Source organism: Micromonospora sp. NBC_00421, from assembly GCF_036017915.1.
Taxonomy (GTDB): Bacteria; Actinomycetota; Actinomycetes; order Mycobacteriales; family Micromonosporaceae; genus Micromonospora.
Map to the genome: position 1 here is coordinate 5,179,559 of NZ_CP107929.1, position 56,066 is coordinate 5,235,624.

54 protein-coding genes and 2 pseudogenes (2 of these 56 running past the window's edge) are annotated in these 56,066 nt (G+C 73.1%); 30 read left to right on the top strand and 26 right to left on the bottom strand.

Features of this window, described 5'->3' with window-relative positions; genetic code table 11:
• The 5 genes from thpR to OHQ87_RS21895 form a co-directional block, all read right to left on the bottom strand.
• Positions 1–82, bottom strand: the start of a protein-coding gene (gene thpR, locus OHQ87_RS21875) for an RNA 2',3'-cyclic phosphodiesterase (RefSeq protein ID WP_328340646.1). The gene continues 491 nt to the left of window position 1, outside the view; the window shows 82 of its 573 coding nt (coding positions 1–82); the start codon lies at positions 80–82; the stop codon falls past the left edge of the window.
• A complete protein-coding gene (locus tag OHQ87_RS21880; RefSeq protein ID WP_442930588.1) occupies positions 79–591 on the bottom strand; it encodes a hypothetical protein in 513 nt (170 codons plus the stop codon). The genes thpR and OHQ87_RS21880 overlap by 4 nt, the downstream gene beginning before the upstream one ends.
• A 140-nt stretch (positions 592–731) precedes the next feature.
• Complete coding sequence (locus OHQ87_RS21885; protein WP_328340648.1) at positions 732–2,036, bottom strand: MFS transporter; 1,305 nt, start codon at positions 2,034–2,036, stop codon at positions 732–734.
• Between the two features lie 66 nt (positions 2,037–2,102).
• The gene (locus OHQ87_RS21890) at positions 2,103–2,552 is read right to left on the bottom strand and encodes a MarR family winged helix-turn-helix transcriptional regulator (protein ID WP_328340650.1); all 450 of its coding nucleotides are present in this window, start codon (positions 2,550–2,552) and stop codon (positions 2,103–2,105) included.
• A gap of 126 nt (positions 2,553–2,678) precedes the next feature.
• On the bottom strand, positions 2,679–4,157 hold the full coding sequence (locus tag OHQ87_RS21895) for an NCS2 family permease (protein ID WP_328340652.1): 1,479 nt from the start codon (positions 4,155–4,157) through the stop codon (positions 2,679–2,681).
• A 90-nt stretch (positions 4,158–4,247) separates the two neighbouring features.
• On the opposite strand from OHQ87_RS21895, the gene OHQ87_RS21900 reads away from it, so the two are divergent.
• Positions 4,248–4,505: a DUF2530 domain-containing protein gene (locus tag OHQ87_RS21900; RefSeq protein WP_328340655.1), complete on the top strand. Its 258-nt coding sequence runs from the start codon at positions 4,248–4,250 to the stop codon at positions 4,503–4,505.
• Positions 4,506–4,595: 90 nt separating this feature from the next.
• On the opposite strand, the gene OHQ87_RS21905 is transcribed toward OHQ87_RS21900, so the two are convergent.
• On the bottom strand, positions 4,596–5,435 hold the full coding sequence (locus tag OHQ87_RS21905) for a DUF3027 domain-containing protein (protein WP_328340657.1): 840 nt from the start codon (positions 5,433–5,435) through the stop codon (positions 4,596–4,598).
• 86 nt (positions 5,436–5,521) lie between these two features.
• On the opposite strand from OHQ87_RS21905, the gene OHQ87_RS21910 reads away from it, so the two are divergent.
• Entirely contained in the window at positions 5,522–7,162 is a 1,641-nt protein-coding gene (locus OHQ87_RS21910; RefSeq protein WP_328340659.1) for an MFS transporter, read from the top strand.
• Positions 7,159–7,809 (top strand): futalosine hydrolase, encoded by a 651-nt coding sequence (locus tag OHQ87_RS21915; RefSeq protein ID WP_328340661.1) that lies wholly within the window; start codon positions 7,159–7,161, stop codon positions 7,807–7,809. The genes OHQ87_RS21910 and OHQ87_RS21915 overlap by 4 nt, the downstream gene beginning before the upstream one ends.
• 41 nt (positions 7,810–7,850) lie before the next feature.
• Here OHQ87_RS21915 and OHQ87_RS21920 read toward each other — a convergent pair whose 3' ends face one another.
• The 3 genes and pseudogenes from OHQ87_RS21920 to OHQ87_RS21930 all read right to left on the bottom strand — a co-directional run bounded on the left by OHQ87_RS21920 (position 7,851) and on the right by OHQ87_RS21930 (position 9,775).
• Positions 7,851–8,459, bottom strand: a complete 609-nt coding sequence (locus OHQ87_RS21920; RefSeq protein ID WP_328348949.1) for a GNAT family N-acetyltransferase — start codon at positions 8,457–8,459, stop codon at positions 7,851–7,853.
• Positions 8,460–8,726: 267 nt separating this feature from the next.
• Positions 8,727–8,924, bottom strand: a pseudogene (locus OHQ87_RS21925) (helix-turn-helix domain-containing protein); the annotation flags it as partial.
• 389 nt (positions 8,925–9,313) lie between these two features.
• Positions 9,314–9,775, bottom strand: a complete 462-nt coding sequence (locus tag OHQ87_RS21930) for a tetratricopeptide repeat protein (RefSeq protein WP_328340663.1) — start codon at positions 9,773–9,775, stop codon at positions 9,314–9,316.
• 900 nt (positions 9,776–10,675) lie between these two features.
• Between OHQ87_RS21930 and OHQ87_RS21935 the strand changes: the two genes are divergently transcribed.
• Positions 10,676–11,710: a 1,4-dihydroxy-6-naphthoate synthase gene (locus tag OHQ87_RS21935; protein WP_442930589.1), complete on the top strand. Its 1,035-nt coding sequence runs from the start codon at positions 10,676–10,678 to the stop codon at positions 11,708–11,710.
• Here OHQ87_RS21935 and OHQ87_RS21940 read toward each other — a convergent pair.
• On the bottom strand, positions 11,671–12,057 hold the full coding sequence (locus OHQ87_RS21940; protein ID WP_328340667.1) for a cold-shock protein: 387 nt from the start codon (positions 12,055–12,057) through the stop codon (positions 11,671–11,673). The genes OHQ87_RS21935 and OHQ87_RS21940 overlap by 40 nt on opposite strands.
• A 28-nt stretch (positions 12,058–12,085) precedes the next feature.
• Positions 12,086–12,709, bottom strand: a complete 624-nt coding sequence (locus OHQ87_RS21945; protein ID WP_328340669.1) for an HAD family hydrolase — start codon at positions 12,707–12,709, stop codon at positions 12,086–12,088.
• Between the two features lie 84 nt (positions 12,710–12,793).
• Between OHQ87_RS21945 and OHQ87_RS21950 the strand changes: the two genes are divergently transcribed.
• Positions 12,794–15,259, top strand: a complete 2,466-nt coding sequence (locus OHQ87_RS21950) for a helicase-associated domain-containing protein (protein ID WP_328340671.1) — start codon at positions 12,794–12,796, stop codon at positions 15,257–15,259.
• A 4-nt stretch (positions 15,260–15,263) separates the two neighbouring features.
• On the opposite strand, the gene OHQ87_RS21955 is transcribed toward OHQ87_RS21950, so the two are convergent.
• Both OHQ87_RS21955 and OHQ87_RS21960 read right to left on the bottom strand, forming a co-directional pair.
• Entirely contained in the window at positions 15,264–15,515 is a 252-nt protein-coding gene (locus tag OHQ87_RS21955; protein WP_204958804.1) for a hypothetical protein, read from the bottom strand.
• Positions 15,516–15,661: 146 nt separating this feature from the next.
• Complete coding sequence (locus tag OHQ87_RS21960; RefSeq protein WP_328348950.1) at positions 15,662–16,567, bottom strand: L,D-transpeptidase family protein; 906 nt, start codon at positions 16,565–16,567, stop codon at positions 15,662–15,664.
• A 168-nt stretch (positions 16,568–16,735) separates the two neighbouring features.
• Here OHQ87_RS21960 and OHQ87_RS21965 point away from each other — a divergent pair, with 168 nt between their 5' ends.
• Positions 16,736–18,415, top strand: coding sequence for a DNA repair helicase XPB (locus OHQ87_RS21965; protein WP_328340677.1), 1,680 nt, complete (start codon positions 16,736–16,738; stop codon positions 18,413–18,415).
• A 382-nt stretch (positions 18,416–18,797) separates the two neighbouring features.
• Positions 18,798–19,094, top strand: coding sequence for a hypothetical protein (locus OHQ87_RS21970; protein ID WP_328340679.1), 297 nt, complete (start codon positions 18,798–18,800; stop codon positions 19,092–19,094).
• Between the two features lie 220 nt (positions 19,095–19,314).
• Here the strand turns inward: OHQ87_RS21970 and OHQ87_RS21975 are convergent, their stop codons facing one another.
• Entirely contained in the window at positions 19,315–19,524 is a 210-nt protein-coding gene (locus OHQ87_RS21975; protein ID WP_328340681.1) for a winged helix-turn-helix domain-containing protein, read from the bottom strand.
• Positions 19,525–19,988: 464 nt separating this feature from the next.
• Here OHQ87_RS21975 and OHQ87_RS21980 point away from each other — a divergent pair.
• Both OHQ87_RS21980 and OHQ87_RS21985 read left to right on the top strand, forming a co-directional pair.
• Positions 19,989–20,308, top strand: a pseudogene (locus OHQ87_RS21980) (DivIVA domain-containing protein); the annotation flags it as partial.
• Positions 20,305–20,562 (top strand): hypothetical protein, encoded by a 258-nt coding sequence (locus tag OHQ87_RS21985; RefSeq protein WP_328340683.1) that lies wholly within the window; start codon positions 20,305–20,307, stop codon positions 20,560–20,562. The pseudogene OHQ87_RS21980 and the gene OHQ87_RS21985, both read left to right, overlap by 4 nt.
• A 62-nt stretch (positions 20,563–20,624) precedes the next feature.
• Here OHQ87_RS21985 and OHQ87_RS21990 read toward each other — a convergent pair whose 3' ends face one another.
• Together OHQ87_RS21990 and OHQ87_RS21995 are read right to left on the bottom strand one after the other, a co-directional pair.
• Positions 20,625–21,347 carry a hypothetical protein gene (locus OHQ87_RS21990; RefSeq protein ID WP_328340685.1) on the bottom strand — a complete coding sequence of 241 codons (723 nt, stop codon included), beginning with the start codon at positions 21,345–21,347 and terminating at the stop codon, positions 20,625–20,627.
• A 106-nt stretch (positions 21,348–21,453) separates the two neighbouring features.
• Positions 21,454–22,209, bottom strand: coding sequence for a TIGR03089 family protein (locus tag OHQ87_RS21995; RefSeq protein WP_328340687.1), 756 nt, complete (start codon positions 22,207–22,209; stop codon positions 21,454–21,456).
• A 242-nt stretch (positions 22,210–22,451) separates the two neighbouring features.
• Between OHQ87_RS21995 and OHQ87_RS22000 the strand changes: the two genes are divergently transcribed.
• The 3 genes from OHQ87_RS22000 to OHQ87_RS22010 all read left to right on the top strand — a co-directional run bounded on the left by OHQ87_RS22000 (position 22,452) and on the right by OHQ87_RS22010 (position 25,653).
• Positions 22,452–22,715 (top strand): hypothetical protein, encoded by a 264-nt coding sequence (locus OHQ87_RS22000; RefSeq protein WP_091244687.1) that lies wholly within the window; start codon positions 22,452–22,454, stop codon positions 22,713–22,715.
• Between the two features lie 177 nt (positions 22,716–22,892).
• On the top strand, positions 22,893–23,174 hold the full coding sequence (locus OHQ87_RS22005; RefSeq protein WP_176738948.1) for an SCO0607 family lipoprotein: 282 nt from the start codon (positions 22,893–22,895) through the stop codon (positions 23,172–23,174).
• 166 nt (positions 23,175–23,340) lie between these two features.
• On the top strand, positions 23,341–25,653 hold the full coding sequence (locus tag OHQ87_RS22010) for an esterase-like activity of phytase family protein (protein WP_328340696.1): 2,313 nt from the start codon (positions 23,341–23,343) through the stop codon (positions 25,651–25,653).
• Positions 25,654–25,723: 70 nt separating this feature from the next.
• Here OHQ87_RS22010 and ligD (OHQ87_RS22015) read toward each other — a convergent pair whose 3' ends face one another.
• Both ligD (OHQ87_RS22015) and ligD (OHQ87_RS22020) read right to left on the bottom strand, forming a co-directional pair.
• A complete protein-coding gene (gene ligD / locus OHQ87_RS22015) occupies positions 25,724–26,635 on the bottom strand; it encodes a non-homologous end-joining DNA ligase (protein WP_328340698.1) in 912 nt (303 codons plus the stop codon).
• On the bottom strand, positions 26,628–27,566 hold the full coding sequence (gene ligD / locus OHQ87_RS22020; protein WP_328340700.1) for a non-homologous end-joining DNA ligase: 939 nt from the start codon (positions 27,564–27,566) through the stop codon (positions 26,628–26,630). Before ligD (OHQ87_RS22020) ends, ligD (OHQ87_RS22015) begins: the two co-directional genes overlap by 8 nt.
• 85 nt (positions 27,567–27,651) lie before the next feature.
• Between ligD (OHQ87_RS22020) and ku the strand changes: the two genes are divergently transcribed.
• Positions 27,652–28,692: a non-homologous end joining protein Ku gene (ku, locus tag OHQ87_RS22025; protein ID WP_328340702.1), complete on the top strand. Its 1,041-nt coding sequence runs from the start codon at positions 27,652–27,654 to the stop codon at positions 28,690–28,692.
• A 101-nt stretch (positions 28,693–28,793) separates the two neighbouring features.
• Here the strand turns inward: ku and OHQ87_RS22030 are convergent, their stop codons facing one another.
• Positions 28,794–28,925 carry a hypothetical protein gene (locus OHQ87_RS22030; RefSeq protein ID WP_328340704.1) on the bottom strand — a complete coding sequence of 44 codons (132 nt, stop codon included), beginning with the start codon at positions 28,923–28,925 and terminating at the stop codon, positions 28,794–28,796.
• A 116-nt stretch (positions 28,926–29,041) separates the two neighbouring features.
• On the opposite strand from OHQ87_RS22030, the gene OHQ87_RS22035 reads away from it, so the two are divergent.
• The 7 genes from OHQ87_RS22035 to OHQ87_RS22065 all read left to right on the top strand — a co-directional run bounded on the left by OHQ87_RS22035 (position 29,042) and on the right by OHQ87_RS22065 (position 41,067).
• Positions 29,042–29,701 carry an FKBP-type peptidyl-prolyl cis-trans isomerase gene (locus OHQ87_RS22035; RefSeq protein WP_328340705.1) on the top strand — a complete coding sequence of 220 codons (660 nt, stop codon included), beginning with the start codon at positions 29,042–29,044 and terminating at the stop codon, positions 29,699–29,701.
• A gap of 142 nt (positions 29,702–29,843) precedes the next feature.
• Positions 29,844–30,668, top strand: a complete 825-nt coding sequence (locus OHQ87_RS22040; RefSeq protein WP_328348951.1) for an SCO6745 family protein — start codon at positions 29,844–29,846, stop codon at positions 30,666–30,668.
• Positions 30,669–31,151: 483 nt separating this feature from the next.
• Positions 31,152–32,939 carry a hypothetical protein gene (locus OHQ87_RS22045; RefSeq protein WP_328340707.1) on the top strand — a complete coding sequence of 596 codons (1,788 nt, stop codon included), beginning with the start codon at positions 31,152–31,154 and terminating at the stop codon, positions 32,937–32,939.
• Positions 32,936–36,388: an amino acid adenylation domain-containing protein gene (locus OHQ87_RS22050; protein WP_328340709.1), complete on the top strand. Its 3,453-nt coding sequence runs from the start codon at positions 32,936–32,938 to the stop codon at positions 36,386–36,388. The genes OHQ87_RS22045 and OHQ87_RS22050 overlap by 4 nt, the downstream gene beginning before the upstream one ends.
• Positions 36,389–36,417: 29 nt before the next feature.
• Positions 36,418–37,392, top strand: a complete 975-nt coding sequence (locus tag OHQ87_RS22055; RefSeq protein ID WP_328340711.1) for a hypothetical protein — start codon at positions 36,418–36,420, stop codon at positions 37,390–37,392.
• A 5-nt stretch (positions 37,393–37,397) separates the two neighbouring features.
• Positions 37,398–39,275 (top strand): ABC transporter ATP-binding protein, encoded by a 1,878-nt coding sequence (locus OHQ87_RS22060; RefSeq protein ID WP_328340713.1) that lies wholly within the window; start codon positions 37,398–37,400, stop codon positions 39,273–39,275.
• Positions 39,276–39,279: 4 nt separating this feature from the next.
• A complete protein-coding gene (locus OHQ87_RS22065) occupies positions 39,280–41,067 on the top strand; it encodes an ABC transporter ATP-binding protein (protein ID WP_328340715.1) in 1,788 nt (595 codons plus the stop codon).
• Positions 41,068–41,069: 2 nt separating this feature from the next.
• On the opposite strand, the gene OHQ87_RS22070 is transcribed toward OHQ87_RS22065, so the two are convergent.
• Positions 41,070–41,342 (bottom strand): hypothetical protein, encoded by a 273-nt coding sequence (locus OHQ87_RS22070; RefSeq protein WP_328340717.1) that lies wholly within the window; start codon positions 41,340–41,342, stop codon positions 41,070–41,072.
• Positions 41,343–41,747: 405 nt separating this feature from the next.
• Here OHQ87_RS22070 and OHQ87_RS22075 point away from each other — a divergent pair, with 405 nt between their 5' ends.
• From OHQ87_RS22075 to OHQ87_RS22100, 6 genes are all read left to right on the top strand, one after another.
• Complete coding sequence (locus tag OHQ87_RS22075) at positions 41,748–41,939, top strand: hypothetical protein (protein ID WP_091244640.1); 192 nt, start codon at positions 41,748–41,750, stop codon at positions 41,937–41,939.
• 26 nt (positions 41,940–41,965) lie between these two features.
• Positions 41,966–42,184 carry a helix-turn-helix transcriptional regulator gene (locus OHQ87_RS22080; protein ID WP_328340719.1) on the top strand — a complete coding sequence of 73 codons (219 nt, stop codon included), beginning with the start codon at positions 41,966–41,968 and terminating at the stop codon, positions 42,182–42,184.
• Positions 42,185–42,192: 8 nt separating this feature from the next.
• The gene (locus OHQ87_RS22085; protein WP_091244637.1) at positions 42,193–42,417 is read left to right on the top strand and encodes a helix-turn-helix transcriptional regulator; all 225 of its coding nucleotides are present in this window, start codon (positions 42,193–42,195) and stop codon (positions 42,415–42,417) included.
• Between the two features lie 83 nt (positions 42,418–42,500).
• A complete protein-coding gene (locus tag OHQ87_RS22090; protein ID WP_328340720.1) occupies positions 42,501–43,157 on the top strand; it encodes an HAD family hydrolase in 657 nt (218 codons plus the stop codon).
• A 42-nt stretch (positions 43,158–43,199) separates the two neighbouring features.
• On the top strand, positions 43,200–44,336 hold the full coding sequence (locus tag OHQ87_RS22095; RefSeq protein WP_328340721.1) for a glutathione-independent formaldehyde dehydrogenase: 1,137 nt from the start codon (positions 43,200–43,202) through the stop codon (positions 44,334–44,336).
• 10 nt (positions 44,337–44,346) lie between these two features.
• Positions 44,347–45,360, top strand: coding sequence for an NADPH:quinone reductase (locus OHQ87_RS22100; protein ID WP_328340722.1), 1,014 nt, complete (start codon positions 44,347–44,349; stop codon positions 45,358–45,360).
• Between the two features lie 179 nt (positions 45,361–45,539).
• Here the strand turns inward: OHQ87_RS22100 and OHQ87_RS22105 are convergent, their stop codons facing one another.
• The gene (locus tag OHQ87_RS22105; RefSeq protein ID WP_328340724.1) at positions 45,540–47,189 is read right to left on the bottom strand and encodes a fatty acid--CoA ligase; all 1,650 of its coding nucleotides are present in this window, start codon (positions 47,187–47,189) and stop codon (positions 45,540–45,542) included.
• An 84-nt stretch (positions 47,190–47,273) separates the two neighbouring features.
• Between OHQ87_RS22105 and OHQ87_RS22110 the strand changes: the two genes are divergently transcribed.
• On the top strand, positions 47,274–47,765 hold the full coding sequence (locus OHQ87_RS22110; RefSeq protein ID WP_328340726.1) for an NUDIX domain-containing protein: 492 nt from the start codon (positions 47,274–47,276) through the stop codon (positions 47,763–47,765).
• A gap of 274 nt (positions 47,766–48,039) precedes the next feature.
• Here OHQ87_RS22110 and OHQ87_RS22115 read toward each other — a convergent pair whose 3' ends face one another.
• Both OHQ87_RS22115 and OHQ87_RS22120 read right to left on the bottom strand, forming a co-directional pair.
• Positions 48,040–49,713, bottom strand: a complete 1,674-nt coding sequence (locus OHQ87_RS22115; RefSeq protein WP_328340728.1) for an MDR family MFS transporter — start codon at positions 49,711–49,713, stop codon at positions 48,040–48,042.
• Positions 49,714–49,861: 148 nt separating this feature from the next.
• Positions 49,862–50,410 carry a type 1 glutamine amidotransferase domain-containing protein gene (locus tag OHQ87_RS22120; protein WP_328340730.1) on the bottom strand — a complete coding sequence of 183 codons (549 nt, stop codon included), beginning with the start codon at positions 50,408–50,410 and terminating at the stop codon, positions 49,862–49,864.
• A 240-nt stretch (positions 50,411–50,650) separates the two neighbouring features.
• On the opposite strand from OHQ87_RS22120, the gene rfaE2 reads away from it, so the two are divergent.
• Positions 50,651–52,558: a D-glycero-beta-D-manno-heptose 1-phosphate adenylyltransferase gene (gene rfaE2, locus OHQ87_RS22125; protein WP_328340732.1), complete on the top strand. Its 1,908-nt coding sequence runs from the start codon at positions 50,651–50,653 to the stop codon at positions 52,556–52,558.
• A complete protein-coding gene (locus OHQ87_RS22130) occupies positions 52,555–53,427 on the top strand; it encodes a glycosyltransferase family 2 protein (RefSeq protein ID WP_328340734.1) in 873 nt (290 codons plus the stop codon). The genes rfaE2 and OHQ87_RS22130 overlap by 4 nt, the downstream gene beginning before the upstream one ends.
• 54 nt (positions 53,428–53,481) lie before the next feature.
• On the opposite strand, the gene OHQ87_RS22135 is transcribed toward OHQ87_RS22130, so the two are convergent.
• From OHQ87_RS22135 to OHQ87_RS22145, 3 genes are all read right to left on the bottom strand, one after another.
• A complete protein-coding gene (locus OHQ87_RS22135) occupies positions 53,482–54,639 on the bottom strand; it encodes a glycosyltransferase family 9 protein (protein ID WP_442930850.1) in 1,158 nt (385 codons plus the stop codon).
• Between the two features lie 62 nt (positions 54,640–54,701).
• The gene (locus OHQ87_RS22140; RefSeq protein ID WP_328340736.1) at positions 54,702–55,241 is read right to left on the bottom strand and encodes an Hsp20/alpha crystallin family protein; all 540 of its coding nucleotides are present in this window, start codon (positions 55,239–55,241) and stop codon (positions 54,702–54,704) included.
• Positions 55,238–55,744, bottom strand: coding sequence for a DUF2231 domain-containing protein (locus OHQ87_RS22145; RefSeq protein ID WP_328340738.1), 507 nt, complete (start codon positions 55,742–55,744; stop codon positions 55,238–55,240). The genes OHQ87_RS22140 and OHQ87_RS22145 overlap by 4 nt, the downstream gene beginning before the upstream one ends.
• Before the next feature lie 149 nt (positions 55,745–55,893).
• Here OHQ87_RS22145 and OHQ87_RS22150 point away from each other — a divergent pair, with 149 nt between their 5' ends.
• Positions 55,894–56,066, top strand: the start of a protein-coding gene (locus OHQ87_RS22150; protein ID WP_328340740.1) for a pyridoxamine 5'-phosphate oxidase family protein. It continues 448 nt past the right edge of the window; only the first 173 of its 621 coding nucleotides appear in the window; it begins with the start codon at positions 55,894–55,896; the stop codon falls past the right edge of the window.

A 56,066-nucleotide genomic window follows, 5' to 3' on the forward strand; every position in this document is an offset into this window, starting at 1 on the left:
TGCCGACCCGCAGGCGGGCCACCCGGGCGGTGAGTTCCGCGACGGCGGACGGCGGCGGGTAGACCGCGACGAAGAGCCTCACGCCCGCCGGTCACGGGGGCGGCGATCGGCGCGGGTGGCGGGCAGCCCGAGCCCCGCCGAGGCCAGCAACCCCTCGACCCGGACCCGTTCGATCTCCCGGTCGACCCCGGTCAGCTCGGCCAGGTGCTCGACGATCCCCAATGCCCGGCAGGCGGCGCGGAGCCGGTCGTCGTACGCCTCGATCACCGACCGGTGGACGACCGAGCGACCGCCGGCGGCGAGCCGGTGGCGGCCCAGCCGCCGCAGGTCGGCGGCGAGAAGTTCGAGAGGCCGGCGGTCGGGCCGGTCCAGCTCGGTCAGGTCGACGTCCCGGGTGAGCGCGTCGGCGGCGAAGGCCCGGTCGAGCCGGGCGATGCTCCGGCGTTCCCGGCGGCGTTCCCGCCACTCGGACCAGCCGCAGACCACCCGGTCGGCGATCTCGTCGAGGCAGAAGAGCAGGACGAACACCACAGGCAGGCATGCCATGGCGAGGAAAGCCAGTATCAGCGTCAGCGTGCTCCCGCCTGCCACACCTCGACGCTACGGCCCACCGCCGCTGAGCGCCACCGCTTTGTTGCGGTCCGGAGTCGGTCCGCTCGCTCCTCCCGGCCACCGGCGACGCCGGGGCACGGGTGTCGGTCCGCACCGGCCGGTGGACAGCGGGTGACCGGTCACCGCCCGCTGGGGGTCAGCAACCGGGCCCGGGAGACCACGTAGAAGCGGGGCAGCGGCAGGACCCGGAAGCGCAGCCGGGCACCGGAGCGGCGTAGCTGCCAGGTAAGCGCGAGCAGGGCGGTGGCCAGCGAGATCAGTCCACCCATCCAGATGCTCGCCCCGGCACCCCAGGTCTCGGCGACCCAACCGATGATCGGCGCGCCGACCGGGTTGGTGCCCAGGAACACCAGCACCCACAGGGACATCACCCGCCCCCGGAACGCGGCGTCGGTGCCGAGCTGGACCCGCTGGTTGGCGGCCTGGGCGAAGAAGACCATGAAGAACCCGGTCGGCAGGAGCAGGGTCACCACCAGCCAGTACGCCGGGGCGAGGCCGACCAGGGTGCCGAACCCGGCACAGCCGACCGCCGCGCCGAGCACCAGCCAGACCGAGGGGCGGCTACGCCGACCGGTGCCGGCGAGCGCGCCGACCAGTGCACCGACCGCCAGCGCGGTGCTGAACAGGCCGAACGAGGCGGCCCCGGTGTGGAAGACCGTCTTGGCGAGCGCGGCGAGGGTGAGCTGGAAGTTGAACAGCGACATCCCGATGACCGACATGACCACCATCGGCAGCAGCAGGTCGGGGCGGCGCCTGACGTAACGCAGCCCGTCGACGATCTTCGCGGAGTCCCGTTCGCCGATCGGGAGGAGATCCTTGCGGTGCAGCTCGGCCGGGCGCATCCGGACCACGTTGGCCAGCGGCGCGATGGAGCTGACCGCAGTGAACAGGAAGACCGGGCCGACGTCGAAGGCGGCGATGGCCAGGCCGGCGACGGCCGGGCCGACGATCCGGGCCGAGTTGAACACCGCGGCGTTGAGGGAGAGCGCGTTGGGCAGCAGGGTGGTGCCGACCAGCTCGCTGACGAACGCCTGCCGGACCGGGGTCTCCACCGCGTTGGCGGTGCCGAGCAGGGCGGCGAACGCGAAGACGTGCCACAGCTCGACCAGACCGGTGAGCACCAGCAGGCTCATCCCCAGCGCCAGCACCGTCCAGAAGGCGTTGGCGACGAAGAGCAGCATTCGCTTGTCGTACCGGTCGGCAAGCCGGCCGGAGAGCAGGGTGAGCAGCAGCACCGGGGTGAACTGGAGCGCGGTCACCACGCCGAGCGCGGTGGCCGAGTTGTCGGAGAGCTCAAGGACGAGCCAGTCCTGGGCGATGAACATCATCCAGACGCCGATCAGTTTGATCAGCTGTCCGGTGGCGAAGAGCCGGTAGTTGCGGACTCGCAGGGACTGGAACATCGTGCTCAGCTTCGCCTGCACTCTTGGTGCGCCTCCTCGGGTCGCGTACGCGTCATCCACGGCGGACGGCGCGGACCCGGTGGGGCGTCAGGCGCGGGCGAGCTGCTGGAGGATCTCGGCGGCCCGCCGTAGCGTGTCGCGGTCGTCCTCCGTCAGCGCGGCGAGCCGGCTGGCCAGCCACTCGTCGCGGACCCGCTCGAACTGGTCGAGCACGGCCCGGCCCCCCTCGGTGGCCGCCAGGATGACCTGCCGGCCGTCGGTCGGGTGAGGGGTGCGCTGCACCAGGCCGCGCTCCTCCAGCTTCGCGACGATCTTGGTCATCGTCGGTGGCTGGACCCGTTCGACGTCGGCCAGTTCCCGGGGCGTCAGCGCGCCCGCCAGCCGGAGGCTGGTGAGCGCGGAGAGCTGGGTGACCGTCAGGTCGCCCACCGGGCGGGCCTGCCGGACCCGCCTGTTGAGTCGGGTTATCGCATCACGCAGCTGGGGTGCCAGCTGCGCCGGTGGCACGCGGTTCGCCGTCACCGTCCGCTCCGTCACAGTCGTTAGCTTAACTAATGAGCCTGGCTAACGACACGCGATATGACCATGCTCACGAGGAGGAGTTCCGCCGTCGCGGACCGGGCATTCCGGTAGGGCTGCCCGGCCCGCGACGGCGGGGTGGCGCTACGTCAGCGCGGCCTCGATCGGCCCACGCAGGAAGTACAGCACGAACAGCACCGCCACCGCGTAGAGCAGCGGGTGGATCTCCCGCGCCTTACCCTTGGCCAGCTTGAGCAGGACGTAACTGATGATGCCCGCGCCGATGCCGTTGGAGATCGAGTAGGTGAACGGCATCAGGGTGATGGTGAGGAACGCCGGGATGGCGATCTCGTAGTCGGTCCAGTCGATGGTCCGTACCGCGGTCATCATCAGGAACCCGACCACCACCAGCGCCGTCGAGGCCGCCTCGAACGGGATCACCGTGGACAACGGCGACAGGAACATCGCCAACAGGAACAGGCCGCCGGCGACCAGGTTGGCCACCCCGGTCCGGGCACCCTCCGCGACCCCCGAGGCGCTCTCGATGTACGACGTGTTGCTGGAGACGCTCGCCGCGCCACCCGCCGCCGCGGCGATCGAGTCGACCAGCAGGATCTCCTTGGCCCGGGGCGGGGTGCCCTGCTCGTCGAGCATGCCACCCTCCTGGCCGATCGCGACCATCGTGCCCATCGTGTCGAAGAAGTCCGTGATCAACAGGGTGAAGACGAACATCAGCGGGATCAGCCAGCCGGCCCGTTCCCACGCGCCGAGCACGTTGAAGTTACCCAGCAGCGACAGGTCGGGGACGTCCACGATCCGCTCGGGCAGCTTCGGGACGTTCAACGACCAGCCCTCGGGGTTGGGCTTGCCGTCGACGAAGGACGGCCCCACCTTGGCCACCGCCTCCACGACGATCGCCAGCGCGGTCGAGGCCAGGATGCCGATCAGGATCGCGCCACGCACCCGGCGCACCACCAGCACCAGCGTCACCAGCAGGCCGACCACGAAGACCAGCATCGGCCAGCTGACGATCTTGCCGTTGATGCCCAGCCCGACCGGCACGGTGCTGTTCGCCGCATCCGGCACCCGCCTGACGAAACCGGCGTCGACCAGGCCGATGATGGTCAGGAACAGCCCGATGCCGACGCCGATCGCGGTCTTGAGCTGCGTCGGGACCGAGCGGAACACCGCCGTACGCAGGCCGGTGAGGACGAGGACGGCGATGAGCACACCCTCGATCACCACCAGCCCCATCGCGTCCGCCCAGGTCATCTCCGGGGCGATCTCGAACGCGACGAGGGCGTTCACGCCCAGACCGGCGGCCAACGCCATCGGGAACCGGCCGACGACCCCCATCAGGATCGTCATCAGGCCGGCCACCAGCGCGGTCGCGGCGGCCAGGGCGGGAATCGAGAGCTTCTGGTCGTCGCCGTCGGCGGCACCGCCGAGGATCAGCGGGTTCAGCACCACGATGTAGGCCATCGTGAAGAAGGTCGCCAACCCGCCCCGCACCTCGCGGCTCATCGTCGAGCCACGGGCGGAGATCTCGAAGAACCGGTCGAAACCGTTCCGGGGGTGGGCGGGATCGGGTGGAATGCCGTTGTCCGGCGGCGCAATGGCCATCAGGTCCTCGCAGGTGATCTTCCGTTTGTCGCGCGCATCGTCCCAGATCAGCGGCGGGCCGGGAAAGTGCTACGCGGTACGCTTCTGCCCGTGCCACAGGAGCAACCACCCCGACCCGAGCCGCTCGACCCGCCGATGGTCCCGTTCGCGGTGGCCGGGCTGATCGCCTGGGCGGTGGCCGGCCTGGTGCTGCTGATCTTCTTCCGGGGCTGGCTCGACGAACACGGTCACCAGGGCTGGCTCTGGACCTGCCTGGCCGGGTTCCTGTGGGGCTTTCCCGGTCTGGCAGTGATGATGCGGCACGACGCCCACCGTCGTCGCCGTCGGCAGTCCACCCGTCAGGGCTGACCGCCCGCGCCGAGCTCCCGAACCCGGCCCGCCCGAGCGGACCAGCGGTCAGGAGGCGCGGACCAGCGGTCAGGAGGCGCGGACCAGCGGTCAGGAGGCGTCGGACGACTCCACCGGCGCGGACGACTCCACCGGACCGGCAGCCCCGCTCACCGTCATCGACTCGACCGCGCTGTCGTCGTACACCGTGGGAAGCTCGTCGATCGCCGGCTCGGTGGTCTCCACCAGAGCCTCCGAGTGCGCACCGCAGCCGTGGTCGGCGCTGACCACCCGACCGTCGTCGGGTGCGTAGAAGTTGCCACAGGCCCCGAAGGTCTGCCGGAGCGCGCCGGCCAGCGGAAGGTAGAAACCACAGGTGCCGCAGCGGGCCGATGCGGGGGCGGCGGCGGAGATCGGCGCGGTCGGGCCGTGGTCCCCGTCGTACCAGCGCTGGGCCGCCTCGGCCCGGCCCTCGCGGGACAGCACCCGGGGGCGACCGAGGCCAAGCTCCCAGGAGGTCTCCTCGACCGCCGGGTCGTCGGAGAGCAGGTACCCGGGGGCGAGCCGGTCGTCGTCCGACGGGGTGAGCAGCAGGTCACCGGGGCCGAGGTCACCCGGCTTGAGGCGTTCCTGCCAGGGCAACCAGCCGGGCGCGAGCAACGCGTCGGAGCCGGGCAGCAGCACCGTCTCACAGACGGTGACCTGCCTGCTGCGCGGAACCCGGGTGACGGTCACCGCCCAGCGCCAACCCCGGTAACCACCGAGCAGACATTCGAAGTAGTGGGTGACGACCCGGTCGCCCTCGGCAACCGCCCGCAGGTGGTCACCGATGTCGGCGGGCTCCACCTCGGTGATGGCGTCGCGGGCCACCTCGACGGCGGTAGCGCAGACCTGGTCGAGGCGGGCGGCACGGGCGGGAGCGGGCCTGGTCACCAGACCATTGTTCCCCATGCGCGGTACGCACCGACAGGCACTCCCCGAGTGAGTCTTCCCCCGTGGTGCGGCGTACCTGGATCAGATGGGCAAGGATGGTGCACATGCCGCTGTTCTCCCGCTCCGGGCGGTCCGTGCTGGGACGGACCGTCGGCACCGGCATCCGCACCACCCGCCTGCTGCTGCGGGGCTCGGTCAACGGCGGGCGCTGGGTGACCCGGCGGGCCGGGTCGGCCCGCGCGAAGGGCGCCGGCGGCGAGGCCGGCATGGTCCGCCTGTTCGACCTGCACGCACTCTCCTGCGCCGGCGACACGTTGATCGCCATCGGCCTGGCCGGGACCATCTTCTTCGACGTGCCGCTCGGTGAGGCCCGCAGCAAGGTGGCGCTCTACCTGCTGGTCACGATGGTGCCGTTCGCGATGCTGGCACCCGTGGTCGGCCCGCTGCTCGACCACTTCCGGCACGGCCGCCGGTACGCGCTGGCCACCACCATGCTCGGCCGCGCCTTCCTGGCCTGGTTGATCTCCGACTACCTCGGCAGCCTGGGGCTCTATCCCGCCGCGTTCGGCGTGCTGGCGCTCTCCCGGGCGTACGGGGTGGCCCGCTCCGCCGCCGTACCCCGGTTGTTACCGGAGGGCCTCGGGTTGTCCCAGGTGGGGGCGCGGGCCAGCGTCTACGGCACGGTGGCCGGGGCGTTGGTGGTCCCGCTGGGGCTGGCGACGTTCTGGTTCGGGCCGCAGTGGCCGCTCCGGGTCGCCTCGGTCATCTTCCTGGTCGGCATGGTGATCGCGCTGCGGCTGCCGCCCAGGGCGGACTCGGACCCGCCCGAGCGGGTGCCCCGTCCGCTGCGGGCGCTGCGCCGCAAGGGGGACCGGCCGCTGGGCCGGGGGCGGCCGGCGGGTCGGCTGGTGATCGCCACCCTGATCGGTGCGGCGGGGCTCCGCGCGCTCTACGGTTTCCTCCTGCTCTTCCTGGCGTTCGCGCTGAAGAAGGGGGACCTGACCAACGACTTCTTCGGCCGGCGGCTCAACGACCAGGCGGCGCTGGGCATGATCGGCGGGGCGCTGGCGCTCGGTGGATTCCTGGCCACCGCGGTCGGCACCCGGTTACGCATCCACCGGCCGGTGGCGATCCAGTCCAGCACGATGATCATCGTGGCCGGAGTGGGGATCCTGGCCGTGCTGAAGTTCTCGCTGCCGATGGTGGCCCTGTTCTGCCTGGTCGCAGCCCTGGCCAGCGGGATCGCCAAGCTCGCCGTCGACGCCTCGATCCAGGAACGCATCCCGGAGCGGTTGCGGGCCAGTTCCTTCGCCCACTCGGAAACCGTCCTGATGCTCGCCTTCGTCGCCGGTGGTGGGCTCGGCCTCGTACCGTTCGAGGGCCGGATCGGCATCGCGGTCGCCGCCGGGGTGGGCTTCCTCGCCGCCGCCCGGGGGGTCGTCGTCGCCGGCCGGCTGCGCACCCAGCGGCTGCTGGGCCGACCGTTGACCGACGAGGAGTTGGCCGCCCAGGACCAGGCCGACCTGACGACCGGTCAGCTGGCCGTCAGCGCCGACGATGCGGCGGCCGAGGCGGCGGCCCGGGCGGCACCGACCTCACCGGCACCGAGCGGGGCGGGCGGCTCCGCACCTCACGGCGACACGCTGGCCCCGCCTGGCTACCACATCTACCGACCGTCCTCGGCGGTCCCGGGCAGCGGCGTCGACGACGAGCAGCGACGGCAGTCACCGGGTTCGGTGTCGTGACGGGTCTGCTGGTGCTGACCGCCGTACCGGCCGAGGCGGAGGCGGTCCGGGCCGGCCTGACCGATCCGACGGTGACGGTCCGGGCGATCGGCGTGGGCCCGGCCGTGGCCGGTGCCACCACGGCCCGGCTGCTGGCCCTGGCCGAGGCCGCCGGCCGCCCGTACCGCGCGGTGGTCAGCGCGGGGATCGCCGGCGGCTTCGCCGGTCGGGCCCCGGTCGGCGGTACGGTGCTCGCCTCCCGCAGCGTCGCCGCGGACCTCGGGGCGGAGTCACCGACCGGCTTCATCCCCGTCGACGAGTTGGGCATGCCACCGGAACTGCTCGGTGGCGGCCCCGCCATCGAGGTCGACCCGATGCTGCTGGGCGTGCTGCGCGCCGCCCTCCCGGAGGCGGTGGTCGGAGCGGTGTTGACGGTCGGCACGGTCACCGGCACGGCCGAGAGCACCGCCGCACTGGCGGACCGGCACCCCGACGCGGTGGCCGAGGCCATGGAGGGGTACGCGGTGGCGATCGCCGCCGCGCAGGCCGGCATCCCCTTCGCCGAGCTGCGTACCGTCTCCAATCTGATCGGCCCCCGGGACCGCGACGGATGGCGGATGCGCGCGGCGTTCACCGCCCTGACCGAGGCAGCCTGCGCGCTGTCCTGACCGATACGGCCCGGACGATGGCCTGACCGATACGGCCGGGGCTACGGCGGTCGGGGTACTGGGCCGACCGGGCGTTGCAGGGACATGGCGAGGGGACGTCCGGTGGCCACCCGGAAGCCGCAGGCCGCCAGGAAGCGGGTGCCGAAGTGTTCCTCGACCACGGTACGGACCAGACCGATGCCCACCTCCTCCATCCGCTGTGCCATGGCTGCCACCAACCGGCTGCCGATACCGATCCGACGATGCCCGGCCGCTACCAGCACCCCGTCGAGCACCAGCTCGCGCGGCCAGTCCAGGTCGTCGCCGTAGACCAGCTGCGGATCACGCTCGTGGGCGCGCAGCTCCCCCAGCAGGGTGCCGTCGGGCAGTTCGGCCACGAACCGCCAGGCCGTCGGGGGCCGGCCGTCGCCCGCCACCCACCGGACCGTGGCGTCCCGACGGACCCGCTCCGCCGCCCGACGCTGGTCCCGGTAACCCCGGTTCCGTTCGTACGCCGCCGGCGGCAACCGCAGCGGCCACAGCGGAGGCGGCAGGTTGTACCAGTCTGCCCACCAGGCACCGGGCCAGTCCTTCGGCTCGTGCACCGGCCAGACGTCGAGGTGGGCGGGATAGCGACGCCCGGCGGTGTCCCGCAGGTCGTCGTGCGGCACCGGCGGCAGCGAACAGGTCATCCCCGCGGCCGATGTGTGACCGGTCGAAGTGACGGGGGTCGGTGCGGCGGTCGCGGTCTGGGACTGGGGCGCGGTCTGGGACTGGGTCGCGGTCTGGGACTGGGTCGCGGTCAGTGCCGACGATGGGGTGGGGGCTGGGGCTGGGGCCGGGGCGGGAGTCGGGGGCGGGGCGGGAGTCGGGGGCGGGGCGGGAGGTGACGTGGTCGGCAGTGGGACCGTCGGCAGCGACACCGTCAGGGTCCCGCCGACCGCCTGCACCAGTCGCTCGATCGTGTGGAACCGTGGATCGACTGCCCTGCCCGACTCGATCCGGGCGATGGTCGCCTGGGGTACTCCCGAGCGCATGGCCAACTCCCGCTGGCTCAGATCGGCTTCTCGGCGTAGCGCCCGGACCGTCCGACCCAGATCGGCCGGTAGGGCGTCCCTGGTCGTCACGTCGACCATGCTTCCGTTGTCCCGCTACAGGTTCAACACCCTCGTTCCAGCCTGTGGATAACGCTGTGGACAACCGCCGGAGCTGGGGACAAGTTATTGAGGTCGCGTCCTTTGGAGCTGATGACGTCAGCGATTCACCTCCCGGCTCACACATCCCGGCGATCTGTCGCTCTTCCTGGCCGGGGCTCTTCGGCACCCGGCCTCGACTCCACCGGAGGTTCCGGTCGCGGGCAGAGGCGGCTCGGGTGCGAAGCTGCGCCCGCCAGCCCACAGCCCGCCAGCCCACAGCCCGCCAGCCCACAGCCCGCCAGCCCACAGCCCGCCAGCCCACAGCCCGCCAGCCCACAGCCCGCCAGCCGGCGGGGCCGGCGGCGTGCCCATTTTTTGGCGAGGCGTGCCTATTCTTTGGCGAGCTGCTGTGTCAGTAGATCCAGGCCACCCCTGATCAGCCTTCCGTAATCGTCGTCGCCGAGCGCGCCGATCCCCGCCTGCGCCTGCTGGAGGCACTCGCGTGCCCGGTCGAGATCGCCGAGCCTGCGGTAGCACTCTCCCAGGTTGAGGTGCAACGAGGGATACAGGGCAGCCACCGACATGGGCACCCCGGCCCGCGCGACCCGGTCGTCGGTGAGCAGATCCGCCGCCGCCAGGGCGCGCTGGTCCCAGACCAGCTCCTGCTGGACGTCGTCCTGCACATCGGCCATCGAGTGCGCAAGCACGCAGACATGCAGGGGATCACCCTGCTCCTCGCCGATTTCATCCCAGATCTGGGCGAACAGGTCGCGGGCAGCCGCAGGCCGGCCCTGCTGGTGGTGCAACTGCACGCCCTCGTTGATCCGGGTGAGCGTGTCATCGGTGTTCATCGGCTGCTCCCGTGTCCGCCCTCGCCACCGGTACGCCCGCCGTCCGACAGTGACGCGGTGACACGTGCCTGTTCTCGCGACGATGGCATGGATCGTAGTTGCCGCGTGACCGTCAGCAGCGCGGGGATCGCACACCGCAGCCGGTACCGGGCCAGCGCCGAGATGGCCGACTGAGCCCCTGCCCTGCGCGGCGCGGCGCGGCGCGGCCCTGCGCGGCGCGGCGCGGCGCGGCCCTGCGCGGCGCGGCGCGGCGCGGCCCTGCGCGGCGCGGCGCGGCGCGGCCCTGCGCGGCGCGGCGCGGCGCGGCCCTGCGCGGCGCGGCGCGGCGCGGCCCTGCGCGGCGCGGCGCGGCGCGGCGCGGCCCTGCGCGGCGCGGCCCTGCGCGGCGCGGCGCGGCCCTGCGCGGCGCGGCGCGGCCCTGCGCGGCGCGGCGCGGCCCTGCGCGGCGCGGCCCTGCGCGGCACGGCGCGGCGCGGCGCGGCCCTGCGCGGCGCGGCGCGGCGCGGCCCTGCGCGGCGATGGCCGTCCCCTACGCCACCAGCGCGGACGTACTCACGCTCGCTCCCCTGCCATTCTGCTCTCCGCACTGACTCGCTAACGTCATCAGCTCGAAAGGGCGCGCAGGTGTACTCGTCGCCCCGCTCGGGTCGGGTGGGAGCCCGAGCCAGATGAAGGTCCGCGCCAGCCGGGCGAGGCCCAGCGGCCCGGACGACCTGCCCGGACGACCCGCCGGGGCGACCCCTCTCTCGGGGGAAGCCCTTTTCCGCTGCCGAGCCCCGGCCGGAACAGCAGCAGGGACGGGATCTCACAGAAGCGCGGCGGGCAACGGACATCCGGGAGCGGGCGGGCGGGAGCGGGCGGGAGCGGGCGGGCGGGAGCGGGCGGGAGCGGGCGGGCGGCATGCGTCCAGGGACGGGCGGGCGTCACATCGGGGTGGGGACGGCGGAACGGATCTCGGGGCGGGTTTACGGTGGGGACGTGGCGCTCTCCCTGGCGATCTCGCCCTGCCCCAACGACACGTTCGTCTTCGACGCGCTGGTGCACGGCCGGGTGCCGGGTGCTCCGCCGGTCGAGGTGACCTTCGCCGATGTCGACGTCACCAACACCGCCGCCGAACAGGGCGCTTTCGATCTGGTGAAGGTCAGCTACGCCGCGCTTCCGTGGCTGCTCGACGACTACCATCTGCTGCCCTGCGGCGGTGCGCTCGGCCGTGGCTGTGGCCCCCTCGTGCTCACCCGCACCGCCGAGACCCCCAAGGCAGGCAGCGCCACCCGCGAAAGCGGCCGCACCGCCCCCGAAACCCGCGACGCCGGGACCGCAGCGACCACCGGGACCGCAGCGACCACCGGGACCAGGGCAGGGCGGGCGGACCGGGTCGACCTGAGTGGGGCCACGGTGGCGGTGCCGGGCGACCGGACCACCGCGTACCTGCTCTTCCGGCTCTGGTCGGCGGGTCGGCCGCCGGCCCGGATCGAGGTGGTGCCGTTCCACGAGATCATGCCGGGCGTCGCGGCCGGCCGGTACGACGCCGGTCTGGTGATCCACGAGGCCCGGTTCACCTACCACCGGCACGGACTGACCGCCCTGGTGGACCTGGGCGAGTGGTGGGAGGCCGACACCGGCCTACCCATCCCGCTCGGCGCGATCCTCGCCCGCAAGGGCGCGGTCGACCCGGTGGCCGCCGCCGGCTGGGTCCGGGAGTCGGTACGCCAGGCGTGGGCCGACCCCTCGGCCAGCCGGGACTACGTGCTCGCGCACGCGCAGGAGATGGAGCCCGACGTGGTGGACCGGCACATCGGCCTCTACGTCAACGAGTTCACCGCCGACCTGGGGGACGCGGGGTTCGCCGCCGTGGAGGCGCTGCTGGGCCGGGCCGCCGACGCCGGGCTGGTGCCTCAGACCTCCAACTCGCGGGCCACGGCGTGGACCAGTTGAGCGATCTTCTCCGCGGTCTTCCGGTCGGGGAAGCGGCCCCGGCGCAGGTCCGGCTGGACCTTGGCCTCCAGCACCTTGATCATGTCCTCGACCAGGCCGTGCAGCTCCTCGGCGGGTCGCCGACGCAGTTCCGCCATGGACGGCGGCGCATCCAGCAGCTTGACCCCCATCGCCTGGGTGCCCCGCCGGCTGTCCACCACACTGAAGTCGACCCGTTGACCACCCTTGAGCTCGGTGACACCCGCCGGCAGCGCGCCCTTCGGCAGGAACACGTCGCCCCCCTCGTCACTGGTGACGAACCCGTATCCCTTGGCCGCGTCAAACCACTTCACTCGCCCCGTCGGCACCTTGGAACCCCTGCTTCACTCGACACGTCTACTGCTCCAAGGCTAGCCCGATGATCCGGTCGAGCGCCGCCGGGAATCCGGTGAGATCGTCGAGCACCACCTGCGCCCCGGCGGCGCGCAGCTCGTCCGCCGGGCAGGGGCCGGTGGCCACTCCGACCCCCGGGATGCCGGCCGCCCCGGCCGCCGCCATGTCGGCCACGTGGTCACCGACGTAGAGCGCGGCACCGTGCTCCCGCAGCGACGTCGCCTTCTCCTCGGCGAACAGGTCCCCGGCCAACTCGTCGACCGCCAGCCCGAGGTGGTCCAGGTGCAGCCGGGCCAGCCGACCGATCTTCGAGGTGACGACCATCACCCGACCGCCGTGCGCGTGCACCGCGTCGACCGCCTCCCGGGCGCCGGGCATCGGCACCGTCGGGGTGATCGCGTACGCCGGGTACAGCTCCCGGTAGGCCGTCACCGCCTCCTCCACCCGCTCGGCCGGGAACCAGTGGGCGAGTTCGGTGCGCAGCGGCGGACCGAGCCGGGAGACCGCCAGCTCGGCGTCGACCGGCACGCCCGTCCGGGCGGTCAGCGCCCGGTAGGCGGCGGCGATGCCGGGGCGGGAATCGATCAGGGTCATGTCGAGGTCGAAACCGACCATCAGCGCGGACATCCTGCGAAGGTACCCGGACAGGTCAGGTCGAGCCGGACGTCCGGGGGGCGCGATCGCCCGGCAGCGGGCTAGCGTGGAACGACGATGACCACCTCACTCGCCGACCACCTGCGCGCGCTGCCCGACGAGGCGCTCGCCGCGCTGCTCCAGTTGCGGCCCGACCTCGTCGTACCGGTGCCGGCCGATGTCTCCGCGCTCGCCCTGCGGGTCGAGTCGCGGGTGTCGGTCGCCCGGGCGCTCGACGGGCTGGACCAGTTCACCCTCCAGATCCTCGACGCCGCCCGGCTCACCCGGCACCCCTCGGACGGCACCACCTCCACCGAGGCCGTGCTCGCCATGGCCGCCGCCGGGCCGCACCCGCCCGCCCCGGCCACCGTCCGGGCCGCGGTGGACCGGCTCCGCGCCCGCTTCCTGTTGTACGGCCCGGAGCAGGCGCTCCGTGTCACCGGCAGCGTGGACGAGCTCGCCCCGTACCCGGCGGGGCTGGGTCGACCGGCGGAGGAGCTGGACCCACGGACGGCGGCGCTCTGCGCGGACCCCGCGAAACTGCGCCGGACGCTGCTCGCCGCGCCCCCGTCGGCGCGGGCGGTCCTGGACCGGCTCGCCGCCGGCCCGCCGGTCGGCAGCGTGCCCCCGGGCTCGTTGCAGGCCCCGGCGCTCGGCGCGGAGGACGACCTGCCCCCCGACCCGACCAACGGCGGCGCCCCGACCGGGTCGCCGGTGCGCTGGCTGGTGGAGGCCCGACTGCTGGTGACGGTCTCCGCCGGCACCGTCGAGTTGCCCCGCGAGGTGGGGTTGCTGCTGCGCCGGGACACCGGCCCGCTCGGGCCGCTACGGACCAGCCCGCCGCCTGTCGAGTCGCCGCCCCGGGAGCCGAAGGCCGTCGACTCGGCCGGGGTGGGACAGACCATGGAGGTGGTACGGCACACCGAGGCGTTGCTGGAGGCGTTGACCGCCGAGCCGGCACCGGTGCTGCGCTCCGGCGGGATCGGGGTACGCGACCTGCGCCGGCTGGCCCGCTCGGTGGCCCTGGACGAGCCGACGACCGCGCTGCTGGTCGAGGTGGCGTACGCGGCCGGTCTCCTCGGTGAGCTGGACCTGCCCGCCGCCGCCAGCCGGTACGGCGGCGAGCAGCAGGTCCTGCCCACCGGGGCGTACGAGGTGTGGCGGGCGATGTCGCTGGCCCACCGCTGGGAGCAGTTGGCCCGGGCGTGGTTGACGATGAGCCGGCAGGCCGGCCTGGTGGGGCAGCGCGACGACCGGGACCGCCCGATCAGTGCGCTCGCCCCCGAGGCGGAACGGGCCGGTGCCCCGGCCACCCGCCGGGCGGTGCTCGGGGTGCTGGCCGATCTGGAACCGGCCACCGCCCCCACCGCCGAGGAGGTCCAGGCGCTGCTGGACTGGCGGGTGCCACGGCGCAGCCGGGGGCGGGAGACCACGCACCGGGAGGTGCTGACCGAGGCGGCCCGGCTCGGGGTGACCGGCCTCGGCGCGCTCACCTCGTACGGGCGGCTGCTGCTCGCCGATGTCACGGAGACCGAAGAGCGGGGCGGTGACGACCCGCTGGGGTTGCGCGCCGACATCGGGAGCGGCGACCTTGCGAGCACGGTGCGGGCACTGGATGCGCTGCTCCCCGCCCCGGTCGACCACTTCCTGGTGCAGGCCGACCTGAGCGTGGTGGTGCCCGGCCCGCCCGACCCGACGTTGGCCGCCGAGTTGGAGGCGGTGGCCGAACCGGAGTCGGCGGGTGGGGCCAGCGTGCACCGGGTCACCACGGCCAGCATCCGGCGGGCGTTGGACACCGGGTACACCGCCGACGATCTGCACGAACTGTTCCGCCGCCGGTCGCGTACCCCGATCCCGCAGGGGCTGACCTATCTGGTGGACGACGTGGCCCGGCAGCACGGCGGGTTGCGGGTCGGCTCCGCCGGTGGTTACGTGCGCAGTGACGACGAGGCGCTCCTCGCGGAGGTACTCGCCGACCGGCGGTTGACGCCGTTGGCGTTCCGCCGGCTGGCCCCGACGGTGCTCTGCACCTCGTACCAGGTGGGGCGGATGCTCACCGCGCTGCGCGACGCCGGGTACGCCCCGGTGCCCGAGGACGCCAGCGGCACGACGGTCCTGGCCCGGCCCCGGATCCGGCGGGCACCGGCCCGGACGCCGTCGACCAGCCGTACCCTCGATCCACTGGGCACGCCCCGGTTGGCGTTGCCCCGGCTGCTCGGCGTGGTGGAGCAGATCCGGCGGGGTGAGGCGGCGGCGCGGGCGGCCCGGCGGGCCCCGGCGGTGGTACGCGGCGGCGCGGCCCGTGCGGCGGCCGGACCGATGCCCGCGCACGGTCACGCCGAGGCGCTGGCGGTGCTCCAGCAGGCGGTCCGGGACAAGGCGCTGGTCTGGGTCGGTTACGTCGACGCGCACGGGGCGACGCTGTCCCGGCTGCTGCGGCCGGTGTCGATCGGGGCCGGTTACCTGCGTGCCGAGGACGAACGGACCGAGATGCTGCACACCTTCGCCCTGCACCGGATCACCGCAGCCGTGCGGGAGGACTGACCGCTCAGCGGCGGCTGCGGCGTACGGTGCCGATGACGGAGACGATGAGCAGCAGGGCGAACCCGGTGCCGGCGGCCTCACCGACCGAGTCGATGAAGCCCTGCCGTTGCACCAGCCAGCCGAAGAGGAACCAGCCGACGACGGCGATCCCGGCGACGGCGTACCCGACCATGGTGGCCGTGGAGACCTCGTCGGTCGGTGTCACCCGGTCGCCGTTCGACGCGTCCTCGGCGATCATCTCGTGATCGACGGTCATCCCAGCCCTCCCACCCCGTCCGGCCCCTGACTTCCAGGGTGGCACCCGGTCGCCAGGACGGACAGGGGGAAATACCCCCGATCCGGCCCCTATGGACAACTACCGAGGGGCCGGACCGAGACGGGCGGGGTGATCGGTCAGGAGGATCAGGTGCCGGGGCGGCGGCCGACGAGGACCACCCGGGAGCCGACCTTGCCCAGCTCCCACCAGCGCACCGCGTCGGTGGGCAACAGGTTGACGCAACCGTGCGAGCCGATCCCCGCGTTGTGCAGGTAGGTGGTGGTCTGGTGGAAGCCGATCCCGCCGTTGAAGCGCTGCCAGTAGGGCAGCCACACCTCGTACGGGTTGGACCACTCCTTGAGGTTGCGGAGGTTCACCTTGTAGGTGCCGGCGGGGGTGGCGTAACCGGCCATCCCGGTACGGGTGACTGTGGGCTTGGCGACCACCTTGCCGTCGCGCATCACCCAGGTGGTCTGCCGGGTCAGGTCGACGCAGAAGATGGTGCCGGAGCCGGCGGAGCAGCGCTTGACGTCGGTGGTGGCCAGCCGCTTCGCCACGTCGAGCGTCAACGGGCCGGCGCGACCCTCGGCGGGGCGGATGTCGTACCGCTGCTGGAACTTCTTGATCGCGGCGCAGTCGGCGTCGGTCTGCCGGCCGTCCACGGTGAGCTTGCCGAACCCGCCCAGCCTGGCCAGGTAGGTCTCCACCTCACGCTGGTGTTCGCCCTGCTGGCAGCGGGTCAGGTTGGCCTTGGTCGGGGCGGGCTGGCGGCGTCCGCTCGACGGCTTCGGGGTCTTGGCGGTGCGGGCCGGGTCGACGACGGCCTTCGCCTTCTCCTTCGACTTCGGGCGGGGCTTCGCGGTGGACCGGGTCAGCTGGTCGGGCAGGGCAGCGGCACCCGCCCCCGTTACCTGTTCCGCACTGCCGACCGGGGCGAGCCCTCCTCCGGTGCCACCCGGGTCGGCCTGCCGATCGGGCGTGCATCCCCCCGCGCCGACCAGCATGACCATGGCCAGGGCGACGAGCCGGGCTCTGTGGCGGACCTGCATGATGTGCCTCCCCGGATCGGTCGTCCCACTGGTAGACGCATGTCGTCTGGGAAACGTTGCACCCGATGTGAAGATTTTCTGGCACCGCCCCGCCTCCGTGCAACACTTGATGGTCGGCCTGCGGGTTTGTCTACCCGGGCCGACGCATTTCGGCCGAGGAGAGGACCTGGCGTGAGCGGTGGACCACTGATCGTGCAGTCGGACAAGACCCTACTGCTGGAGATCGACCACCCGGACGCGCAGTCCTGCCGGATGGCGATCGCGCCCTTCGCCGAGCTGGAGCGTTCCCCGGAGCACGTGCACACCTACCGGCTGACCCCGTTGGGCCTGTGGAACGCCCGCGCCGCCGGTCACGACGCCGAGGCGGTGGTCGACGCGTTGCTGAAGTACTCCCGCTACCCGGTGCCGCACGCCCTGCTGGTGGACGTGGCCGACACGATGGACCGGTACGGCCGGCTCCAGCTCGCCAACGACCCGGCGTACGGCCTGGTGCTGCGAGGGCTGGACCGGATGGTGCTGATCGAGGTCGCCAAGAGCAAGAAGCTCGCCGGGATGCTCGGTGACAAGATCGACGACGACACGATCCGGGTGCACCCGTCCGAGCGGGGTCGACTCAAGCAGGCGCTGCTGAAGCTGGGCTGGCCGGCGGAGGACCTGGCCGGGTACGTCGACGGCGAGGCGCACCAGATCGAGCTGGCCGAGGCCGGCAAGGACGGCGGCAGGCCGTGGACACTGCGGTCGTACCAGCGGGAGGCGGTGGAGGCGTTCTGGGCCGGCGGGTCCGGGGTGGTGGTGCTGCCGTGCGGGGCAGGGAAGACCATGGTCGGCGCGGCGGCGATGGCCGAGGCGAAGGCGACCACACTGATCCTGGTCACCAACACGGTCGCCGGCCGGCAGTGGAAGCGGGAGCTGATCGCCCGCACCTCGCTCACCGAGGAGGAGATCGGGGAATACTCCGGCGAGCGCAAGGAGATCCGGCCGGTCACCATCGCCACGTACCAGGTGCTCACCTCGCGGCGCGGCGGCGCGTTCACCCACCTGGACCTGTTCGGGGCCCGCGACTGGGGCCTGGTCGTCTACGACGAGGTGCACCTGCTGCCCGCGCCGATCTTCCGGTTCACCGCGGACCTCCAGGCCCGCCGCCGGCTGGGCCTGACCGCGACCCTGGTACGCGAGGACGGCCGGGAGGGCGACGTGTTCAGCCTGATCGGCCCCAAGCGGTACGACGCCCCGTGGAAGGACATCGAGTCGCAGGGCTGGATCGCCCCGGCCGAGTGCACCGAGGTCAGGGTGACCCTGACCGACGCGGAACGGATGTCGTACGCGACGGCGGAGGCCGAGGAGCGCTACCGCATGGCGGCGACCGCCCGCACCAAGCTGCCGGTGGTTCGCGCCCTCGTGCAGCGGCACCCCGAGGACCAGGTGCTGGTGATCGGCGCGTACATCGACCAGTTGCACCAGCTCGGGGAATACCTGGACGCCCCGATCATCCAGGGTTCCACCACCAACAAGGAGCGTGAGCGGCTGTTCGACGCGTTCCGTTCCGGCTCACTGCGCACCCTTGTCATCTCCAAGGTGGGCAACTTCTCCATCGACCTGCCCGAGGCGGCGGTGGCGATCCAGGTGTCCGGGACGTTCGGCTCCCGGCAGGAGGAGGCCCAGCGGCTGGGCCGGGTGCTCCGCCCCAAGGCCGACGGTCGGCAGGCGCACTTCTACACCGTCGTCTCCCGGGACACCATCGACACCGAGTACGCCGCCCACCGCCAGCGCTTCCTCGCCGAGCAGGGGTACGCGTACACCATCGTGGACGCCGACGACGTCCTCGGCCCCCGCCTCCCCACTGTCGACTGACCCGCGCGGCGGGGTGGGGCGCCGGTAGCCGGTAGCTAGCCGGTAGCCGCCGGCTTGACCAACGCGCAGGGTGACTGCGTTTGGGTCCGGGTGCGTTGGTCCCCTCGCGCGCCCGGGCCCCGTTGCGCTGGCCCCTCGCCCTGCGGGCGGCGGGTGTGGGTTGTCCCTCGTGCGTCCTTTGGAGCTGATGGCGTTAACGATTCGGCCGGCAACTCCTCGGCCCGCCCAGCCGGGGCCGTCCCGCCCGACCGGGGGCCGTCGCACCCCGACGGTGGCCGTCCCGCCCGGCCGACGGCCGTCGCATCCCGCCGGTGGTCGTCGCACCCTGCCGGTACTGTGTCCACAGTCGACGATCGACGCCGGCACGTCGAAGGGAATCCGAGTGAAACGCCGACTTCTGCACGCCCTGACGATCGCGATCGTCGTCGGCCCGGGCACCGCCGTGGCCGCCACGCCGGCCTCGGCCAGCGACGCGCCCGGCTACCTGTGCAACCTCACCCAGAACACCTGGCTGCGCACGGCACCGCACGGCCAGGTGCTGCGCACCCTGACCGCCGGGCGCGGGTTCCGCTGGCACGGCCAGGGCTGGGCCGAGGACAACGACAGCTGGATCTACGGCCACGGTGCCGAGGACCCGTCCCTGGACGGCTGGGTCCCCGCCGGCAACACCACCTGCTGACCCCACCCGGCACGCGCCGCATGATCATCTCAGGGGAGGCGAGGGTAGCGGTATCGAACCGCATCGGACACCGCTACCTCGCCCCCACCGAGTCGATCAGAGGGCGGAAAATCAGGCCAGCCCCATTCGGCCACCACTACCGCAGCCGTCGGACTGTCGCCCTGCGGCGCTCAGGATCGTCGCCCACTACGCCCCAATCAGGCGCCAGCACCGCAGCCGGTCAGCGCCGGGTGGACTCCGCCACGAACACACCGCGCCCCGGCCGCCCGACCAACACACCCTGCTCCCGCAGCCTTGCCACCGCACGACTGATCGTGGACTGCGAAACGTCGTAGGCATCCGCCAGGTCCCGCCCCGAGGGGAGCTGAGAGCCTGGAGGGTAGCGCCCCTCCTTGATCTTTCTCAGCAAGTCGTCGAGCAACTCGTCCATGGTGGGCGGGATAGGCACGCTGGGCCCCTTGCAGTCGGTTGGCACGCCCAGTATCGATCAGTGATTGCGGCAGAGGCAACGCACGTAGCAGCGGTGACATAGGTGGGTTGCTGACTCAAAGACATGCTTGACATAGGTGACTCGGTGGTCGTAGCGTCACTGTCGGTGATGCGGTGCTGTTGCGGTCGGTTGGCACCTCTCGTACCGGCCTCGCATCGCCACCGGAACCTCGCCCTCCGCGCTCCCCCGGCGCGGCGCTGCCACCTGCCCGGCGGGTGGCGGCAGGGGTGGCCCCGCCGATCGCAAGCGGCCGGGGCCACCCCTCCCCCAACCACCTGCGGCCTCTCCGAAGGGCGGTCACCCCGTGCGCCACCTGCTCCGCCGGCTGACCCGCCGGCCCCACGCCCCACGACCACCGATGCCGATCGACCGACCGTCGACCCACCCGGCACGGCCCTGCGCCACACCGTCCGGCACCACACAGTCCGGCACCACACAGTCCGGCACCACACAGCCCGGCGCCACACAGCCCGGCGCCACACAGCCCGGCACGACGCCGGTGCGTCCGGCCCCGCTGCGCCCCTGGCAGATCCGCGAGCGCTGCTTCAACCTCCGTCGGCGCGGCGTCGACCCCGCCGAGATCCGCGCCTTCCTGCACCGGGTGGCCGACGAACTCACCGTCGCCCAGACCGCCCTGGTCGCGGCACAGGAGGAGAACGTCCGCATCCGGAGGGCGCTGCGCGCGTGGCAGGGTGCCCAGTCCGCGAACCACCGCTACCGATGAGCGGCAGATGGGTCATCCATCTGCCGGTCACCGCGCCCGACCTGCTGCGCGCCCGAATCTTCGCCCGCACCGCCGCCCGGGTGCTGGCCCGGCTCAGCGCCCGGGTCGAGCCCGGCGGGGTGACCGTGTCGGCCGAGGACCAGCAGGGCGTACACCACTGGGTCTTCTGTGACCGGCCGCTGCCCGGCGGCCGGTGTGCGCTGCCGGTCGACCACACCGCGCCCTGCACCCGGCGGGTGCCCTGGCGACGGTGAGAACGCCCGGCTCACCCGGGTCACGCCCATCTCGACCGGTAGCAGCGTCGAGCACGGTGGGCTCAGGCGGTCGCGCCGGCCGGCACCGCCGTCGCCGCCCGGCGGCGACGGCGTACCACCAGCCAGGTGGCCAGGATCGTCAGGGAGACCAGCGGGGCCGGATGGCCGAGCACCGTGGCGACGGTGAGGTCCGCCGCGACACCGACGACGGTGGCCACGAACACCCAGCGGGGTGCCGTGGAGGCGGAGACCTGCCGGCGGTCCGCCGGCATCCACCGGGTCGTCGACCAGGGCTTGGCGATCGACACCCAGGCCTGGAAGGCGATCGCGCCGGCCATCAACGCCGAACCGGCCGCTATGGGCAGGGCCGGCCCCGCCGCACCGGTGACCGCCACCGCTGCGCCCTCCGCTGCCGTCGCCGCGCTCCGCGCCGCCGACGCGGTGTCCGCCAGGACCCCGCTGAGGATGAAGATGCCCAGATAGAGCTGGACCAGGGTGATCACGAACTTCACCAGCACCCACCAGTGCCGGAAGAACCCCCACGGGGTCGCGGCGGCGAGCATGAAACCCGTGAACGCCGAGGCGTTGGCGAGCGGGGCGAGCAGTCGGCCGTCGAGCAACTGGGCCATCGAGGTGGCGCTCACGGCCACCGCCGGGCTCGGCGTGGTCCGGCTGGTGACCAGCAGCACGAACAGCACCAGGGCCAGGGCCATCCAACCCACCGAGGTGACCACGTGCAGCCAGACCACGAGCTGACGCCAGCGCCGTACGGGTCGGGAAACCATGACGCAACGCTGTCACCGACCCGCACCGCCGACCACCGGAGAATTCCCGGTCGTACGACCCGGAGCGCTGGCGTCCGTCCTCAGGGGACTCCCCTACGTGGTGTGTTCAGAGCACCCGGGTGATCTGCTCGGCGGCCATCCGGCCGGCCGACCCGGCGGGGTCCAGGTTGGCGCAGATCACCACGGACGCGCCGGCTGCCAGGGGGGCGAGCAGCCACTTCACCGGTTGTTCGTGTTCGGCGGCGTCGACCAGCAGGCGGTCGCCGGGGCGCAGGTCGAGTTGGGCGGCGACCTCCTTCGCGAGGCGTCCCCAGACGGCGTAGCTCGTGCCGTCGGGGGTCGCCGGGGCGGCGGGGTGCACGGCGGCGTAGTCGGGCGGGGTGTCGGTGTGCCGGAGCACCTCGGCGGACCAGTCGAGCCAGCCCACCGGCACGTCGGCCAGCGCCCCGGGGGCGGTGCCGACCAGGTAGCGGTGCACCCCGTCGGGCACGTCCTCCAGCCAGTCGTCGAGGCGCTCCGGAGTGACGAACACCGCGTCGTACGGTCGGTCGCCGCCCGGTTCGAGCACCGGTAACCCGGCGGTGGCGCGCGGCCGGAACGACACCGCCATCCCCACCGACCAGGCCCCGAGCAACACCGCAGCGGTACGCCAGTGCGGCGGCAACAGCACCGCGACCCGGCTGCCCGGCCCCAGCCCGCACCCGTCGCGCAGCAGCCCGGCGGTGCGCGCCGCCCAACCACCGAGCTGACTCGCGGTCAACGCGGTCCGCTCGCCTGTCGCGTCGTCGCAATAGGTCAGCAACGGCCGATCCACCTGCTCAGGCACATCGGTCGACGGGGTGACGGCAAGCGGGGCAGCCATCGGGCCTCCTGTCCGGACGGATCGCCTCACCCTACCGGGCCCAACCGCCACCGAAAGGCCCAGCGACGGCCGCCACCAGAGCCGGGTTGCCGGGTTGGTGAACGGTTCCGCGACCGGCGGACAGCGACGGGGAGATTCCCCGACACCGACCGTTCCGGGCTGCCCGAATGGCGGATCACCGATCGCTGGACGTCAATCTAGGATCGTCGGGCAGGCTCCTCACCACTCCGGAAGGACTCGCCATGCCACAGCCGTTCCGCCGCAGGCTCACCCGCCTCGCGGTGGTCGCCACCGCAGCCGCAGCCGTCAGTTTCACGGTCCAGCCGGCCCCGGCCGCCGCCGTGCCATTCGATTGGAACGGCGCTTTCGCCACCTACGACGAGTGCGAACTCTTCCGCCAGGATGTCGTCAGCGCGGGTGGTGAGGTCATGGGCGGCTGCGTGTACCGCACCCTGCCCGACAGCCAGTACAACGGCTGGTACTTCCGGGCCTGGCAGCCCGGCTAGGACCACCGGGCGACCGGATCAGGGCGCGGCACCGGCGAATCCGAGGAATCGTCCCCGCGTGCGAGGGAGCAGGACCGGACCGACAGGGACACCCCTCGCACGCGGGGGATCTCCGGCCCACCGGGTTGAGTACGCGTACGCATGACAGTGGTCGTCACCGCGACCAGGATGGACCACATGCGAATGCGGATCATGATGGCTCTTGCCGGGGTCGGACTGAGCGGGCTGATGGTGACCAGCGGCTGCGGCTACCGGGAGAACATCTGTGGCGATGGCCAGTACCCGGCGATCGCGGTGGGCGGGCAGGGCGGCAGCGCCTGCTTCCCGGACGGGCAGGAACCGACCTCCCCCTACGTCCGCTATCCGGAGGGCAAGGTGCCGCAGCACGTCGACGACGAGTGGGACGTCTACTGGCGGGACCACGGCATCGACGCGAACGGCGCCGTCATCGACAGGTGACCCGGTCGGCCCCGCCCGGCCACCGCTTCGACCAGGGAAGACGGGCCGAAGCGACGAGGCCGGCGAGCCAGCTCACCGCCGGCGTGTCGCCGGTCGTTCACCCGACGGTCAACCTACGCTCGGTCGTACCTGCCAGCCTCCCTCCGAATCGACATTCGGAGGAGCAGTGACAGCGAGAAGAGTGCTGGCCTCGACGGTGGTGGCTGGCCTGACGGTGGCCGCCCTGACCACCCCGGGCACCGCGAGCGCCGCCCAGCAGCAGTACCCCGACCGGAAGCTCAACTTCGACCGCACCGCCACCTACCCGGTGTTCCAGAACCGGCCCGAGGGCGAGGACCCGGCCACCGCGACGGTGGCCGAGATCTCCGCGGTCAGCCCGAACGGCCGTACCCTGGTCTACACCGACGCGGCGGCCCGGCGGATCGGCTTTCTCGACATCGGCAAGCCGGACCAGCCGCGCGGCCTCGGCACCCTCGCCCTGGCCCAGCTCGGCGACGCCGAGGACGAGCCGACCTCGGTGGCGATCGTCGGCCGGTACGTGCTGGTCGTGGTGAACACCAGCGCTGGCTACACCACCCCCTCCGGTCGCCTCGACGTGATCGAGCTGGCCACCCGGCAGCGGGTCCGCAGCATCGACCTCGGCGGCCAGCCCGACTCCATCGCGATCAGCCACGACGAGCGGTACGCGGCGATCGCCATCGAGAACGAGCGGGACGAGGACGCCACCCCGCCCGGCCGCAAGAAGGGTGACCTGCCGCAGGCGCCGGCCGGTTTCGTCCAGCTGATCGACCTCGACGGGAAGACGACCCCGCAGCGGTGGAAGCTGCGTACCGTGCCGCTGACCGGCCCCGACGGCCGGGCGCTGCCGGTGCTGGCCGCCGCCGGGATCACCGAGCCCACCGACCCGGAACCCGAGTACGTCTCGATCAACGAACGTAACCAGCTCGCGGTCACCCTCCAGGAGAACAACGGCGTCGTCCTGGTGGACCTGCCCACCGGCCGGATCACCCGGGCCTTCAGCGCAGGCACCGCCTCGGTCGACGGCATCGACACGGTCAAGGACGGCCGGATCGACCTGACCGGATCGATCACCGACGTCCCCCGCGAGCCCGACGCGGTGGCCTGGGTCAACGACCGCTACCTGGCCACCGCCAACGAGGGCGACTGGCGGGGCGGCACCCGGGGCTGGTCCATCTTCGACAGCCGGACCGGCCAGGTGGTCTGGGACGCCGGCAACACCTTCGAGCGCCTCGCCGTCCGCTACGGGCTGCACAACAACGACCGGGCCGCGAAGAAGGGCACCGAGCCGGAGGGGGTGGCGATCGCCGAGTACCACGGCGTGCGGTACGCGTTCGTCGGCTCGGAGCGGAGCAACTTCGTCGCCGTCTACGACCTCACCCGGCCCACCGCCCCGGTGCTGCGCCAGGTGCTACCCACCACCAACGGCCCGGAGGGGCTGCTCCCCATCCCCTCCCGGGACCTGCTCGCTGTCTCCAGCGAGACCGACGACGCCTCGGTGGGTGTCCGCGCCTCGGTGTCGCTCTACCGGCTCGGTGAGCAGAAGCCGGGCTTCCCGAGCATCGTCTCGGCCGACGACGCGTCGGGTGCGCCGATCGGCTGGGGGGCGCTCGGCGCGCTGTCCGCCGTGCCGGGCCGGCCGCAGCAGCTCTACAGCGTCACCGACGCCGCGTACACCCCGACCCGGATCCTGACCGTCGACACCCGGAGGTCGCCGGCGGTCGTCACCGCCGCGACGACCGTGACCGACGCGGCCGGCAAGCCGGTCGGGTACGACGCGGAGGGGATCTCCGCCCGGCCGCAGGGCGGCTTCTGGCTCGCCGTCGAGGGCGCGGAGGGCAGCGAGAACAGGCTGGTCCGGTTGAACGGCGACGGGCGGACCGAGCAGACCGTGCCGCTGCCGGCCCAGGTCGCCGCCGGGCTGGGCAAGCAGGGCTTCGAGGGGGTCGCCGCCGGCACCGACCGGCACGGCCGGGAGATCGTCTGGGCGGTGCTCCAGCGTGAGGTCGCCACCGACCCGACAGGCGTCGTCCGGATCGGCCGGTACGACGTGACCGCCGACAGTTGGAGCTGGTTCGGCTACCAGTTGTCGAGCACCAGCGTCCCCGGGGACTGGATCGGGCTCTCCGAGATCACCGTGGTCGGTGACCGGCTCGCCGTGATCGAACGGGACAAGCTCAACGGCCCGGCCGCCGCCGTCAAGCGGATCTACACGGTGCCGTTGCCGACCGGTCCGGCCGCCGACGGCCCGCTCCAGGTGCTGCCCAAGACGCTCGCCGTGGACGTGCTGCCGGCGCTGCGGGCCACCGACGGCTGGACCCAGGAGAAGCTGGAGGGGCTGACCGTCGGCGGCGACGGTCAGGTGTACGCGATCACCGACAACGACGGTGTGCTGGACGCCACCGGCGAGACCGTGCTGCTGCGCCTCGGCACCTACCGGAAGGTCTTCGGGGCCCGCTGATCCGATGCGACGGCTCGGCCACCCGGTTCACCCGGGGCGGCCGGGCCGTTGCGGCGTGGCACAGGGCCGTTCACGCCGCAGGCAGTTCGGGGCCGCCGTCGAGCAGCGCGGCGAGCAGGTCCCCCGACTTCTCGACCCGCCGCAACACCTCCCCTGCGGTGTACGGCTTCGCCGAAGGCCGTTTCCCCGCCGCCCCCGCCTCGACCTCGTCCCAGGTCAGCGGGGTGGACACCGCAGGGGTCGACTGCGCCCGCAGCGAGTACGGCGCGACCGTCGTCTTCGCCGCGTTGTTCTGACTCCAGTCGATGAAGACCTTCCCGGGCCGCAGGTTCTTCGCCATCCTCGACACGATCAGGCCGGGGTGCGTCTGCTCCAGTTCCTGCGCGATCCGCCTGGCGTAGCCGGAGACGACCTCGGCGTCCTGGGTGCCGCCGATGGGGCAGCAGAGCTGCATGCCCTTCTTGCCGGAGGTCTTCGGATAGGCCCGCACCCCGTCGAGGGTGAGCCGGTCGCGCATCAGGACCGCCACCTGGCAGCACTGTCGCAACGATGCCGGCGGCCCGGGGTCGAGGTCGACGACCATCAGATCCGGGTGGGTGCCGATCCGCCACTGCGGGGTGTGCAGTTCGAGGGCGGCGAGATTCGCCAGCCAGACCAGGGTGGGCAGGTCGTCGGCGACCACGTAGTCGATGGTCTCCCGGCCCCTGCTCGACCCGGGGACGGGCAGCGTCTCGGTGCGTACCCAACGGGGGGTTGCCGCCGGGGCGTTCTTCTCGAAGAACGAGCCGCCGGTGACGCCGTTGGGGAAGCGGATCCGGGTCAACGCCCGGTCGGCCAGGTGCGGCAGCAACACCGGGGCGATCCGGGTGTAGTAGTCGATCACCTCGCCCTTGGTGAAACCGGCCTCCGGGTAGAGCACCTTGTCCAGGTTGGACAGGTCCAGCGCCCGGCCGTCCACCTCGACCCGCACCCGTTCAGGCATCCTCGACCTCCCCGGGTGGCTTGTCGGGGCGCAGCCGCAGCACCCGGGGGAACCGCAGCCGCCCGTCCGGGGTGCGCTGGCCGTACTTGACCTCCACCACGATCCGGGGGGTCACCCAGATCGCCCCCCGGGCATCCTCGCGCGGCACGTCCCCGGCGAACGGCGACCTGTCGGCGCGCAGTGGTTCGAGCTCGCGCAGCAGTTCCCGTTCCAGGGCCGCGCCGATCCCGCCGCCGACCCGCCCCCGGTAGGTGAGCCGCCCGTCCGGGCGCGGCACCCCGACCAGCAGCCCACCGATCTTCCGGACGCCGGGCCGCCAGCCGCCGACCACGAAGTCGCCTGTCACCTCCAGCTTGACCTTCACCCAGTCCGCCGAGCGCACCCCCGGTCGGTAGGCGGCCCCGACCCGCTTGGCCATCACCCCTTCCAGCCCGTGCTCGCCGGCCGCCTGGTAGGTCGCCGCACCGTCGGTGAAGAAAGGCGGGACCGCCCACCGCGCCGCCCCCAACCCCAGGCCGTCGAGCGCCGCCCGCCGTTCGTGGTACGGCCGCCCGGTCAGGTCCTCGCCGCGCCAGCGCAACAGGTCGAAGATCATGTACGTGACCGGGATCGTCGCCGCCAGCCGGGCCGCCTTCGCCCGGTCCCGCACGTGCATCCGCTCCGCCAGGGCGGTGAACGAGGGCTGCCCGGCCGGGTCGAAGAGGACCACCTCGCCGTCGAGCAGCGCGTCGTCGACCTGCTCGGCCAGGGTCACCAGCTCGGGGTACGCGGCGGTGATCTCCACGCCGGAGCGGGCGTACAGGTGCGGATGGCCGCCGACCAGGTCGGCGAGCGCGCGTACCCCGTCCCACTTGAACTCGTACGCCCAGCCGGCACCCACCGGGAGCGGCCCGGTCATCGCGAGCATCGGCTTCAACGGCGCGCCGGGCACCTGTCCGACTGTAGTTGGGCACGGAAGCGGGTGCGGTGGCTTCGATCGTTTGCGATCCTGGTCAGATCGGGGAGAGGAGCAGGGGATGCGGGCGATCTGGAAGGGAGCGGTGTCGTTCGGGCTGGTCTCGATCGGGGTGAAGCTCTACTCGGCCACCGAGGAGAAGGACATCCGGTTCCACCAGGTGCACCGGGACGACGGCGGCCGCATCCGCTACAAGCGCACCTGCTCGGTCTGCGGCGAGGAGGTCAGCTACGACGACATCGCCAAGGGGTACGACCTCGGTGGTGGCGAGATGGTGATCCTGACCGACGCCGACTTCGCCGACCTGCCGCTCACCAGTTCCCGGGCGATCGACGTGCTGGAGTTCGTCCCCGCCGAGCAGGTCGACCCGATCCTCTACAACAAGGCGTACTTCCTGGAGCCGGAGGGGACCGCCACCAAGCCGTACGTGCTGCTGCGCGACGCGCTTGCCGACTCGGAGCGGGTGGCGATCGTCAAGGTGGCGCTGCGCCAGCGGGAACAGTTGGCCACCCTGCGGGTCCGCGACGGGGTCCTGCTGCTCAACACGATGCTCTGGCCCGACGAGGTGCGCACCCCCGACTTCGGTTTCCTGGACGAGGACCTGAAGGTCCGCCCGCCGGAGCTGGCGATGGCCGCCTCGCTGATCGACTCGATGGCCGGCGAGTTCCAGCCGGACGCCTTCACCGACGACTACCGGGCGGCGTTGCAGGAGGTCATCGACGCGAAGGTGGAGGGCCGCGAGGTGGTCCAGCCGGCGGAGGAGGAGGCCGCGCCGGCCGCCGCGGTGGACCTGATGGCGGCGTTGAAGGCGTCCGTCGAACGGGCCCGGGTCGCCCGGGGCGAGGCACCGGCAGGCGGGGCCGGCGAGCCGACGCCCATCTCGTCGGCCCGGTCGGCCAAGCAGGCGGCCGGGAGCCCGGGGGCGAAGGCCGAGCCGGCGAAGAAGACCCCGGCCGGCAAGGCCGCCGCGAGGAAGACCCCCGCGAAGAAGGCGGAACCGGCGAAGAAGACCGCCGCGAAGAAGACCCCGGAGAAGAAGGCCGCCAAGGCACCCGCCAAGAAGACCACCGAGAAGAAGACCGCCCCGCGCAGGAGCGCCTGACCGGGTGCCCCGGCGGGTGCCGGAGAGCCACCCGTGGCCGACTCCGCGGTGCCACGACGCCCGGCGCGACGCAGCCGTCCCGCCGGGGTCCGTCCCGTCGGTCAGCCCATACCGAGCTTCTGGGTGGGCGTGATCCGGACGATCACCCGCTCCTCGCCGGGCCGCCGGAACGGGTAGGTGTCCTGCCCGTGGCACCCGCCGGAAATCGGGAGGAACGGGGGGCCGTGTCGCATCCGGGGACATGGTGGCGGGCGACCGCCCACCCACGGCATCTATCCGGGTACCGTGTGCGCTGGCCACGGCACCGGGTCGCCGGGCCGGCCACCCACATCAGCAGGGAGTCGAGGACGTGAGCGAGCGTACGGAGAACCGTCCGGCAGACCAGGGCGAGGGCCAGGGCCAGGGCCAGGAGACGAAGGCACAGCGGCGGCTCGCCGCCCAGTTGGCGGCGCAGAAGGCCGCCGAGGCGCGCAAGCGCCGGCAGGCGTGGCTGGGCGCCGTCGCCGGTGTGGCCGTCATCGCGGTGATCGTCGGGGTGTTCGTGGTGGTCCGCAACGGCGAGAAGGACGACCCGAAGCCGGCGGCGGCTCCGGTCGGCTGCGCGGGTGACTTCCCCAAGCTGCCCGAGGGTGCCGACCAGGCGCTGTGCACCAAGCCCCAGGCGACCAAGGGCGAGGGCGAGCTGACCGGGCTGAAGGCCACCCCGCTGATCCGGGGCACCGGCCCGGCCGCCCAGGCCGGCCAGCAGATCACCGTCAACTACGTCGGTGTGTCGTACAAGACCGGTGAGGAGTTCGACGCCTCCTGGAAGCGGTCCGAGCCGTTCAGCTTCGGCCTCGGCCAGGGCAACGTCATCCCGGGTTGGGACCAGGGCATGCAGGGCCAGACCGTGGGCAGCCGGGTCCAGCTCGACATCCCCGCCGACCTGGCGTACGGCGACAAGCCGCAGCGTCCGGGAGCACCGGCCGGCCCGCTGCGGTTCATCGTCGACGTGCTGGCGGTGCAGTAGACCACAGGGGTCTTCCGGCCCGACACCTACCAGCAGTAGGTTCGGGGTCACCGTGAGCGGCCGGTCCGCGCACGGTGACCCCTCACCGACGGCGGAGGTGCGCGTGCCGGCGCTTGACGTTCCCGGGCAGACCGCCCGGCTGATGTGGACGTACGTCGAACCCCTGCACGCGATCACCTATTTCCATCCCCGGGTCCGCGCCGCCCACGAGGCGATCGGGTTGCGCGGTTACTGGCGGGGCTACTTCGCCGGCCGGGCCGCCCCGCTCGGCCCGGTCGACGCCGCCCCGGTGATCGCGGCCTTCTTCACCTTCGCCCCGTCGATGGTGAGCCGCGCGCTGCCTGCCGTGTGGCAGCTGGCCACCCCCGAGGAGGCGTTGCGCGCCCGGCTCACCGGGGCCGTGCAGGCGCTTGCCGAACTCACCTACGAACTACCCGAGGCGCACCTGGCCGAGGCGGCCGAGTTGCTGGAGGTGGCGGCCGTCGGGGCCGACACCGGCGGGCGGGTGCTCGGCGCGGCCAACGCCGCCCTGCCGCGCGGCGACTACCCGTTGGCCCGCCTCTGGCAGGCGGCCACCACGCTGCGCGAGCACCGGGGCGACGGGCACGTGGCCGCCCTGGTCGCCGCCGGTCTCGACCCGGTCGAGACGTTGGCCTTCCGGGTCGCGGTGGACCGGCCGGCGGAGCACCTGCTCGGCCGGGGCTGGACCCCGGAGCAGTGGGCCGGGGCCAGGGCCAGGCTGGTCGACCGGGGTTGGCTGACCGGCGACGGCGAGCCGACCGAGGCGGGGCACAGCGGTTTCCGGGCCGTCGAGGACGCCACCGACCGCGCCGCCACGCGCCCGTGGCAGGCCCTCGGCCCGGACCGCACCGATCGGCTCCGCGAACTGCTCGACCCGGTCGCCCGCGCCTGTCACACAGTCATCCCCCCGGACAACCCCGTCGGGCTGCCCGCCCTGCGTTCCTGACCACCCGGCGTTCCTGACCACCCGGCGTTCCTGACCACCCGGCGCTCCTGACCACCCGGCGCTCCTGACCACCCGGCGCTCCTGACCACCCGGCGCTCCTGACCACCCGGCGCTCCTGACCACCCGGCGCTCCTGACCACCCGGGTCGCGGCCCGTCATCCGGTGGTGGCCGCCGAACCGGGCTGAGCGTTCAGCCGCACGGTGGGCTGGTCGACCGCTGCCGAACGCCATCGGATCGACCCGGTCGCCGCGGCCATCGACGCGATATTGACACATCTATTAACCTCGGTAAGACTGCGGCGTCGGGAGCGCTCCCACGTCGGGGTGGAATGTCGTCTCCTACCCGCCGTGGCACCGTCACGGACCCTCCACTTCCAGGTCGGCTGCCGGACGCCACGAGCCCCTCGACCACCGCGACGGTGGCCGTCGCGCGAGCCGGCTCCCGCGCACGCCGCGGCCTGCCCGGTCGCGAAAGGTAGGAACGTGCGACGTACGAAGACCGACCAATGGAGCCAGGAACTACGCGACGTGCGCGACCCCGCAGAGCTGTTCGGCGGGAGCGCCCAGACGGCGGTTCTCCGCCTGCTCACCATGGCGGGCAAGGTGCCCTTCCGGTCCGCCTTCGACGGTCTGACCCTGCGCGAGCAGGCGATCGTCCGGCACCTGCTCGGCCGGCAGGAACTGCGGCTGACACCACCCGGGGTCGACGTGCCGCCCGCCCCGTTCGTGCTGTGCCACTCGGCGCTCGGCAAGCTGACCGTGCACGAACCGGCGCGGGGTGACCTGCCGACCGAGGAGGTCGTGGCCGAGCTCGCGCTGCCCGGGTGGCTGGTCGAGATGCTCGACGAGGAGTGCCTGGCGGCCGAGGCCGAGGAGGAGCACCAGCGCTACGAGTTCGATCACCTGCTGCACACCTGGCACGCCGACGGCAGCCTGGCCGAACGGCTGGAGGAGGTCATCGACTGGGTCGAGCGCGTCGAGACCGTCCTGGTCTACGTCCGGCGTCGGGTGTTCTCCCGTTCCGACTCCGGGTCCAGCACCCTCATCCGCGACGGCGTGCTGCCCGCGCTGCGCGGCCGTCCACCTGCCGACTGGAGCCCGGAGGAGCGGCTGTTCGTGGCCGCCATCCAGCTGCTGTTCCGCACCGGCCGGGCGGTCCGGTTCGAGGAGTTCAACGGCCGCCAGCTCAGCGCCGTCGGCCTGCGGCGGGTGCTCACCACCCGCTGCGCCGCGTACCTGGGGGTGCTCGGTGAGCCGGTCACCGGGCAGCTCAGCACCGCGACCCTGACCGAGTTGGCCGCGCTCGCCGGTGACCTGGTCGAACGCGTCGACGGCGGCGGTCACATGCGGTACCGGCGGGTCAACGGGCTGACCTACGCCAAGGACGAGTACCTGCTGCCGTGGGCGCAGGAGCAGCGCGGTCACACCGAGCTGCCCCGGGAGCTGCCCGCCCTGACCGGCGCCCCGACCGGGCCGGACGACGGCGAGGACCCCGCCGCCTGGGTACGGCGTGCCACCGCCGCCGCACTGCGTACCGCGCACCGCAGCGGCGACGAGCACGACCTGACCCGGATCCTGGAGGGCCTCGTGCTGGGCGCGGTCGTCGATGCCCGCGCCGACTACGGCATGTCCAGCGGCATCCGCGACCTGTCCCGACTGGACGGACCGGCCGGTCAGTACGGTGAGGAGGTGGCGGGCCTGAAGAAGCCGGACTTCTTCTGCTGCGTGCTGCCCAGCCCCGCGATGGCCGTCGACCTGCCCACCGACGCGGTCACCGACATCCTGTGGCAGGTCGCGCAACGGATGATGTACAACCGTTGGCACTTCGTGCCGGGCAACTTCGACCGGGTCGAGGTGCCCCGCCAACGGCACTACTTCTTCCCACCGCTGGTGCCCGACATCGGCGAGTGGGGCGACCTGCGCCACGGCGGCCACAGCACCGCCCGCGTCCGTTACACCCTGCGGGCGCCCGGCGCGGCGATGTGGAAGCAACCGCTCACCGTCTCCGGACGGCAGTACCGGGGCGCGTTCGACATCCGGCTGGTACGCATGGACGGACCACCGTTCACCCTGGACGACCTGCGGATCGCCTGCCGGTACTCGGCGCTTGTGGACGTACTCTGGCGGGAGATCGCCGGCTACGCCGAAGCCCACGACGGCTGGACCCCGACGATCACCGCGTTCGGCGGCGACTGGTATGCGAAGAGCGCCTGGCACGTGCCCGTCGAGCGGCTGACCGCGACCGCGCAGCCGGTCGGCGGGATGGCGTGAGCCCCCGCCCGCTCCACGTCGTCGTCAACGACGAGGACCAGTACTCGGTGTGGCCGACCGACCGGGCCCTGCCGGGCGGCTGGACGACGGTGTTCACCGGGGCGGTCGAGGCGTGTCTGGCGCACATCGCCGCGCACTGGACCGACCTGCGGCCCGCCTCACTGCGTACCACCGCGGGCGTTCCCGGCCGGGCCGTCACGGCGGCGCCGGCCACGGTGGACGCGGTGCGGTCGGTCGCCACCGGCCCGCGCCGCTCCTTCGGCCAGGCACCGTTGCACGTCCTCGTCGACCGGGCGCTGGCGGCCGATCCCGGGCGCGTCGCGGTGCGCTGTGCGGGGGCCGAGGTCACCGCGGGCGACCTGCTGACCCGGGTCCGGCACACCGCGCGGGTGCTGCGGGCGCACGGTGCGGGGCCGGAGACGCCGGTCGCGGTGCTGCTGCCCCGGTCGGTGGACGCGGTGGTGGCGATCCTCGCGGTGCTGGCGGCCGGGTCGGCGTACCTGCCGCTGTCCGTCCAGGATCCGGCGGACCGGCGGGCCCGGATCCTTGCGGACGCGGGCGACCCGGTGCTGCTGGTCGGACCGGGGCAGCGAGGGCTGGTGCCCGCCGGCTACCCGGCGGCCGTACTCGACGTGACGGACCTGCCCGACCGGCTCGGCGACGACGGCGACGGCGACGGCGGCTGCCGGGTGGAGAACCTGGCGTTCGTCATGTACACCTCGGGCACCAGCGGGGCACCCAAGGGGGTGCTCGGCACCCACCGGCAACTGGTCAACTACGTGCACTGGTGCGCCGAGGAGTTCGCCTTCCAGCCGCAGGAGCGGGCCGTGCTGCACGCCCCGCTCTATTTCGTCGGCTCGGTGATGACGCTGTTCACCGCCCTGGTCGCGGGCTGGGAGCTGGAGGTCGCACCGGAGCCGGTCGCCTTCGACGACCTGATCGCGCTGACCGCCGCCGCGCCGTGCGGCTTCCTGAAGCTCACCCCGTCGCACGTGCGGGCGATGACCGCCCTGGGCGGGGTGGACGACGTCGCCCGTCAGGTCATGATCGGCAGCGAGCCGCTGTACCTGACCCCCGAGTTCGACAGGTGGATCAGCAACAGCCCGAAGTCCGGTTTCGGCAACCACTACGGCATGAGCGAGACCGTCGGCGCCACCTGGTACTGGATCGGCACGGACCGTACGGTCGGTCGGCGGTTGCCGGTCGGCGCACCCATCCCCAACGCCGAGGTGCACATCCTCGACGAGGAGGGCCAGCCCGTGCCGCTCGGCGAGACCGGCGAGATCTGCCTGGGCGGGGCCGTCGTCGGCCGTGGCTACCACGGCCAGCCGGTGTTGACCGCCCAGCGGTGGATCCCGCACCCGGCGGGCGGTGGGGCACGCCTGCTGCGCACCGGGGACCTCGGCCGGTTGGGACCGGACGGGGTGCTCGACGTGCTCGGCCGCGCCGACCGGCAGGTGAAGATCCGTGGTCAGCGCGTCGAACCGCCAGCCGTCGAGGACGCGCTGCGCCGCTGCCCCGGTGTCGCCGAGGCGGTGGTGATCGCCGAACCCGACGGCCACGACCTGCGCCTGGTCGCCTACCTGCGGTCCGACGACGAGCTGCCGCCCACCGAGGCGCAGCTGCGGGCGCACGCCGCCGGGCTGCTGCCGGAGGCGTCCGTCCCGAGCCGGTTCCGGTACGTGGCGCAGTACCCGCTCACCCCGAACGGCAAGGTCGACACCCGCCGGCTGCCCGCCGTACCGACGGTGCGGCCCGCGCTGAGCACCGCGTACGTCGAACCCTGCGGCGAGCTGGAGACGGCGGTGGCGGGCGTGGTCGCCGGGGTGCTGCGGGTGGACCGGCTCGGCGTCGACGACGACTTCTTCGAACTGGGCGGCGACTCCATGCAGGTCGTCGAGGTCGTCACCCGGCTCGACGAGGAGCTGGGCCTGCCGGTGGGCATCGCCGACCTGTTCGACCGCCGCACGGTGCGTGCCCTGGCCGCCGTGGTGGACGGCCACGACCCGGCGACCGCCGGGGCACCGGAGGTGTCCACCGTGGAGCCCGTGGAGCCGCCGACCCGTACCGACGTCGGCCGGCCGGAGGTGCCCGGGGCGGCGGTCCAGGCGCGGTTCTCCGGGGCGTCCACCGCCTCCGCGCCGCTGACCTGGGGTCAGGCGGCCATGTACCGGCCCATGCAGTGGTTCGGGGAGGCCAGCCGGGACTTCAACATCAGGCGGGTGCTGCGGCTGACCGCCCCGGTCCCGGCCGAGCGGGTCACCGCCGCCTGGTCGGAGCTGGTGCTGCGGCACCAGGTGCTGCGGACCCTGATGACCGACCACGCCGACGGCCCCCGGCAACACCTGCGCGCCGACGGGGCGTACCCGCCGCTGGTGCGCGACACCACCGGCGACGCGCTGCCGGAGGCGGCCGACGCCGCCGCCGCCGAGCTGGCCGGTACCGCGTTCGCGCTGGACCGGGAGTGGCCGGTCCGGTGGGCGCTGCTGCGCGTCGACGGCCTCGTCGAGGCCGTCGCCGTGGCCGCGTCGCACGTGGCGTTGGACGGCTGGTCGCTGGAGCTGCTGCTGGCCGACCTACGCACGCTGGTCGACGGTGAGCGGACCCTGCCCGCGCCGGGCTGGCAGCCGGTGGACCAGGCCGGCTACGAGGCCTCACCGGCCGGGCAGCGCCGCGCCCACCAGTCGCTTGCCTACTGGCGGGCCCGCCTGCCCGACGTGCCGCACCGGATCTTCGACGGGCCGGAGCAGGACGGGGAGGCGCTGCCCGTCGTCACCTGGCGGATGGAGTCCACCGCCGTGGCCACCGCCGCCGCCGCGCTGGCCGAACGCACCGGGGCGTCTTCGTCCACAGTGGTGCTGACCGCCGCGCTGCTGGTCCAGACGGCGCTGACCGGCCGGGACCGGGCCGTGGTGAAGCTGATCGCGGGCAACCGGAACACCCCCCGTCAGCGGGAGTTGGCCACCGGCATCGCGCAGAACGCGCTGCTGGTCTTCGACGTCGGTGACGGCGACCTCGACGACGCCGTCCGGCGCTGCTACCGCGACTCGACCGAGTCTTACTTCCACGCCACCTACCCGCCGGACGCGTTGGACGACCTGATCGCGGCCGAGGGCGCGCAGGCCGACCTGTCGGTCTACTTCAACGACGCCCGGATGGGCCGGGACTTCGACGTGCCGGCCGGCCCGCCCGACCGCGCGACGCTGACGGAGTTGGCCGCGCACACCACCGTCCGGCAGATCGCCGCCGTCGCCCGCCACGACATGACCTTCTTCCTGGCCATGCCCCACCTGGCCGGCGGCTGCGCGCTGCACCTGCTGGCCGACACCCGGCGGGTACCCGCGGCCACCTGCCTGCGGGCGCTGCGGGGCATCGAGACGCTGCTGTCCGAGGCGGTGCTGCGACCGGTGCAGGTCCGGGACGTCGCCGCACTGCTGGACCTCGGTTGACCCTCCCACCCCCACCGCAAGGAGCCTCGATGACCGACCCGTACCCGCTGCTGCACCGACTCGCCGCCGACGACGACGCCGCGCTCACCGGCACCCCCCTGCCGCCCGACGGCCGCTACCAGGTCGTCACCACCACTGTCGACGAGGTCACCGCCCAGATCGTGCGCACCCTGCGGGAGGGGTTCGCCGGTCGGCGCCCGGCCGACTACCCGCTGCTGGTGCTCGGCTGGGGACGCTGCCGGGTCGGCTCGACGGCGGTGACCAACCTGTTCGGCATGGCGCGGGCAGCCGCCTACTACCAGCCGGTCAAGACCATCGGCCGGTTCGCGCTGACCGGCGGCGAGGGCTCGCCGTGGAAGCTGCCCGACGGCGAGCCGGTGCTGTTCGCCAAGGAGATGGCCGGGCCGTACGTGCCGTTCGAGGCGCTGTTCAACCCGGCCCGCTGCCTGATCGAGGCCGGTTGGCCGGTCGACCGGCTGCGCCTGCTGGTGCTGGACCGGCAGCCCCGGGCCTCGCTCGACTCGTGGATGGCCAAGTGGGAGGGGAAGATCGGCCGTGAGCGGGTGGTGGAGAACTTCGTGCTGAGCACCCTCAACTACGCCCGGATGCGCCGTTACGCCGAGGCCGAGGGGCTGGCGGTGACGCACTTCCCGTACGAGTGCAGTCGGCTCCCGGAGGAGACGGTGTCGCGGTTGTTCTCGCGCCTGGGCATCGGCCACCTGTACCGGCCGGAGATGCTCACCGGCTGGGGCGCGGCCGGCGATCTCAACTCCGACCAGTCGAAGATCCACAACCCGGTCGAGCCGGAGCCGTACGTCGTGCCCGGCCTGCACGGCAACGCCGACGAGTACCGCTTCCGGGACCGGCAGGTGACCGTCCTCACCGAGCCGGAGCTGGCCGTGGCGGACAGCCCCGAGGTGGTCGGGTCTTACCAGGTCTCGGTGGACAGCTGTGTCCAGGAGTTGGACCTGCCCGCGCCGCTGCGGGACAGGGTCTTCGGCTGACCCCGATGGCCACCTCCACCGCCGGTACCGGGCAGCTGCGCGAGGCCGCACTCGCCCGACTGCGCATCGCCCGGCTGTTCCCCGCCGCCGGGCCGGGCTGGAGTGCCGTCGCGCTCGCGCTCAGCGTGGCCCGGGGGGTGCTGCCTGTCGGGTTCGCGCTCGCCGTCAGCACCACCGTCGGCCGGATCGGGCCGGTGCTGCACGGCACCGCCGGGCAGGGCGAGGTGTGGTGGCCGCTGGCCGTCGCCGGTGCGGCGCTGATCGCGCTGCAACTGGCCGAGGCGGCGCAGAAGGCCGTCGCCGAGCAGCTCGCCCGACGGGTCGACGGGCACATGTACCGGCGGCTGATCGCCGCGTCACTGTCGACGCGGGAGATCACCCCGCTGGAGGACCCGGCGGTCCTGGACGAGCTGGGCGAGGCCGGGCACGAGCTGCGGTTCGCGTTCCGCACCCCCGGGGCGGCGTACGCCGGGCTGATCGCGCTGGTCGGGCCGTACACCCAGGTCGTCGGGTTCACGGTGGTGGTCGCGGCGGTGCTCGGGCCGTGGGCGGCGCTGGCGATGCTGGTGGTGGTGCTGCTGTTCCGTCACGGCCAGCGCGGTGGGCTACGCCGCTACGCCCGGGTGATCCGGGACGTCGCGGACCTGCGCCGGGAGAGCCGTTACCTGCGCGGGCTGGCGATGGGCCCGGCTGCCGCCAAGGAGCTGCGCGTCTTCGGCCTGACCGGCTGGTTGACCGAGCGCTACCGGCAGGTCTACCGCCGCGCGCTGGCCCCGGTGTGGGCCGAGCGCCGGCGCATCTACCTGCGGCCCTACCTGGGGTACACGGCCGTCGGGCTGGTCGGGGTGGCTGCCGTGCTGGCGCTGGCCGGGGCCCGCGCCGCCGACGGGGTGATCGGCCTGGCCGGGCTGGCGCTGGTGCTCCAGGCGGTGATGGCGCTGATCCGGCTTGGCGAGTTCTATCCGGACTCCGACACCCAGACCCAGTACGGCATGAACGCCGAGACGGCCGTGACGGCGTTCGAACGGGCCATGGACCGCTACGCCGAACCGGCCGACACCGGCCGGGCGGCCGGACCGTCCGCCACCGTCGCCCCGGCGATCGACTTCACAGGCGTACGGTTCGGCTACCCCGGGGCGGCCCGGCCGGTGCTCGACGGCCTGGACCTGCACATCCCCGCCGGCCGGTGCACCGCCCTGGTCGGCGTGAACGGCGCCGGCAAGACCACCCTGGTCAAGCTGCTGGCCCGGCTCTACTCGCCAGGCGCCGGCACGGTACGCGCCGACGGTGTCGACCTCGCCGACCTGCCCGCCCGGGACTGGCAACGCCGGATCGCCGTGGTGTTCCAGGACTTCGTCCGCTACGAACTCTCGGCCGCCGCCAACATCGGCTTCGGCGCGGTCGAACACCTCGACGACCGGGCCGGGATCCTGCGCGCGGCGGAGGCGGCGGGGCTGCTCGACACCCTCGACGCCCTGCCGGACGGCCTGGACACGGTGCTGTCCCGGGCCTACGAGGGTGGCCTGGACCTGTCCGGCGGGCAGTGGCAGCGGATCGCCATCGCGCGTGCCCTGTTCGCGCTCTACCACGGCAGCACCGTGCTCGTGCTCGACGAGCCCACCGCCGCGCTGGACGTACGCGCCGAAGCCGAGTTCTTCGGCCGGTTCGCCGAGCTGACCCGGGGCCGGACGACGATCCTCATCTCGCACCGGCTGTCCAGCGTCCGGCTGGCCGACCGGATCGTCCTGCTCGACCAGGGGCAGGTGGTCGAGCAGGGCAGCCACGACGAGCTGGTTGCCGCGGGCGGCCGGTACGCCGCCATGTTCGCCCTCCAGGCGGAGCGCTTCGCCGACGACAGCCCGCTGACACAGGTACCGGGGTGAGGCGATGTTGACGGCGATCACCGGGCTGATGCGGCTGTCGTGGCGGCAGGACCGCCGCAAGATGGCAGTGGCGTTGGCCCTGATGGCGGGCAACGCGGTCGCGCTGCCGCTGGCCGCGGTGGCGCTCCGGCACCTCACCAACGCGGCGGCTGCCGGTCACGCCGGGACGGCCGCCTGGTCCGGCCTGGCCGTCGCGGTGGCCGCGATCGCGGCGCTCACCTGCGCGCACTTCGCCCACATCGGCTACTTCGAGGTGTCCGAGCTCAACGTGCTCAGCACCGACGAGCAGCTCATCGGGATCAGCAACGACACCCCGTACCTCGACCACCACGAGCGGCCCGACAGCGCCGACCGGATGGCCCTGGCCCAGGACGAGTTGCAGCGCATCGGCGAGGGGTTGCAGGCGCTGCTGACCGGCGGCTCGCTGGCCGTCAGCCTGCTGCTGACCACAGTGCTGCTCACCCTGGTCCACCCGGCGCTGGTGCTGCTGCCGCTGCTTGCCGCCCTGCCGGTGCTGGCGGCGCGGCGGGCCCAGGCCGCCGCCGACCGGGCGCGCGAGGAGAGCATCGTCGACACCCGGCAGGCCCGGCACCTGTTCGAACTGACCACCGACGCGGCCTCGGCCAAGGAGCTGCGGCTGCTGGGCCTGGTCGGGCACCTGCAACAGCGTTACGCCGGGCACTGGCGGCGGGCCACCGCCCGGATCTGGCGGGGCGAGCTGGCCGCCGGGTGGTGGCGCGCGGCCGGGCAGGGCGTGTTCGGCCTCGGGTACGTCGCCGCGCTGGTCCTGGTCGTCCACGACGCGATCAGGGGCCACGCGGACGTCGGCGACGTGGTGCTGGCCATCCTGCTCGCCTCGCAGCTCAACCAGCAGGTGGCTGCCGCCGTGACGATCACCCAGCAGCTCGTACGCAGCGGCCGGTCCCTGCGCCGGCTGGACGAGGTGCGTGAGCTGGTGCCGCAGCCGGTGCCGCCGCCCGACGCGCCGGCCACCCCGCTGCGCCCGCCCGCACGCCTGCTGGAGGGCATCCGCCTGCGGAACGTCACCTTCGGCTATCCCGGCGCGGCCGGGCCGGTGCTCCGCGACGTCGACCTGCTGCTGCCCGCCGGCTGCACGGTGGCGATCGTGGGCGAGAACGGCGCCGGCAAGACCACGCTGGTCAAGCTGCTCAACCGGTTCTACGAGCCCGACCGGGGCGCGATCGAGGTCGACGGCGTCGACCTGCGGCACCTCGACCTCGCCGCCTGGCGGGAGCGGACCACCGCCGCGTTCCAGGACTACGCCCGCCCGGAGCTGACCGCCCGGCTGGCGGTGGGCATCGGCGACCTGCCCCGGGCCACCGACGACGACGCGGTACGCACCGGCCTGGCCCGCGCGCACAGCGACGTCGTCGACCGGCTGCCGTACGGGCTGGACACCCGGCTGGGGCGCAGCCACGCCGACGGCGGGGTGGACGCCTCCGGCGGGCAGTGGCAGCAGCTCGCGCTCGGCCGGGCGATGATGCGCGACGCCCCGCTGCTGATGGTGCTCGACGAACCGGCGTCGGCGCTGGACGCCGAGGCCGAGCACCGGCTGTTCGCCCGGTATGCCGACGGCGCGGCCCGGGTCGCCGCCGACAGCGGCGGGGTCACGGTCTTCGTGTCGCACCGGCTCTCCACAGTCCGCAGCGCCGACCTGATCATCGTGATCGGCGACGGCGGGGTACGCGAGATGGGCACCCACGACGAACTGATCCGCCTCGACGGGATCTATGCCACCCTCTACGCCACCCAGGCCACCGCCTACCGCTGAGTTCATGGCCGCACCTTCGATGCGGGCCGCCGCTGCTGCCCGACCGGCACGGGGGCGGTCCGTCGGTGGACGACCAACCCCGCCGGCTGTACGAAGATCGACCGTCGGGCCACGGCATCCCCCTTGTCGTTCAGTTGGTAGACGTCGAGCCAGCACCAGCCGTCGTAGGTGATCCAGTCCAGCACCCGGATGACCCGGCACCGGATGGGCTTGACGAACTGCACGCTGGCCGCTCGCGTCACCTGGATCAGGTCACCCGCGCGGAGCGCCGTCATCGCAGGTCCCCCACTTGCTCGGTCACGACTCACCACCCGGCCACGGCCTTTGGTTGGTCATGAGTCGGCGGGCCGACCGGTTGGGCTTGGGCAGCCAACCGAGGAACCGGCGGTGGAGAGCGCCAGCCGGAGCCCAGCCCATGTCCTGCGTGGCTGACACCAGATGCGCGCCCAGGTAGAGGGCGAGGGACACCGGAGCGTTGTCGTACTCCGCGATCAACTCCCGGCGGCGGGTGGGACATGGCCAGGGCGATTCACACCCGGCACACGTCCAGACAGGCAGAACAGGTCCGTGGCTCGTCATCGGTCCACCACATCACACGATATTGTACGAGGGCAACCCCCAAGGACGTTGCCTTTCCCGCTACCGTTTGATGCAAGTGCGCCAGACCATAGCGTCAGGCTGTGGAGTTGCTCGGGCTGGATGAGATCCGCGACCTGCTCGGCGGGATCAGCAAGCAGCGCGCCACGATCATCGTGGGCCGCAAGGGATTCCCCGACCCCTTCGTCACCTTGAAGATGGGCCGCGTCTGGGATGGCAAGGCCGTCCGGGCCTGGATCGCCACGAACCGCCCCAGCCCCGCCGACGAGGACTGACCCCCACCGGGGCATACGTGCGGGACATGGACCGAGGGCCGGGCGACCTGATGGGGCCCTACGAGATCGCCCAACGCCTGGGCGTCTCCCGGTCGCGGTTCCAGCAGATCGCGAACCGGCCCACCTTCCCGAGGCCCTACCGGGAGCTGCGCGGCATGAAGGTGTGGCTGGCCGAGGACGTCGAGGAGTGGATCAGGGAACACCGCCGCCCCACGCCACCATCGGACGAAGATGATCAAAGCTGACGGAACGCATGGGTGAGCCTGAGGTCCCGGGACCGCTCGTCGGTCCGGGCGAGATCATTGACATGCTCGGCGTGAGCCGGTCGCGGTTCAGGCAGATCATCTTGCAGCCGTACTTCCCGCGCCCTTTCCAGATTTTGCAGGCCGGCGCGATCTGGCTGCGGTCGGACGTCGAGGCGTACATCCGGGACTACCGCCGTCCCAAGCCGCCAGCCGACGAGGACGAACAGGGCTGACTCGACCGGGGGCCACCACGAGACCGGCGGGCGCTGCCGGCACCGGGCGACCGGGGTCGGGCGGGGTCGGGGAGGATGTCGGGGTGACTGTGGATGCGGTGGTGTTCGACCTGGACGGCGTGATCGTGGACTCGGAGCCGGTCTGGGAGGAGGTGCGCCGGGCGTACGTGGCGGCGCGGGGCGGCACCTGGCAGCCCGACACCCAGCGGCGGCTGATGGGGATGAGCACCGGCGAGTGGGCCGAATACCTCAGCGGTGAGCTGGGCGTCGACCGGAGCGCCGCGCAGGTCGCCGTCGAGGTGGTCGAGGAGATGTCCCGGCGGTACGCGGTGCGCGTACCGCTTATCGACGACGCCGACCTGGTGGTGCGCCGGTTGGCCGCGCGGTGGCCGCTGGGGTTGGCCAGTTCCTCGCCGACCCGGCTGATCGCGGCGGCGCTGGCCGCCGCGGACCTCACCGCCGACTTCCGGGTGACCCTGTCGACCGAGCAGACCGCCCGGGGCAAGCCCGCACCCGACGTCTACCTGGCCGTCGCCGAACGGCTCGGGGTGGACCCGGCCCGGTGTGCCGCCGTGGAGGACTCCTCCAACGGGGTCCGCTCGGCCGCCGCCGCCGGGATGCGGGTGGTCGCGGTGCCGCACGGGTCGTACCCGCTGGACCCGGACGCGGCGGAGCTGGCCGCGGTGGTGCTCTCCTCGGTGCACGACCTCACCCCCGAGGTGGTGGACCGGCTCGGCTGAAACCGCCTCCGCGACCCGGCCGGGCCGCCTAGCGTCGGGACCATGAGAGCTGTGGTTTACCAGGGGCCGCACGAGGTGGCGGTCAACGACGTCGAGGACCCGCGCATCGAGCACCCGGACGACGTGGTCGTGCAGATCACCACGACCGCGATCTGCGGATCCGACCTGCACATGTACGAGGGGCGCACGCTCGCCGAGCCGGGCATCGTCTTCGGCCACGAGAACATGGGCACGGTGGTCGAGGCCGGGACCGGGGTACGCGGGATCAAGGTCGGCGACCGGGTGTCGATGCCGTTCAACGTGGCGTGCGGGTTCTGCCGCAACTGCCGGGAGCAGAAGACCGGTTTCTGCCTCACCGTCAACCCCGGCTTCGCCGGTGGCGCGTACGGCTACGTGGCGATGGGGCCGTACCGGGGTGGGCAGGCCGAATACCTGCGGGTGCCGTTCGCCGACTTCAACTGTCTGAAGCTGCCGCCCGGCACCGAGCACGAGAACGACTACGCGATGCTCGCCGACATCTTCCCCACCGGCTACCACGGGGTGGCGATGACCGGGCTGCGGCCGGGCGAGAACATCACCGTGATGGGTGGCGGGCCGGTCGGGCTGATGGCCGCGTACTCGGCGATCCTGATGGGTGCCGCCGAGGTGTTCCTGGTGGACAAGGTGCCGGACCGGCTGCGGCTGGCCGGGTCGATAGGCGCGACGCCCATCGACTTCTCGGCCGGGGATCCGGTGGCGCAGATCCTCGACCGGACCGACGGGGTGGGCACCGATCACGGGGTGGACGCGGTCGGCTACCAGGCCACCGGGGCGGGCGGCGCGGAGCAGCCGGCGTCGGTGCTGAACAGCCTGGTCGAGGTGGTCCGGGCGACCGGCGCGCTCGGCGTGGTCGGCCTCTATCTGGCGAACGACCCGGGTGCGCCGGACGAGCACTCCGGCAAGGGCGAGCTGCTGTTCAAGGTGGGCAAGTTCTTCGAGAAGGGCCTGCGGATGGGGACCGGGCAGGCCAACGTGAAGACCTACAACGAGTACCTGCGGAACCTGATCATGGCGGGTCGGGCCACGCCGAGCTTCGTGGTGAGCAAGGAGTTGCCGCTGGACGCGGCACCGGACGCGTACCGGCGTTTCGACAGTCGCGAGGAGGGCTACTCGAAGGTGGTGCTCAAACCGGCGGCCTGAGGAGACGGCGATGAAGACGATCGTGTACGAGCGCACCGGCGACCCGTCGGTGCTGCAACTGGTCGACCGGCCGGCGCCCGAGCCGGGGCCGGGTGAGGTGCTGGTCCGGGTGGCGGTGGCCGGGGTGAACCCGACCGACTGGAAGGCGCGGCGGCAGTGGCCGTTGCCGGCCGGCTGGCAGACCCCGGGGCAGGACGGCGCGGGGGTGGTGGAGGCGGTCGGCGCGGGGGTCGACCAGGCGCTGACAGGTGAGCGGGTGTGGATCTGGGAGGCGGCCTGGCAGCGCCCCTGGGGCACCGCCGCCGAGTACACGGTGGCGCCGGTCCGGCAGGTGGTGCCGCTCGGGGACGCCTCGTTCGACCTCGGCGCCTGCCTGGGCATTCCGTTCCTCACCGCGCACCGCTGCCTGACCGCCGGGGAGTACATGCCGGACACGCTGCACGCCGGGGCGCTGAGCGATCACGTGGTGCTGGTGCAGGGCGGAGCGGGCGCGGTCGGCAACGCGGCGATCCAGTTGGCCCGCTGGGGCGACGCCTGTGTCATCGCGACGGTGAGCAGCCCGGAGAAGGCCCAGCTCGCGGCGGCGGCCGGGGCGTCCTTCGTGATCGACTACCGGGAACAGGACGTGGTCGAGGAGGTCCGCAAGATCGCACCCGACGGGGTGCACACGATCGTCGAGGTCTCCGCCGCCCGCAACGCGGCAGCCGACGTACACCTGCTGCGTCCCGGCGGGGCGGTCTGCGTCTACGCCGACGACGGCGGCGACGAGCTGACCCTGCCGATCCGGCCGCTGATGGCGCCGAACGCCCGCTGGCAGTTCGTGCTTGTCTACACGGAGCCCAAGGCGGCCAAGGCGCAGGCGGTGACCGACGTGGCGGCGGCGGTCGCCCAGGGGGCGGTACGGGTGGGCGAGAAGGCCGGCCTGCCGCTGCACCGCTATCCGCTGGCGCAGACCACCGCCGCCCACCAGGCAGTGGAGGACTCGGTGGTGGGGAAGGTCCTGATCGACACCGCCGGGCAGTAGTTCCGAGGACATTTCGCAATCAGCCGGACAGAGGCGAGCAAGTTTCGCAACAATGACATTGCGGGTCGCCCGCATGGAAAGGGCGGCCCCGGCGCGGTGCGAACGCCGGGGCCGCCCCTGGGGAGGGATGTTTCAGGAGTGACGTCCCTACCCCATCGGCGACGGGTCGCCGAAAAGTGTTACGGCCCCGCCAGCTCCCGCACCTCCAGGTCACCGGCGGCGTACCGCGAACGCACCACCTTCTTGTCGAACTTGCCGACGCTGGTCTTGGGCACCGCGTCGATGACCGCCCAACGCTCCGGCACCTGCCAGTGCGCCACCGCGCCGGCGAGGAACGCGCGCAGCTGCTCCACCCCTGTCGACGCACCCTCGCGGACCACCACGGTGGCGAGCGGACGCTCACCCCAGCGCTGGTCCGGCACCCCCACCACACAGGCCTCCTGCACGTCCGGGTGGGCCATCAACGCGTTCTCCAGCTCCACCGAGGAGATCCACTCCCCACCCGACTTGATCACGTCCTTGGCCCGGTCGGTGAGGGAGAGGAAGCCGTCCGGCGAGAGCATGCCGACATCCCCGGTGCGCAGCCAGCCGTCGTGGAACTTCTCCGGGTCGGGGGCGTCCTCGCCGACGTACCGGGCGGTCACCCACGGGCCGCGCACCTCCAGCTCGCCCACGGACGTCCCGTCGGCGGGCAGCGGTTCGCCCAGCGGGCCGACGATCCGGGCCGCCACCCCGGCCGGAATCCGGCCCTGGGTGTAGCGGTACCGCCAGGCCTCGTCGCCTGTCGCGCCGGCCGGGGCCCGGGACACCGAACCCAGCGGGGACATCTCGGTCATCCCCCAGGCGTGGATCACCTCGATGCCGTGCCGCTCGGCGAACGCGTGCATCAGCGCGGGCGGGCAGGCCGAACCGCCGACGATCACCTCCTTGAGCGAGGAGGTGTCGACGTCGTTGGCATCCAGGTGGGCCAGCAGGTCGGTCCAGATGGTCGGCACCGCACCGGCCAGGGTGGGCCGCTCGGCGGCGATCATCTCGGCGATCGGCGCGGCCTGGAGGAACCGGTCCGGCATGATCAGCGACGCGCCGGAGAGGAACGCCGCGTACGGCAGCCCCCAGGACATCGCGTGGAACATCGGCACGATGGCCAGCTCCCGGTCGCCCGGCCCGAGCCCGAACCCCTCCGGCAGGCACACCTGCAACGAGTGCAGATAGATCGACCGGTGCGAGTAGGCGACGCCCTTGGGGTTGCCGGTGGTGCCGGAGGTGTAGCAGAGCGCGGCGGCGTCCCGCTCGTCCAGCTCCGGCCAGTCGAAGTGCTCGGGGCGGCCGGCCAGCAGGGCGTCCCAGTGGTGGAAGGTGACCCGGTCACCGGCGACCGCCCGCAGCGGCGCGGGGTCACCCCCGCCGACCACCACCACGTGCCGCACGGTGGTCAGCTCGCCGAGCACCCGGGCCAGCAGCGGGATCAGCGTCGAGTCGACGAGCACCACCCGGTCCTGCGCGTGGTTGGCGATGTAGGCGACCTGGTCGGGAAAGAGCCGCAGGTTGAGCGTGTGCAGCACCGCCCCCATGCTCGGCACCGCGAAGTACGCCACCAGGTGCTCGTTGTTGTTCCACATGAAGGTGGCGACCCGCTCGTCGCCGGACACCCCGCACTCGTCGCGCAGCGCGTGGGCCAGCCGGGCCGCCGCCCGCCCCACCTCGGCGTACGACATCCGGCGCGGCTCGGCCCCGGTCCAGGTGACCACCTCGGCCGCGCCGTGCACCGTCGCACCGTGTTCGAGGATCCGGGAGACCTGGAGCGGGGCGTCCATCATCGTGCTGCGCATGGGTGACAAGCTAGTGTCGCCGGTCACACGTTGGGAACCCCCGGAACGCCGGAACACCCCGGGGATGCTGCGTAGATTGTCCGGGTGAGTATCTCCTGGGCCGACTCGTACGTGGGACAGCTACGCGCCCTGGCCGGCGACCGCACACTGATGTTCGTCGGTGCCCGTGCCGTGGTACGCGACAACGCCGGCCGGGTGCTGCTGATCCGCCGCTCGGACAACGGCCAGTGGGCGCTGCCGGCGGGCGCGATGGAACTCGGCGAGTCGATAGCCGACTGCGCGGTCCGCGAGGTCCGCGAGGAGACCGGGCTACGCGCCCTGCGGGTCAGCGCCTTCGCCCTCTACACCGGCCCGGACCGCACCCACACCAACATGTACGGCCACACCTACCAGATCTTCACCACCGCGTTCCGGGTCGACGACTGGGACGGCGAACTCACCCGCGTCACCGACGAGACCACCGACGCCGCCTTCCTGCACCCGCACGAGTTCCCCGCCCCGCTCTCCCTCTCGGTCCCGGAAACCCTCGCCGACCTCTCCGTCTTCGACCAGACCAACCGCCTAATCCTCAAATAACCCACCCCCACCCCACCAGCCCACCACCCGCCGCCCCACCCACCGCCCGCCCCACCGCCCGTCCCACCGCCCCACCCGCCGCCCGCCGCCCGCCCCGGTGATCAAGAGGTTTGCGTCACCGGGCACGCGATTTCTGACCTAAACCTCTTGATCACCGGGGCGGGACGGGGCAGGGCGGGGCAGGGCGAGGCGGGGCGGGGCGGGGCGGGGCGAGGCGGGGCAGGGCGGGGCAGGGCGGGGCGGGGCAGGGCGGCAGAGGGTTGGGGTGGTTGGGTCAGAGCATGGTTTGGGATTTGGCGTTGAGGTCGGCGGCGGCTTCTTCCTTGGACTCCTTGGTCAGGGGCTTGCCGCCGGGGGCGGGGGCCTTGCCGCCGAGCGGGTCGGCGCCGCCGGCGGCGCCCTGCGGGCCGGCGCCCCGGAGCTGGTCGTTCGGCAGGGCCAGGGTGACCAGCACGGCGACCAGGGCGACCAGGCCGGTGGTCAGGAAGACCAGGTGCAGCGACTCGACGAAGGACGCCTGGATGGCCGCCCGGACCGGGCCGGGCAGGGCCAGGATCGTCGCCGGGTCGTTGATCGAGATGTTAGTGCCGCTGCCCGCCACCGCCGCCCGCTGCTCGGCCGGGAGTTGGGCGATCGCGCCGGGCAGCCGGTCGGCGAGCCCGCTGGCGAGCCGCGAGGAGAGCACCGCGCCCAGGATGGCCACCCCGAACGAGCCACCCAGCGACCGGAAGAACGTCGCCGAGGAGGTCGCCGCGCCCAGGTTCCGGACGTCCACCGCGTTCTGCACGCCGAGGATCAGCGACTGCATGCACAGGCCCAGCCCGACGCCGATCACCACCATGTAGCCGAACGCCGCCCAGAGCGAGCTGTCCACCTGGAGCCGGGTGAACAGCAGCATGCCGACGACCAGCACCACCGAACCGGCCACCGGGAACCACTTGTACCGGCCGATCCGGCTCATCGCCCGGCCGGTGACGATCGAGGTGACGATGATGCCGGCCATCATCGGCAGCATCAGCAGGCCGCTGCGGGTGGGCGAGGCGCCCTTGACGATCTGCAGGTAGAGCGGGATGAAGATGATCGACCCGAACATCACCAGACCGAGTACGAAGCCGGCCGCGTTGGCCAGGGCGAACGTGGCCGACCGGAACAGCCCCAACGGCAGGATCGGCTCGGCGACCCGGGCCTCCTGGAACAGGAACGCCACCCCGAGCACCGCGCCGGCCACGAACAGCCCGATGATCGTCGCGGAGCCCCAGGGGTAGGAGTTGCCGCCCCAGCTCAGCGCCAGCAGCAGCGCGCTCACCCCGGCTACCAGCAGCCCGGCACCCAGCCAATCGACTGTGTGGTCCCGCCGCTCGAACGGGATCAACCGCAGCACGTGGTAACAGACCACGATCGCCAGGATCGCCAGCGGCACGTTCAGATAGAAGATCCACCGCCAGTTGGTCTCGGCGAAGTAGCCACCGACCAGCGGCCCGGCCACCGAGGAGACCCCGAAGACCGCGCCGAACAACCCCTGGTAACGGCCGCGTTCCCGGGGCGAGACCACGTCCGAGATGATGGTGAACGCCAGCGTCATCAGGCCGCCCGCGCCGATGCCCTGCACCCCCCGGGTGACGATCAGCTGGGTCATGTCCTGCGACAACCCGGCCAGCAGCGAGCCGAGCAGGAACGTGCCGATCGAGAAGAGGAAGACCGGCCGGCGGCCGTACAGGTCGGCCATCTTGCCGTACAGCGGGGTGGAGGCGGTGGAGGCGAGCAGGTAGGCGGTGACCACCCACGAGTAGTGGTCGATCCCGCCCAGCTCGCCGACGATGGTGGGCAACGCCGTACCCACGATGGTCTGGTCCAACGCGGCCAGCAGCATGCCGGTCATCAGGCCGAACATCAACAGGCGCAGCTGGCGGGCCCGGAGCACCGGGCGGCCGTGGGTCTGGGCGGTCATCCCGCCTTCTTTCCCGGTTCTCCCCGAACATGCCTGCCCGCCGGGAAAAACCGCGAGCGGTTCCGTCCCGGGGCGCGATGATCAGGCAGGTCGCGTCGCGTCGGCACCCACCGGGGGACCCCGGTGGGTGCCGACACCCGCCGGGGGATCAGGCGCCGGCGGCGAACCGGTCGACGATCGCCGCGCAGAAGGCCGGAAGGTCGTCGGGGTTGCGGCTGCTGACCAGGCCGCCGTCGGTCACCACCTGCTCGTCCACCCAGGTCGCGCCGGCGTTGGTGAGGTCGGTACGCAGGCTCGGCCAGCTCGTGATCCGGCGACCGGACACCACGCCCGCCTCGATCAACGTCCACGGCCCGTGGCAGATCACCCCGACCGGCTTGCCGGCCGCGAAGAACGCCTTGACGAACCGGACCGCGTCCGGGTCGGTGCGCAGGAAGTCCGGGTTGGCCACTCCGCCGGGCAGCACCAGCGCGTCGTAGCCGTCGGCGTCCGCGTCGGCCGCCGTCACGTCCACGTCGTACGTCTTGCTCTGGTCAAGGTGGTTGAACGCCTGGATGCTGCCGGGCTTGAGCGACACCAGTTCGGCGGTCGCCCCGGCGTTCTCGACCGCCTCGCGCGGCTGGACGTACTCGACCTCCTCCACCCCGTCGGAGGCGAGGAAGGCGATCCGCTTGCCCTGCAATGTGTTCGTTGCCATGTCGATTTCTCCTCTCCGGTTACCTCTGGTCGGTTCCCGGGGCCGATGGCCCGAAACGTGACGCCCCTCGCCCGGTCGCCGAGCGGGCAGGCCACCCGCGCCACCCACGCCACCGCCCCACCGCCCCACCGCCCCGCCGCCCCGCCGCCCCCGACCCGACCCGGCCCGGCCCGCCCCCGACCCGGCCCGGCCCGCCTGCGAGCAGGTTTGAGCAGGTCAGGCCGGGGGACGCCGGTGGGCATGGCAGGAGCAGCAGCGGAACAGCGCCGGCTCGCCACCGTCGTGGAGAGCTGGCGGGAACGGCCCGTCCTCGTCGTCGGCGACGCCATGCTCGACGAGTGGCGGTTCGCCGAGTCGGAGCGGCTGTGCCGGGAGGCGCCCGCGCCGATTCTCACCCTTCGTCGACGGATCACCGCCGCCGGTGGGGCCGCGAACACCGCAGTCAACGTCGCCACCCTCGGCGGTCGGGCCCTGCTCGTCGCCCCGGTCGGCGCGGACGTGGCCGGCGACGAACTGCACGACTGCCTGGACCGGGCCGGAGTCTGGGACCGTACCGTCGGCGAGCCGCACCGGCCGACCCCGGTGAAGCGCCGGATGCTGGCGGGCAACCAGATCCTGCTCCGGGAGGACTCCGGCGACCCGGACGAACCACTCGACGACGACGGCGTCGCCCGGCTGCTCACCGCCCTGGGCTGCGCCACCGAGGAGCTGCGGGCGGCGGCCGGTGGGGCCGCGCCCACCCTGGTGGTCTGCGACTACGGCCTGGGCGCACTGCCCACGCCGGTGCGCGCCTGGCTGGTCGCCCACCGGCACCGGTACGCCACAGTCGCCCTGGACGCCCACGACCTGGCCGACTGGCGGGGGTTGAACCCGACTGTGGTCACCCCCAGCTTCGCCGAGGCGACCCGGCTGCTGGCCAGGGCCGCCGCCGGCTTCGGCACTCCGCCCGCCCCGACCCGTACCGGCAGCACCGGCCTGCACCTGGACCACCCACCGAACGACCCGGCGGACGGGCCGTCGGAGCTGGTCGTCGGCACCGCCCCGGGCGGGGTCGGCCAGGCCCCGGTCGGCCCGACCGGTGAACCGACCCCAGGCGAGGGCCGGGTCGCGATGACCGGCGACGGGCTGAGCGTGACCGGGGCCGGGGTGACCGTCAACGCCACCGTCGGCGAGGGCGTCGACCGGGCCGAGCTGGCCCAGGCGCGGCTGGCCGAGTTGCGTGCGCACACCGGCGCGGACGTGGTGGCGGTGACCCTGGACACCGAGGGCGCCATCGTCGGCGGCGCGGACGGGGCGCCCCGGCGCAGCCACAGCACCCCTGTCCCGGCCAGTCACGCCGTCGGCGCGGGGGACGCCTACCTGGCGGCGATGACCCTCGCGCTGGCCGCCGAGGCGTCGCTGCCGACCGCCGCCCAACTGGCCCAACTGGCCGCCACCATCACCGTCTCCGACACCGGCACCTGTGTATGCCGCCGGGAGGACCTGCTCGACGCGCTCGGCGACACACCCGACGGCACCGCCCACCCGACGCTTGTCGGCACCGGCGAGCTGGACGCCATCGTCGCCGACCACCGACGGGCCGGCCGGTCGGTGGTCTTCACCAACGGCTGCTTCGACGTGCTGCACCCCGGTCACGTGCGTTACCTGGAACAGGCCCGGGCCCTCGGCGACCTGCTGGTGGTCGCGGTCAACTCCGACTCCAGCGTCCGCCGGCTCAAGGGACCCGACCGGCCGGTCAACCCGGTCGAGGACCGGATCACCCTGCTCGCCGCGCTGTCCTGCGTGGACCACGTGGTGGTCTTCGAGGACGACTCTCCGGTCGACCTGATCGAGGCGGTCCGACCCGACGTGTACGTCAAGGGCGGCGACTACCCGCCGGAGATGGTCCCGGAGGCCCCGTTGGTACGCCGGCTCGGCGGTCAGGTGCGCACCCTCGGCTACGTGCCGGACCGGTCCACCTCGGCGATCATCGATCGGATCCGCGCCCAGACCACCGGCCCCGCCGCCACCCGGACCACCACCACCGCCGCGCCGGCCGACCGGGTCGAGGCGACGCGCGGTGCCGCCGATCCCCCGGCGGCACCCGACCCGGGTACGACGACGGCGCACCCGACCCCGACCGCGCAGAGCTCGGGTAGGCCCCGGTGAACCGACCGCTCGACCCCGGCACGACCGGGGAGTTCCGCCGACCCCGCCGGCTCGACGTGCTGATCCCCACCCGCAACCGGCCGGCCGAGCTGGCGGTCACCCTGGCCGGGCTGGCCGCCCAGGCCGGGGTGCCCGACTTCGGGGTGGTGGTCAGCGACCAGTCCGACGGCGACCCGGCATACGCGCACCCGGCGGTGGCCACCATGGTCCGGGCGTTACGCCACCAGGGGCACCCGGTGCTGCTCACCCGCCGGCTGCCCCGACGCGGGCTGGCCGAACACCGGGCGTACCTGCTGGACCGGTCGGTGGCCCGGTACGTGCTCTGCCTCGACGACGACGTCTGGCTGGAACCGGGCACCCTAAGCCGGCTGGTGACCGCGATCGGGGAGCTGGGCTGCGGGTTCGTCGGCAACGCGGTGCACGGCCTGTCCTACGTCGACGACGTCCGCCCCGAGACGCACGGGCACTACGAGGAGTGGGACGGGCCGGTCGTCCCGGAACTGGTCCGCCCGGACACCCCGCAGTGGGACCGGGCGGCCATCCACCCGGCCGCGAACCTGCTGCACGTACAGCGGAAGCTGGACCTGCCGCCAGGAGCGTGGCGGGCGTACAAGGTCTCCTGGATCGGCGGGTGTGTGCTCTACGACCGGGCGGCGCTTGTCGATTCGGGCGGCTTCGAGTTCTGGCGGCGGGTGCCGGCGGACCACCAGGGCGAGGACGTCGCCGCCCAGCTCGCCGTGCTGGCCCGGTACGGCGGCGCGGGCGTGCTGCCCAGCGGCGCGTACCACCTGGAGTCGCCGACCACTGTCACCGAGCGTGCCGTCGAGGCGTGGGAGGTAGTCGCCGCCGACACCCCCCAGCCGGCCTGAGCCGCGCCAGCCCGCTGCCGGGCGGGCCGTCCACCGGGACGGTGCGCTCGACCGTCAGCCGGTGCCGGCAGCGCCCGGCCCGGGGCGGAGCAGGTCGGTGGCGGCTTCCAGCACCTCCGCCACCGGCACGTCGGCGACGAACGAGTCCCGGTGCGGGCAGTTGCCGTCGCCGGGTCGGTGCGGATAGATCCCCGGCGTGCAGTCGACCCCGCAGACCGGGCAGTGCGTCGTCCAGGCGGCGATCGGCCGGTGCCGGGCGCGCAGCGGCGTCGCCCCGTTGATCATGTTGCCGACCCAGTAGACGCCCACCGTCGGGGTGCCCACCGCCCCGGCCAGGTGCAACGGGCCGGTGTCGTTGGAGACCACCAGACCGCAGCCGGCGTACGCGGCGGCCAGCCCGCCGAGGCCGAGCGTGCCGACCTGCGGCCGGACCGGCACCCCGGCCGCCGCGACCACCTCGTCCACCACCTCCCGCTCGGCGGGGGTGCCGGTGACCAGCACCTCGTACCCGTCGCCGTGCAGGGCCCTGGCCACCTCGGCGAACCGGCGCGCCGGCCAGCGCCGCCGGGTGTCGCTCGCCCCGGGGTGCAGCGCCACCCGGGGCCGCGCCGGCTCGCCCAGCACTGCCCGCGCCTGCGCCCGGTCCGCGTCGGTCACCGCAAGCGTCGGTACGACGGTGACGGCGGCCGCCCCGACCAGGGCCACCACCTCCAGGTAGCGGATCACCTCGGGCTGGTAGTAGACGTAGCGGAGCCAGCGGTCCAGCGGTGGGGCGTCCTCGGCGCGCAGCCCGGCGGTGACCCGGGCCCCCAGCCTGCTCATGATCGGGTTCGAGTTGGCCCCGCCCCCGTGCATCTGCAATGCCAGGTCGTAGCCCTCCCGGGCGGCGTCGGCGAGGAAGTCGTCGAGCGACCCCGTTGTCTCGTCGGGGCCGGGCTCGCGGATGCCGGGGGCCGGCGGGACGACGAGCACCCGGTCGACCGGGCCGGGCCGGCCCTGCCACAGCGCCGCGTGCCAGGGCGCCCCGAACAGCACGATCTCCGCCGTCGGGTAGGCCGCCCGCAGCGACTCCAGGGCGGGCAGCAGGAAGACGAGGTCGCCGAGCGCGTTGGCCCGCAGCACCGCGATCCGGGCCACGTCGGGCACCCGCTCACCCACCGGTCCGCCCAGGGCGGGGCTGGCCACCGGTCGGCTCAGGACCGGGCTCACCACCGGGCCGCCCGGGATCGGGCTCACCACGGACTCGGTCGGGGTCGGGCTCACCACCGGGCCACCTACGGCTGGTCGAGGGGGTCGACGGTGGTGCCGGGGTGGTGCAGCTCCCGGTCGGCCGCCGGGTCCACGCCGCTGGGCGTACCGCTGCGGGTCGGGCCGGGCGGGTAGCCGGTGCGGCCGACGGTGATGGTGCGGGGCGTGGGCCGGGCCGCCCGGGGCAGGTGGACCCGGAGCAGGCCGTGGTCCATCACCGCGTCGATGGCCCCGGGGTCCACCCGGGACGGCAGGTCCACCCGGTACTCGAAGCCACGGGTCTCGACACCGCCGGGAATGCCCTGGTCGGCGTTGACCTCGGCCTCCGACCGGGCCCGGACGCAGAGCTCCCGGTCGGCCAACTCGACGGCGACCTCCTCCGGTGCCACCCCGGGCAGCCGGACGACCACCTCCCAGCCGTCGGCGACCTCGGTCAACTCGACGTCCGGCGAGGCGCCCCGGCCACCGACCAGACGGCTCAACTCGGCACGCAACGACTGGAGCTCGCCCATCGGGTCCCAGCCCTGCTGGCGGCTGCGCCACCCCCGGCCCGGCTGATCGGTCATCGCACCTCTCCCACCGGTCGGCGGGCCGCAACGGGCCGCAGTGAGCTGGGGGCGTCCAGGCCGGCATCCCGGTCGACCCCGACGCCCAGCCGGTCGACAAGTTCCCCACCGAGCCAGGCGCTGATGCCGAGAATCGCCACGCCGACCACCTCGATGGCGATCAGCGCGCCGCCGGCCGCCCGGGAGTCGGCGTTCAACCGGACCGCCCAGACGGCGGCGAAGAGCAGGATCACCGCGACGTTCGCCGCCGCGTGGGTCAGCGCCACCCGCTTGGCCCGGGTGCCGGACGGGATGGCCAGCAGGTCGAACGCGCCGGCCGCCGCGGCCAACAGGCCACCGACCAGACCGACGGTGATGTTCCAGTACGCCACCTCGGCGAGGAAGTCGGGGCCGCCGACGGTGTCCACGACGTCGAAGAGGGTGCCGGTGACAAGCAGCGCGACCGGGAACATCACAAGCATCGGGTGTACCGGGTGCCCGAGCACCTTCAGTCGGCTCTCCATGACGGCCCTCCACTGCTTCGTCCGGGGGCAGGGTGAGCCGCACCCGCCGTCGCCGGGGGCAAACCCGCTCGCCACGCCCGCCTAGGCTGACGGACGGCGGTCGGTGTGCCACCGTCCGCCACCGGGACCAACGGACGGGGGAGGCGGACGTGACGGTGGAGATCACCTCGCACGAGGAGTTACGCGCCCTGCTGGGGGCGCCGATGCCCCGGGCAGCGGTCAAGGAACGTGCCGTGCTGCACGAGCGGGACCGGCAGTGGTTGGCCGCCTCGCCGTTCTGCCTGGTCGCCACGGCCGGTGCGGACGGTAGCTGCGACGTGTC

What these genes read in the sequence shown, in the direction of transcription:
- OHQ87_RS21895 (WP_328340652.1), bottom strand. Translation starts at nt 4,157, where the DNA reads ATGGCCATTGCGCCGCCGGACAACGGCATTCCACCCGATCCCGCCCAC.
- OHQ87_RS21905 (WP_328340657.1), bottom strand. Translation starts at nt 5,435, where the DNA reads ATGGGGAACAATGGTCTGGTGACCAGGCCCGCTCCCGCCCGTGCCGCC.
- OHQ87_RS21910 (WP_328340659.1), top strand. Translation starts at nt 5,522, where the DNA reads ATGCCGCTGTTCTCCCGCTCCGGGCGGTCCGTGCTGGGACGGACCGTC.
- OHQ87_RS21930 (WP_328340663.1), bottom strand. Translation starts at nt 9,775, where the DNA reads ATGAACACCGATGACACGCTCACCCGGATCAACGAGGGCGTGCAGTTG.
- OHQ87_RS21935 (WP_442930589.1), top strand. Translation starts at nt 10,676, where the DNA reads ATGCGTCCAGGGACGGGCGGGCGTCACATCGGGGTGGGGACGGCGGAA.
- OHQ87_RS21945 (WP_328340669.1), bottom strand. Translation starts at nt 12,709, where the DNA reads ATGTCCGCGCTGATGGTCGGTTTCGACCTCGACATGACCCTGATCGAT.
- OHQ87_RS21950 (WP_328340671.1), top strand. Translation starts at nt 12,794, where the DNA reads ATGACCACCTCACTCGCCGACCACCTGCGCGCGCTGCCCGACGAGGCG.
- OHQ87_RS21955 (WP_204958804.1), bottom strand. Translation starts at nt 15,515, where the DNA reads ATGACCGTCGATCACGAGATGATCGCCGAGGACGCGTCGAACGGCGAC.
- OHQ87_RS21975 (WP_328340681.1), bottom strand. Translation starts at nt 19,524, where the DNA reads ATGGACGAGTTGCTCGACGACTTGCTGAGAAAGATCAAGGAGGGGCGC.
- OHQ87_RS21985 (WP_328340683.1), top strand. Translation starts at nt 20,305, where the DNA reads ATGAGCGGCAGATGGGTCATCCATCTGCCGGTCACCGCGCCCGACCTG.
- OHQ87_RS21990 (WP_328340685.1), bottom strand. Translation starts at nt 21,347, where the DNA reads ATGGTTTCCCGACCCGTACGGCGCTGGCGTCAGCTCGTGGTCTGGCTG.
- OHQ87_RS21995 (WP_328340687.1), bottom strand. Translation starts at nt 22,209, where the DNA reads ATGGCTGCCCCGCTTGCCGTCACCCCGTCGACCGATGTGCCTGAGCAG.
- OHQ87_RS22000 (WP_091244687.1), top strand. Translation starts at nt 22,452, where the DNA reads ATGCCACAGCCGTTCCGCCGCAGGCTCACCCGCCTCGCGGTGGTCGCC.
- OHQ87_RS22005 (WP_176738948.1), top strand. Translation starts at nt 22,893, where the DNA reads ATGCGAATGCGGATCATGATGGCTCTTGCCGGGGTCGGACTGAGCGGG.
- ligD (WP_328340698.1), bottom strand. Translation starts at nt 26,635, where the DNA reads ATGCCTGAACGGGTGCGGGTCGAGGTGGACGGCCGGGCGCTGGACCTG.
- ku (WP_328340702.1), top strand. Translation starts at nt 27,652, where the DNA reads ATGCGGGCGATCTGGAAGGGAGCGGTGTCGTTCGGGCTGGTCTCGATC.
- OHQ87_RS22030 (WP_328340704.1), bottom strand. Translation starts at nt 28,925, where the DNA reads ATGCGACACGGCCCCCCGTTCCTCCCGATTTCCGGCGGGTGCCACGGG.
- OHQ87_RS22040 (WP_328348951.1), top strand. Translation starts at nt 29,844, where the DNA reads ATGTGGACGTACGTCGAACCCCTGCACGCGATCACCTATTTCCATCCC.
- OHQ87_RS22055 (WP_328340711.1), top strand. Translation starts at nt 36,418, where the DNA reads ATGACCGACCCGTACCCGCTGCTGCACCGACTCGCCGCCGACGACGAC.
- OHQ87_RS22060 (WP_328340713.1), top strand. Translation starts at nt 37,398, where the DNA reads ATGGCCACCTCCACCGCCGGTACCGGGCAGCTGCGCGAGGCCGCACTC.
- OHQ87_RS22065 (WP_328340715.1), top strand. Translation starts at nt 39,280, where the DNA reads ATGTTGACGGCGATCACCGGGCTGATGCGGCTGTCGTGGCGGCAGGAC.
- OHQ87_RS22070 (WP_328340717.1), bottom strand. Translation starts at nt 41,342, where the DNA reads ATGACGGCGCTCCGCGCGGGTGACCTGATCCAGGTGACGCGAGCGGCC.
- OHQ87_RS22080 (WP_328340719.1), top strand. Translation starts at nt 41,966, where the DNA reads ATGGACCGAGGGCCGGGCGACCTGATGGGGCCCTACGAGATCGCCCAA.
- OHQ87_RS22085 (WP_091244637.1), top strand. Translation starts at nt 42,193, where the DNA reads ATGGGTGAGCCTGAGGTCCCGGGACCGCTCGTCGGTCCGGGCGAGATC.
- OHQ87_RS22095 (WP_328340721.1), top strand. Translation starts at nt 43,200, where the DNA reads ATGAGAGCTGTGGTTTACCAGGGGCCGCACGAGGTGGCGGTCAACGAC.
- OHQ87_RS22100 (WP_328340722.1), top strand. Translation starts at nt 44,347, where the DNA reads ATGAAGACGATCGTGTACGAGCGCACCGGCGACCCGTCGGTGCTGCAA.
- OHQ87_RS22105 (WP_328340724.1), bottom strand. Translation starts at nt 47,189, where the DNA reads ATGCGCAGCACGATGATGGACGCCCCGCTCCAGGTCTCCCGGATCCTC.
- OHQ87_RS22115 (WP_328340728.1), bottom strand. Translation starts at nt 49,713, where the DNA reads ATGACCGCCCAGACCCACGGCCGCCCGGTGCTCCGGGCCCGCCAGCTG.
- OHQ87_RS22120 (WP_328340730.1), bottom strand. Translation starts at nt 50,410, where the DNA reads ATGGCAACGAACACATTGCAGGGCAAGCGGATCGCCTTCCTCGCCTCC.
- rfaE2 (WP_328340732.1), top strand. Translation starts at nt 50,651, where the DNA reads ATGGCAGGAGCAGCAGCGGAACAGCGCCGGCTCGCCACCGTCGTGGAG.
- OHQ87_RS22140 (WP_328340736.1), bottom strand. Translation starts at nt 55,241, where the DNA reads ATGACCGATCAGCCGGGCCGGGGGTGGCGCAGCCGCCAGCAGGGCTGG.
- OHQ87_RS22145 (WP_328340738.1), bottom strand. Translation starts at nt 55,744, where the DNA reads ATGGAGAGCCGACTGAAGGTGCTCGGGCACCCGGTACACCCGATGCTT.